Genomic DNA, 47,117 nt, shown 5'->3' with positions numbered 1-47,117 from the left:
AGAACCGCCGGGTCCCGGCCCGGCAGCCGGGTTCATTTCTTTATTGAGCGATAAAGAAACGAACCAAAGAAACCGCTCCCTTGCAGGGGGCTTTTTTGTGCGGTCTGGATTGTTTCTGTTCAATTATGATGCCGGGGAGTTTGCCTTGAGGCAAACGCGAAACGTCTTCGTGGCGGTTGCGGTTGGGCTACGATTCAGTGATCGCGCTACCGGAAGCGACCTCAAGAGCAACGGGGGTAAGTCAAAGGCTTTGCTTTTGACAGTATTGAGATTTGTTCCTGACTCTCTCTGACAGCTGACAGCTTAAAACTTACAGCTGTCTTATATGTAAGACCGCCGAGCGAGCGGATTTTAATCCGGCGTTCAGGGAACGACAGTGACTGACGGATTGGAATCTGCGCAGTGAGGGAACCTGATCATCAGGCGGGTGAGCTGGGGTGTCTTTCTTTTGCTTACTTTTCTTGGACAAGCCCTTCGGCTGGCTCAGGACAGGTAAGAAAAGTAAGGAGCAAGCCGGGCGATACCGGCGAACTTGAATTATGTCTTCAGGGTGCGGTTGAAAAGTATGCCGGAATTTGAGTGCGCACGAATTAATTCCCGGTAAAATGTGATGAACCATATAAAAAGGACCGCTTGTCGAAGCGGTCCTTTTTATGCGCAAAATGTTGAATGGTCAGCCAACGCCGACATCATCCGGGTGGAAGCTCGGTATCAGGTCTGACTGACGGGTCGTCATGCTGATGAAGAGTCGGGCAACCAGATCATGCATAATGATCGTCTTTCGGTTGTTGGTGTTCTGGAAGTAATCCTTGATGACTTTTTTCAATGAGTTGTCACCGGAGACTTCGACCAGGATGTCGATCTCTTCGCCCTTGCTGATCAGCGATACCGGATCGGTCGTGGTGAAGATGCCATTCTCTTTAGCGACGCTCATGCCTTCGGCTTCGGCGTCAAGATCAGCGACACCAACGATATTGATGTAGCTATATTTGACCATTTCCTTGAGTAGCGGCGTCCCGGTCCTGCCGGCACCTATCAGTGCAACGCTTACATGATCTGCCATGTCAACCTCCTTTGTAAATTGCAATTAATCCGGTATCTTATCAATATGAAGTTGAAAGATCAATAAACATTCCCGGCTTCGGGACTAGGATTCAGGAAAGGTAACAGGTGGCTATGCAACTGTCTGCTGATCGTAAATGTTTTGTCTGTGGTCCGGATAATGAATCGGGGCTCAACATAAGGTTCACAATCGATCCGGTAAAGAACCGGGCTGAAGCAACAACGTCCCTGGCGGAAAGTTTTCAGGGGTGGCAAGGGGTCGTTCATGGTGGTATCATTTCAGCCCTGCTGGATGAGGCTGCGATCTATGCCTGTCGGCCACAGTCGCTGCATGCTGTGACGATGAAAATGCTGGTTCGTTTTCGCAAACCGGTACAGGTCGATCAGGAAGTCAAGGTTTCCGCTGAGGTCGTATCTGTTCGCCGCAACCTGGCTGAGGTTAAATCCGTGCTTACAGCCGGTGGCGATCTGTTGGCTGAAGCTGAAATTAAAGTCATGTTACTTGGAGACGAGGAGAAATGACAATGCAAAAGACGGTTGTAATAACCGGTGCGACATCCGGTTTCGGCAAAGCCTGTGTCGAGCGTTTTGCCGGTGACGGCTGCAGAATGATATTGGTCGGACGTCGTGAACAACGTCTGGCTGAGTTACAGGAGCAGTATCCGGATAACGATGTTCATCTTTTGCCGCTCGATGTCAGGAACCGCGAAGAGGTATTTACGGCATTTGCCAATCTTCCCGAACCTTTTCAGACGGTAGATGTCCTGGTGAATAACGCCGGACTCGCCCTCGGACTGGAACCTTCCTGGGAGACCGACATCAAAGATTGGGAGGTTATGGTCGACACCAATATTAAAGGTGTCCTTTACTGCACCCGCGCCCTGTTGCCGGGGATGGTCGACCGCAAGAATGGTTCAATTGTAAATATCGGTTCTGTGGCCGGAAACTGGCCTTATCCCGGCGGCAATGTGTATGGTGCAACGAAATCCTTTGTCCAGCAGTTTTCACGCAACCTGCGCTGTGATCTGCTCGGCAAGAATGTCAGGGTTACGAATATTGAACCGGGAATGGCTGAAACCGAATTTTCGATCAACCGTTTCAAGGGAGATAAGGAAAAGGCGGCCAATGTCTACAAGGGGATTCAACCCCTGACCGGCAAGGATATCGCCGAAGCGGTGCACTGGGTTGTTCATCTGCCGCCGCATGTCAATGTTAATACCCTGGAGTTGATGGCAACCAACCAGGCCTGGTCGCCGTTCAATATCCATCGTTCTGAAGAGAAATAACGGATATGGAGGAGCCGAATTATATGAGTGAATCAAACCTGTTGGTCAATATAGAGGATCAGATTGCGACGATTACGATCAATCGTCCGAAGAGTTTAAACGCTGTGACCGAATCTGTTTTTGTCGAACTCGAAGAGACCATTGATGATCTTGAGCAGGATGATGATGTTGCCGTCATCATCCTGACCGGTGCCGGCGACAAGGCTTTCGTGGCCGGCGGCGATATCACCCGGATGGTCGAGGCGACGCCTGAGTGGTCCCGCGATTTTGCCCATTTGGCGCAACGTGTTTTGAATAAAATTGAGGCCTCAGTGAAGCCGGTCATTGCCGCCATTAATGGTTATGCCCTCGGTGGTGGTTGCGAACTGGCGATGGCCTGCGATATCCGGATCGCTTCGGAAAAAGCCCTGTTTGGTCAACCGGAAGTCAAGCTCGGCATTATACCCGGTTTCGCCGGAACGCAGCGCCTTTCGCGTCTGGTCGGTAAAGGCAAGGCCAAGGAGATCATCTTTACCGGTGAGATGTTCGATGCCGCTGAAGCTCATCGCATCGGCCTGGTCAACAAGGTTGTCGCCGCCGATGAACTGATGCAAAGCTGTCAGGAGATGGCTTCAATTATTGCGCAGCGCAGCCGAACCGCCGTACGCCTGAGTAAAGAGGCGATCGACAATGGCCTGGAGATGGACGTTGCCCGGGCTGAAAAGTATGAAGCCGATCTGTTTTCCCTCTGCTTCGCAATGCCGGACCAGCGCGAAGGGATGTTGGCTTTTGTCGAGAAGAGGGCCGCCGTTTTCAAAGGCAAGTAGTCGCGCCCTCAATCCCGGGATATATCGAAATCATTCTGTTTGCGGTTTACGCTGGCGCCAAATCAAGGGCTGCGCAGCTGTGTACCAAAGTGTCCCGGATGATGTAAATAGTTTGAATTTTCTGCACCAGAATCATCTTCTTCAGCGGAGTCGGATAAATGTCATGGATTGGTAAAATATTTGGTGGTGGAATCGGAATGATGCTGGGTGGTCCTCTCGGGGCGATACTCGGAGCCGCAATCGGTCACACCCTGATCGATCAGCAGCAGTCGAACCGGTCCGCTTTTTCAGATCAGGAACGGAAGCAGGCCCTGTTCTTTACCGCGGTATTTGCCATGCTCGGCAAGATGGCAAAAGCCGACGGGGTGGTCACTAAAGACGAACTGCGGGTTGTCGAGAAGTTCATGACTCAGAATCTTCAGCTTGAGCCCAGGGCCCGTGAAGTAGCAATAGGGATTTTTAACCAAGCCAAGGATTCGACCAATGACTCATTCGAGGCATATGCGACCCAGTTTGGCCACGTTTTTTATCACGAACCGCAACTCCGCCAGATGTTTTATGAATTGCTTTTCACCCTGGCTATGGCCGATGGCGTGCTGCATCCGGCTGAAGAGCGGCTGCTCAAGCTGGCTCCGCAGTTATTAAAACTGCCGACCGGCAGCTTCAATAACTTACATAAACAGTTGGTCAATGATCTTTCTCCGTTATATGCCATGCTCGGCCTTTCGGAAGCCGCAACCGATGGCGAAGTCAAAAAAGCATATCGAAAACTCGCAAACGAATATCATCCTGATAAAGTAATAGCTCAGGGTTTGCCTGAAGATTTCCAGAAATTTGCGGAGGATAAGTTTAAAAAAATCAACGAGGCCTATGAGTCGATCATGGCCAGTCGAACATAACAGGAGGTGGAAATGCATTACCCGATGATTCATGTCTGCTATCGCGTACTCGATCTCGAGGCATCGGAAAAATTCTACATTGAAGCTTTCGGCTTTGAAATTTCACGCAAAAAGGATTTTCCCGGAGATTTTACACTCTCTTATCTGAAAGCGCCCGGTTCTGATTTTGAGATAGAATTGACCTATAATTATGGTCAGGAAGAGCCTTACACGATCGGCGATGGTTACTCCCATGTCGCGGTCAGCGTCGAGGACCTTGAAGGTTCTCACCAGAAGCATAAGGAGATGGGGCTTGAGATGACCGATCTCAAGGGCCTGGCCGGCGGCCAGGCGAAATTTTACTTCGTTACCGACCCCGATGGCTATCGGGTTGAGGTGGTTCGTAAATCATAACTGCTCAACGTTTAGGAGGTTCCACATGGCAAACATTACCCTGAAAGGGAATCCGATTGAAACCATTGGCCAGCTGCCGGCTTCCGGGACGGCTGCTCCCGATTTCACACTGGTTAAAACCGATTTGGCGGAACAGAAACTTTCTGACTTGAAAGGTAAGAAAGTCGTGATGAACATTTTTCCGAGCATCGATACTGATGTTTGCGCTGCGTCGGTCCGTAAGTTCAACGAAGAAGCGAGTGGCCAGGCGACAGTGCTCTGTATTTCGGCTGATCTGCCGTTTGCTCATAAACGTTTTTGTGCCGCAGAGGGTCTGGATAACGTCGAACCTCTTTCAGTGTTCAGAAACGGAGATTTTGGGCAGGATTATGGTGTGACCATTACGACCGGTCCGCTCGCCGGGCTTCTTTCGCGGGCAATCGTCGTTGTTGATGAAAATGGCCAGGTTGTTTATACCGAACAGGTTCCGGAGATCGCCCAGGAACCTGATTACGATGCTGCGCTGGCAGCAATTTAGCAACCTGATTCTAATCGCTGGCGAACGGGGTCCGGTCATTTCTGCCGGACCCCGTTCGTGCTTGTCATGGCTCAAGGATTTGAATCGGAATTTTCAGCTTGCAAAATCGATAATCCCTTTACAAGCAGTCGCTTAACCTATATCTTACCACGTTACCATTTCTCCCCGGCCAGACAGAAATATTGAGATGAAGCAAAGTAATATCCGAAATTTTTCCATCATTGCCCATATCGATCATGGCAAATCGACCCTTGCCGATCGTTTGCTTGATGAGACCGGTGCGCTCACCGATCGGGAGAAGACTGACCAGTTCCTCGATAAGATGGATCTTGAGCGTGAACGCGGGATTACGATCAAGGCTCAGTCGGTCCGTCTCAATTACAAGGCTGATGACGGAGAGGTTTATATCCTCAACCTGATCGACACCCCGGGACACGTCGATTTTAATTACGAAGTCAGTCGTTCCCTTTCGGCGTGCGAAGGCGCGCTGCTGGTTGTCGACGCCTCCCAGGGAGTCGAGGCCCAGACCCTTGCCAACGTTTACCTGGCGATCGACCAGGATCTTGAGGTTTTTCCGGTTCTCAACAAGATTGACCTGGCGAGTGCCGACCCGGAATCGGTCAAGGCCGACATTGAAGAGGTTATCGGTATCGATGCTTCTGATGCTGTTCACGCCAGCGCCAAGGCCGGTATCGGCATTCACGACATCCTCGAGTCGATCGTAACCAAGTTTCCGCCGCCGGAGGGTGATGCCACGGCACCGCTCAAGGCCCTTATTTTCGACTCCTGGTATGATTCCTATCAAGGGGTCGTTATCCTCGTTCGTCTGAAAGAGGGGGAACTGAAAAAGGGCGACCGGGTCAAGTTGATGGCGAGCGGTAAGTCGTATGAAGTGCTCAAACTCGGCGTATTCTCCCCGCACATGGTTGAAATGAAATCACTTGCGGCCGGCGAGGTCGGTTTTATTATCGCCGGCATCAAAACGGTTCAGGATGCCAAGGTCGGTGATACCATTACCCATGAAAAACATGGGGCAACCGCGCCGTTGCCGGGCTTCAAGGAAGTCAAGCCAATGGTCTTTTCGGGTCTTTATCCGATTGATACCGGCGATTACGACGCTCTGCGCGATGCGATGGAAAAACTGAGTCTCAATGATTCATCATTCTCATTCGAGCCGGAAAATTCCGTGGCCCTCGGTTTTGGCTTTCGTTGCGGCTTTCTCGGCTTGCTTCACATGGAAATCATCCAGGAGCGGGTTGAGCGCGAGTTCGGGATCGATCTGATCACCACGGCACCGACTGTCGTATACAAGGTGACTGATACCAAGGGGCACCTCTTTAATGTTGATAGCGCCAACAAGCTGCCCGATGTCCAGCATATTGAGAAAATCGAAGAACCGTTCATCCTGGCAACCGTACATGTGCCGAATGACTTTGTCGGCGGCGTTCTCGCCCTGTGCGAAGAGAAGCGAGGCATTCAGCGTGAACTCAGGTACCTCTCGTCAAACCGGGTTATGGTGACCTATGAACTGCCGCTCAATGAAATTGTCCTCGATTTTTATGATCGTCTGAAAACCATATCGCGTGGCTACGGTTCGCTCGATTACGAACCACTCGATTATCGCCCGAGCGACCTTGTTCGCCTGAATGTCATGATCAACGGCGAGATTGTCGATGCGCTTTCTTTGATTGTGCATCGTGATAAATCGCAATTTCGCGGTCGCGATCTGGTCTCCAAGATGAAAGAATTTATTCCGCGACAGCAATTTGTCGTTGCGATTCAGGCGGCAATCGGCAATAAAGTAATAGCGCGCGAAACGGTCAAGGCTCTACGCAAGGATGTTACGGCCAAGTGTTATGGTGGTGATATCACCCGGAAGCGGAAACTTCTCGAGAAGCAGAAAGAGGGTAAGAAGCGGATGAAGCAGGTCGGCAGCGTTGAGTTGCCGCAGGAAGCCTTCTTGGCAATACTTAAAGTGAAAGAGTAGGGTTAATGTCAAAAGACCATGAAAGAACACAGAAAATAGAATTGGACAAGAAGGGGCGTCCGAAAAAGCCCTGGTACCGGGAATGGTCCGAGGCGATTATCGTTGCCGGTATCCTGGCCTTGATTATCCGCTCTTTTGTGATCCAGGCATTCAAGATTCCGTCAGGTTCGATGGAGGATACGCTGCTGGTTGGCGATCACCTGCTTGTTAATAAATTCATATACGGAACCCAGATCCCCTTTGTCGGTAACTAACGCTATTTTCCCGTCCGCAACCCGCAACGCGGTGATGTTATCGTTTTTGAATGGCCGGTTGATACGGTCAATAAGGATCTGAATTACTTTACCCGTAAGGATTTTATCAAGCGAATCGTTGGTGTTCCGGGCGACACGGTTTCGATCAGGGACAAACAGGTATTTGTCAATGGTGAGCCTTACCGGATTGATCAGGAAGTTCACAAGTCTCCTTATCTCATCCCGGGATGCAGTGACATCGGCAGCTGGACCCGATCGGCGTCCGAACGCGTTCGCGACTGCATGAACGAAGTGACCGTGCCGGCCGACCGCTATTTTGTCCTCGGTGATAATCGGGATAACTCCCGCGACAGTCGTTTCTGGGGTTTTGTTCCGCGCGACAATATCAAGGGGCTCGCTTTTATCAAGTACTGGTCGTGGGACAATCGAGACACCAATGTTCGCTGGAAACGGATCGGTCAGTTGATCGAGTGATTTTTCATGAAAACACGAAATCTGGTATTGACTGAATTAAGCTGACACGATATATTCCACAAAATCGAAATTAGACCTTTAACGGTCCAATCCTTTTAATCTGATCCAGAGAGGTCAGAAAAGGTGGTAAATATGATCCGGATTCACCAGAAAATGATAACAGTACCTTTTTGCGCGTGTGCGAAAAGGTATTTTTTTGTGCCTGATTATCAGAACGGGGAGGATACAGATGTCGGTTAAGGATACTGTTATTCTTGATCAAGCCGGGGTCAAGCGGGCTTTGACCCGGATTGCTCATGAGATTCTTGAAAACAACAAGGGGACCGAGTCCCTGGTTCTGGTCGGGATCCGGAGCGGTGGAGCCTATCTCGCAGAACAGATTGCAATCCGTATTAATGAAATCGAAGGAGTGAAATTGAATATCGGTGCTGTCGATATCACCATGTATCGGGATGATCTCGGTTCCAGGGGATCTTTGCCGGTCGGGAAAACCGATATCCCGTTTGCCCTCGATGAACAGAAGGTTGTGCTGGTCGATGATGTGCTTTTTACCGGCCGGACGATCCGGGCTGCCATGGATGCGTTAATGGATTTTGGCCGGCCGAGTTCAATCCAGCTGGCGGTTCTGATTGATCGCGGCCACCGCGAGCTCCCGATCCGTTCTGATTACACCGGCCGCAACATCCCGACCACCCGCAACGAAAAGGTGCAGGTCGAATTTGATGACGATAACTGTCCGGTCGAAGTCCGACTGGAAAAACAGTAAGGAACAGAGGAGGTCAACGATGTCATTCCGCCACAAGCATATCCTCGGGACCAGGGACCTTTCCCGCGAAGACATTGAACTTATCCTTGATACGGCTGAGAGTTTCAAGGAGATCAACCAGCGTGACATCAAGAAGGTTCCAACCCTGCGTGGCAAAACCATCATCAATGCTTTCTTCGAAAACAGCACCCGGACCCGTCTTTCTTTTGAAATCGCCGGCAAGCGTCTTTCCGCCGATACGGTCAATATTTCGAGCTCGGGCTCATCAGTCAGTAAAGGGGAAACCCTTGAAGATACAGCCAGGAACATCGAGGCGATGGCGCCCGATATTATCGTGATGCGGCATAATCATTCCGGGGCGCCGCATTACCTTGCCGAACGGGTTGATTGTTCGATCGTTAATGCCGGTGATGGCACGCACGAGCACCCGAGTCAGGCGCTGCTCGACCTGATGACGATCAGGGAGTCAAAAGGGGCATTTGACGGGCTCAAGATTGCGATTATTGGTGATATCGCTCACAGTCGTGTTGCCCGGTCCAATCTGTTTGCCATGACCAAACTCGGCATGGAAGTCCGGTTGGCCGGTCCGGGAACGATGATTCCGGTCGGTTTCGAAAAACACGGGGCGATCATTTACGACAATATCGAAGATGCGATCACCGGGGTTGATGTGGTGATGATGCTCCGGATTCAGCTGGAACGTCAGGCCAACACCCTGTTGCCGACCCTGCGTGAATATTCCCGTTTTTACGGCCTCAATCCCGAAAAACTGAAACTGGCCAAGGATGATGCGATTGTTATGCATCCCGGCCCGATGAACCGGGGTGTTGAAATATCGACCTCTGTTGCCGACGGTCCGCAGAACGTCATTCTCGATCAGGTTGAAAACGGGGTCGCCGTTCGGATGGCACTTTTGTATCTGGTGAGCGGCGCCGAAAAAATGGATGTTGAATAAAATCGGATAATTTCAGGTAAATGGAGAGACTTATGAATATGCTGATTCAGAACGGACGGGTCATTGATCCCGCCAACAACATAGACGATACCCTTGATATCCTGGTCAAGGATGGCAAGATTGCCGAAGTTGGTAAATCACTGAAGGCAAAATCCGATGAAACGATAGATGCCGGGGGACTGCTGGTGACGCCGGGCCTGGTCGATATCCACGTCCATTTGCGTGATCCGGGTCTCGAGTACAAGGAAGATATCGTTTCCGGAACCGCATCGGCAGCAGCCGGCGGTTTTACTTCTATCGCCTGTATGCCGAACACCAAGCCGGTGATCGACAACAAGGCGGTCGTTACCTATATCCTTGATAAAGCTGCAAATCAGGGTTCGGCCAATGTCTTTCCGGTCGGAACGATTACCAAGGGCTCCAAGGGTGAGACTCTTTCGGAAATGGGGGAACTCAAGGCAGAAGGGTGTGTCGCATTTTCTGATGACGGCGGCCCGGTCAGCGATGGTGAAATCATGCGCCGGGCACTCGAGTATGCCAAGCCGTTCAACGCGGCGATTGTTTCTCACGCCGAAGATCTGAGTATCGTCGCGGGCGGTGTGATGAATGACGGCCCGGTGGCCGCAGAGCTCGGACTCAAGGGGATTCCATGGGTCGCTGAAGATGCCATGGTTGCCCGTGATGTCATGCTTGCCGAATTTACCGGTGGCCGCCTCCATATCGCCCATATCTCGACCCGGGGTGCGGTTGAAATCGTGCGTCAGGCCAAAAAGAGAGGGGTTCGCGTGACTACCGAGGCGACTCCGCACCATTTTTCGCTGACCGATGAAGCGGTCCGCGGATACAATACCAACGCCAAGATGAATCCGCCATTGCGCAGTTCCGATGACATGGATGCCGTTCGGGCCGGACTGGCGGACGGCACGATTGACGCAATTGCAACCGATCATGCGCCGCATCATATTGACGAGAAGAATGTTGAATTTGCCATCGCCATGAACGGTATTGTCGGTCTTGAAACAGCCCTGCCGTTAACCCTGCAGCTGGTGACCGATGGTGTTCTCGATCTCAGCGCCGCCATAGCCAAGCTGACCAATGGTCCCTGTGATGCTCTCGGTATTGCGCGCGGGACACTGTCGGTCGGTGCAACGGCGGATATCACGATTATTGATCCTGAACTCGAATGGACTGTTTCGGCCCAGGATCTGGTTTCAAAAAGCAAGAACACACCTTTTGATGAATGGATCATGAAGGGTGCTGCGGTCCGGACAATTCTGGCCGGAAAAACTGTTTACGCAAGAGACTAGTTAAAGGAGTATCACGTATATGCAAGCCTTACTGGCCCTGGCCGATGGCCGCGTTTTCAAAGGCCGCTCAATCGGCGCCACCGGCGAGATTTCCGGGGAAGTTGTGTTCAATACCAGCATGACCGGTTATCAGGAGATCCTGACCGATCCATCTTATTGTGGCGAAATAGTCACGATGACCTATACCAAGATCGGTAATTACGGTATCAATTCTGAAGACGTCGAATCCCGCCGACCGTTCCTCTCCGGTTTTATCGTCAAGGAAGCCTGTTCGACGCCGAGCAACTGGCGTTCGGAGATGACTCTTGATTCTTATCTCAAGGAGAATAATATCATCGGGATTGAAGGGATCGATACCCGGGCCCTGGTTCGCCATATCCGAACCAAAGGGGCCCAGGTCGGGGTTCTGTCGACGATTGATCTCGATCCGGAGAGCCTCGTTGCCAAAGCCGGTCTGGCACCGGGCCTGGTTGGTCGTGACCTGGTACGGGAGGTGACCTGTGAGGAGCCGTATCACTGGAGCGAGGGGACCTGGGATCTGGAGTCAGGGTACCGGGCGGCGCCGGCAAATCCGAAGTACAGGGTTGTTGCCTACGATTTCGGAATCAAGCGGAACATCCTGCGCAACCTGGTTGATCACGGCTGTGATGTCACTGTTGTCCCGGCCGATACTCCGGCCGACGAAGTTATGGCGATGAACCCGGATGGTGTCTTTTTAAGCAACGGTCCCGGCGATCCGGAACCGATTACTTATGCCCAGGAAAATATCCGTCAACTGCTTGGCAAAGTTCCGCTGTTCGGCATCTGCCTCGGCCATCAGTTGCTGGCAATCGCTCTCGGTGGCAAAACCTACAAGTTGAAATTCGGTCATCGTGGCGGTAATCAACCGGTCCGGAGAGGGGACGGCCACAATGTCGAGATTACTTCACAGAATCACGGCTTTGCCGTTGATTCAGATTCAATCAAAGGCCTGGCCGAGGTCGGCCATATAAATCTCAATGACTTTACCGTTGAGGGGATCTGTCACAATAACTTGCCGGCATTCTCGGTACAATATCACCCCGAAGCTTCTCCGGGCCCGCACGATGCCCGTTACCTGTTTGGTCGTTTTATTGATTTGATGGATAATTTCAAAAAAAACGTTTAACTGCATGAATTGGAAAACTGATGCCAAAGCGTACAGATCTTAAAACCATATTGATTATCGGAGCCGGACCGATTGTGATCGGCCAGGCTTGTGAATTTGATTACTCCGGGACCCAGGCCTGCAAGGCTCTCAAGGAAGAGGGGTACCGGGTCGTTCTGCTCAACTCGAATCCGGCGACAATCATGACCGATCCTGATTTTGCTGATCGGACCTACATCGAGCCGGTGACCCCGGAAACCCTGCGCCGGATTATTGAAAAAGAGCGCCCCGATGCGTTGTTGCCGACCCTTGGCGGACAAACCGCTCTCAATACGGCAGTGACGGTTGCCAGGGATGGAACCCTCGAAAAATTCGGCGTCGAAATGATCGGGGCCAAGCTCGAGGCGATTGAAAAGGCCGAAGATCGAACCCTGTTTAAACAGGCGATGGACAAGATCGGGGTCGAGGTTCCGCGCTCCGGGTTTGCACATAGCTACGACGAGGCGATGCAGGTTGTTGAACATGTTGGCTTCCCGGCAATCATCCGACCTTCATACACACTTGGCGGCACCGGTGGTGGCATCGCTTATAACCGCGAAGAGTATGAACGGATGGTTATGGCCGGTATCGAGGCATCTCCGACCGACGAGGTTCTGGTCGAGGAGTCGGTGATCGGCTGGAAAGAGTATGAACTCGAGGTTATGCGCGATCTGGCCGACAACGTCGTCATCATCTGCTCGATTGAAAACTTCGATTCGATGGGCGTTCACACCGGAGATTCAATCACTGTTGCTCCGGCCCAGACCCTGACCGACAAGGAGTACCAGCTGCTGCGCGATGCCTCGCTCAAGATTATCCGCGAGATCGGGGTTGAAACCGGCGGTTCGAATATCCAGTTCGGGATCAATCCGGTCGATGGCCGGATGGTTATCATCGAGATGAATCCCCGGGTGTCGCGCTCTTCGGCTCTGGCCTCGAAAGCGACCGGCTTCCCGATCGCCAAGATCGCGGCCAAGCTCTCGGTCGGCTATACCCTGGATGAAATACCGAACGATATTACCAAGGAGACCTTTGCCGCCTTCGAGCCGACCATCGATTATGTTGTGACCAAGGTGCCGCGGTTCACTTTTGAGAAGTTTCCGCAAGCTGATGCGACCCTGACGACCCAGATGAAGTCGGTTGGTGAAGCAATGGCGATCGGCCGGACCTTCAAGGAGTCTTTCCAGAAGTCGTTGCGGTCTCTTGAAATAGGCTCCAGTGGTTTCGAAAGTCGCATGTTTGCGGAACCGGGAGATTATCGCCGGAGCTTGAGCCAGGATGAGCTGTCCGACCTTGAAGCAAAACTCCGGGTTCCCAATTGGGAACGTCTCTGGTACCTGGCTGATGCCTTGCGTGCCGGTTTCACAGTTGACAGGATTTTCAAGCTGACCGGAATTGACCCCTGGTTCGTCGATAATATCAGCCAGATTGTCGAGATGGAGCGGGCACTGATCGATTCGGCCGACCAGTTTCACAAGAAGGGCTCCCTGCTCAAAGAATCCCTGCATGAGGCCAAGCAATTCGGTTTCTCCGATAAGCGCCTGGCTGTTCTGTGGAAGACAGATGAAGATTCAATCCGCGCCTATCGTCAGGAGGCCGGTATCCGTCCGGTTTATAAACGGGTCGATACCTGCGGTGCCGAATTCGAGGCCTTTACGCCCTACCTTTACTCGACTTATGAGGAGGAGTGTGAGGCCGAGCCGTCAGATAAGAAGAAAATCATGATTCTTGGCGGTGGCCCGAACCGGATAGGGCAAGGCATCGAGTTTGACTACTGCTGCGTACATGGAGTTTTTGCCCTGGCCGAAGATGGCTTTGAAACGATTATGGTCAACTGCAATCCGGAGACGGTCTCGACCGATTATGATACATCGGATCGTCTCTATTTCGAGCCACTAACCCTTGAAGATGTTCTCGAAATCGTCCATACCGAGAAACCGGATGGCGTGATCGTCCAGTTCGGCGGGCAGACCCCGCTCAAGCTCGCAGTTGCTCTGGAGCGGGAAGGGGTTCCGATTATTGGCACGACTCCGGATGCGATCGACCGCGCCGAGGACCGGGAACGATTCCAGGCCCTGTTGCATAAACTCGATCTGAAACAGCCGGATAACGGTATCGCCCGTTCGTTTGAAGAAGCTGAAAAAATCGCGGTGCAGATCGGTTATCCGGTTGTCGTTCGCCCTTCCTATGTCCTCGGCGGCCGGGCCATGGAGATCGTTTACGAGACCGAACAGCTAAGAAATTACATGAAGTATGCAGTTGATGCCTCACCGGAACATCCGATTCTGGTTGATAAGTTTCTCGAGGATGCCATTGAGATCGATGTTGATGCTCTCGCCGACGGAACCGATGTCGTTATCGGCGGCATTATGCAGCATATCGAAGAGGCCGGAATTCATTCCGGTGACTCGGCCTGTGCCCTGCCGCCATATTCGCTCGAAGAACCTCTTATTGATGAAATTCGTCGACAGACGATTGCCCTGGCGCTGGAGCTCGATGTCAGCGGCCTGATGAATATCCAGTTTGCGATCAAGGATGATGATGTTTACCTTATCGAGGTCAACCCGCGCGCCAGTCGAACCGCGCCCTTTGTCTCAAAAGCAACCGGCCGGCCTCTGGCCAAGATAGCTGCCAGGATTATGGCGTGCCGCTCCCTCAAGGACCAGGGGATCGAGGGTGAAATTGTGCCAAAGCATGTCTCGGTGAAGGAATCGGTCTTCCCGTTCGTCAAATTCCCGGGAGTCGATACGTTGCTCGGCCCGGAAATGAAATCAACCGGCGAAGTCATGGGCATCGACTATGATTTTGGTAAGGCATTTGCCAAGGCGCAACTCGGGGCAGGGGTCAACCTGCCGCTGCAGGGAACCGTGTTCGTCAGTGTCAAGGATTCGGACAAGAAGCATATCCTCGAACCTGTACAACGGATCGTTGCGGCCGGATTCAGGATCATGGCAACAGGAGGAACTGCTTCCTACCTCAATGAGCACGGGGTCGAAGTCGAAACAATCAACAAGGTCAAGGAGGGGCGGCCTCACTGTGTTGATGCGATCAAGAGTCAACAGATCGATATGGTCTTCAATACAACGTTCGGCGCCCAGTCGATTGTTGACTCGTTTTCAATACGTCGTGAAGCACTGATGGGTAATGTTGCCTACTTTACAACCGTCGCCGGCATCCGGGCCGCGGTTGACGGGATCCTGGCAATGAAGCGGGAAAGCCTTGACTCAACGCCGATTCAGGAGTATTATCCCTCGAAATAAGCACGACATACAGACTTGTTTACAGCCGGGCGGGGTTTACCCCGCCCGGTCATTTTATTGCAAAGGAACTAAACTCATGTCAAATCAGGTACCGATGACTCCCACAGGTTATCAGAGCCTTCAGCAGGAGCTGAAAAACCTTATTCGCGTCGAAAGGCCCAAGGTCGTGGCCGATATAGCCGAGGCCCGTGGTCACGGTGATCTTTCGGAAAATGCTGAGTATGATGCCGCCAAAGAACGTCAGGGGATGATTGAGGGGCGGATTCAGGAGATCAACGACAAGATTGCCCGGGCCCAGGTTATCGATCCGTCAGAACTCGATACGGAAAAAATAGTTTTTGGCGCCAAGGTAACTCTTTTTGATGTCGATACCGAAAACGAGGTAACATACCAGATAGTCGGAGAGGATGAGGCCAACATCAAGCTCGGAAAAATATCGGTGACATCCCCGGTCGGAAAGGCTCTGATCGGACATTTCGTTGATGATGAAGTTAAAATTCGGGTCCCTTCAGGTGTTAAAGTATACGAAGTGACCGATGTTATCTATGAGTGAAAAACATGACCAGTAAATCAATCAATCTTGAAACAACATTGGGGCAATTGCTCAAAAAGGATCAGCAGCTCGGGAAATTCCTGAAAGATCGATTCAATCTTGGATGCCTCGGTTGCGGTGGTGTCGAACACGAAACCATTGAAAAAGGGGCAATCGCGCATGGACTCGATCCGGAAGAGCTCCTCAGAGAAGTGAAAAACTTCCTGAAATAACGCGGAGGGCCTGGTCCTGGAAAATAATCGTGACAATTCAGCAGTTCTGCTGACCGGATTGAGTGGTGTCGGTCCTGCTGTCTTGCAGCGATTAAATAAAATGGGTCTTGAAACGGTAGAGGATCTTCTCTATCGTCTGCCGCATCGATACGAGGATCGCCGCGAAATCAGGAAGATCTCGCAACTCAGGGATGGAGTTCAGGAGGTTTTTGCCGGAGAAATTCTTGTTGCCGGAGAAACGGTAACAAAACGGTCCCGGCGCGGTATTTACGAGGTTGTTGTCGGTGATGGTTCCGGCCAAATCTCTTTAAAGTGGTTCCGTTACAAAAAACAATGGATGAAGCAACGCTTTACGGTCGGCCGTAAGGCGTTTTTTATTGGTGAGGTGAAACGTTATGGTGCTGTCCGCGAAGTGCATCATCCTGACGTTGAAATCTTACGTGAAAATGAGACCTTTGAATCCCACCTTTCAAGTAATTCATTAAATTATGGCCGGATCCTTCCGGTCTATCCATTGACCGAAGGTCTGCACCAGAAGACGGCAAGAAAGATATGGAAGGATGCTGTTGAACGCTTCGCGGGAACGATCAAAACCGATCTGCCGCAAGAACTGCTCAAAAAACGCAATCTCATTCCAATCGAGAAGGCGATTCATTCAGTTCATTGGCCGGCAAACGACACAGCCATTGATCAGCTCGAACGCGGACTAGATGCTGGGCTGCGCTCTCTTGTTTACGATGAATTTTTTTTTCTTGAACTCGGGATGGCCCTGAAAAGACGCGGTGTGATTATCGAGCCCGGAATTCCGTTTGAGGTCAATCACACCTACACCCGTCCTCTCGTCGAGATGCTGCCGTTTGCGATGACCGATGCCCAGCGACGTGTTCTCGGCGAAATAAAAAAGGATCTGATGCAACCGCACCCGATGAACAGGATGGTTCAGGGCGATGTCGGGTGTGGTAAGACCCTGGTTGCCCTGATGACCGCTCTCGTCGCGATCGAGAACGATTGCCAGGTTGCGGTTGTCGCTCCGACCGAGATCCTCGCTGAGCAGCATTACCTGAACTTTGTGCCATGGTTTGAGCAATTAGGGCTCAAGATTGCCCGGTTGACCGGATCGATGACAGCAAAAAACAAGAATGAGACGCTACAGGCAATAAAGGAAGGGCGTATCGATATGGTCGTTGGCACCCATGCCGTTTTGCAGGAAGGTGTCGAATTCAAGCGTCTCGGACTCGGAATTGTAGATGAACAGCATCGTTTCGGTGTAAAACAGCGGGCCGTTCTCAAAAAAAAGGGGATCAACCCGCATATCCTGGTGATGACGGCCACTCCGATTCCGAGAACACTGGCGATGACGGTATTTGGTGATCTTGCGCTTTCGGTTATTGATCAGATGCCGCCCGGCAGGACTCCGGTAAAAACTACGATGATTGGAGACAGTAACCGGGATCGGGCCTATCGAAAGATTCGCGAACAGGTTGATTCGGGATTCCAGGCTTATATCGTATACCCACTGGTCGAAGAGAGTGAAAAATCGGACCTGCTTGCTGCCTGTGAAGCTCATCGTCAGCTGCAGGAAGGGGTTTTCAGTGATCTAACGGTTGGCCTGCTGCATGGGCAAATGAAGTCTGATGAAAAAGAATCGGTGATGACTTCATTCAAGAACGGTCAACTGGATGTTCTGGTCACGACAACGGTCATCGAGGTCGGGGTTGATGTGCCCAGGGCAACGATCATGATGATTGAACATGCTGAGCGATTCGGATTGTCCCAACTGCACCAATTGCGCGGCCGGGTCGGACGTGGCGCCGGTATTTCCGAATGTATCTTGATGCGTAGCCTGCAATGTTCCGATGATGGCCTGCGGCGTCTGCAAACCATGTGTGAAACGAATGACGGTTTCAAGATTGCCGAAGTTGACCTTGAGATGCGCGGCCCGGGGGAATTCCTCGGCACCAGACAGTCTGGAGTTCCTGATTTCCGGATTGCCAATCTGTTGCGCGACAGCCGCATCCTTGAAGAAGCGCGAGAAGATGCTTTTGAGTATGCAAACCGTCCCGATTTTCTGACCTCAGAAAGGTACGAAGCGCTGCGTCATACCCTGAAGCAGCGCTGGGGGTCGCGTCTTGAGCTGGCGAATATCGGCTGACTCAGAAGAGGGCGCAGAGTGAAAAGAGGGGGAGGGAGGTTCCGTTTCGGTGATTAGCCTGTGCAGGTCTGTTCCGGCTGAATTCCCTGCCTCGCCTGTTTTGTCAATCCTGTCCAGCAAATTTCGATTCCCTGAAAGGCGTTTACTTGTTCACTATGATCGCATTTGATGACAAAGTGTCAGCTACGCCAATGGATTGCCGTTATTATCCATATACTGGGTGCGATCAATAATCCGGAACGGCTTTCGTATGGATTCGAAATGAACAATAGAACGAAAATTCTGCCAGGGTCGCTTCGCTACGAATGATGCAGCCGTTATTTTTGACATATCCTGTTCTCGGTATAAAATTTATAAATGATTGAAATTATAGGGTTTTGCGCAAATAATAGGCTGCGAAATTTGCCTTCTAAGCGGTTTTCTTGACCTGGGCAAGGGTTTGGTATAGGCCTTTTTGGTATCGTTTTCATCCGATAGGCGATATCGACATTTCACTGTCAAATTGCCCACTAAATTAATAGGCTATCCCCGCCAACTCATCTTCACCTTTCTGTGATGCTTTCTATAACTTATTAGTTTACATAATATATCTTATGCGACGTTATGTGTAGAGAGAGTACATAATCAGAAATCAATCCACAGGCAGTGACGGCCTCTGGCCGTTAGCGCGCAGTACCGGGAGCGGCAGGCGGCGAATACGGGCCGCATGCCCTGCTGCTCCCGGTACGCCCTGCGAGCGTCTGACTGTGGATTGATCAACGAAAGGAAAAACATGAACACACAAGTCGATCTTTCAAAAGACCAGGATCACCTCCTCGATGATCCGGAGTTCAGTACCAGGTACTCGAATGCCCTACACCGATCCTGCAAGATCAATCAGAGGATCTGTGACGAAGCGATCCCGGATCACAACCTGGAACTGATCGCGGATCTGTTCATCGAGGAGTTGAAACTTTACGGCTACACCGACCAGGAGATCGCGGATCTCGGTCAGCTGATTTTTGACCAGGTGCCGAAATCCTACTTCGGGTAACAGTAACACCCGAACTAAGTCCCATTTATGGGAATCACTACTTTTAAAGGATTTCAGTAACTTACGATATGGCGCTCTAATGATTTCAATAGTTTAGCGTGTCAGACAAACAGACTGGCGTTTTCGTAGTACAGAAACGCAATTTTCGGAGGTTTTTGTATGACAAAAAAACGGCAATTTGGACGGGGATCGTCCCTCTTCTACCCCGAGCGTGTCACCTTCCGGCTCACGTCCCAGGATGCGGATCGGTTACAGTCGATCGCTCGGCATGAATCGATTGCTGTCTCGGCCCTGGTCCGTCACCTGGTCGTCAGGTTTCTCGATGAGCGGCAGTTCACTCCTCGAGATCCGGGGCTCACGGTTCTGAGTCATGACGACTAAGCGATCCGCAGCTGGAGCTTCGCCCGGAGGCCGTGAACCGGATGCGGATCGGATCCTCCAAGACATCGATCGTCATTTCTCAGATCCGATTCGCTCGTTCGACCTCCTGGACCCTGACGCCTCGATCGATTACCAGGTGAAGCAGATCCGCGATGGCCGCGTTGATTTGGTGTTCTCGTTACCGCTCGGAATGACCAAGTCGTTCATGACCTTTTTGTCGACAATGCACGAGTTTATGCGGGTTGTAGAGCGTCAATCACGGATGAAATTGGCCGAGCATAAGGCGGTCGATCCAGTGGAGATCGAGCAGCGCCGGCTGGAGACCGAAGCTTTCAAGGGCAAGGTTCTCTCCCTCTTCGACCAGCTTTTCGAGCAGGGAATGGATCGCCATGAGGCGATTAAAGCAACGAATCAGGCCCTCAAACGGCAAAATCATCCCTGGGCCAACCACGAGGTCGTTTTGATGATCGTTCGTGCCTCTGGAAGGCTAAATTCGAAGAATCAGAAAGGAGGTTATTCACAAAAAATTTGACATTTGTGTCAGACATTCGGCACTTTTGTCTGACAAGCCCTGGTCAGCGATTTTGGGTAGGGAGAGCTATGTACCTGAAATCATTACTAAGTTACACAACTATGCGTTATGCGTCATTGTCGATTTATTTGATTTTCTTTCCTCCAACGACGGCACCACTTTTATATATTACTTTCCCGTTCCCTTTAACAATATCTACAATGCCGTGAATCGTTGTCGTTCCTGAATTTGCAAAAACAACAGGAGTTATGCCGGTAATTTTAACAGTTCCACCATTATTGGAGATACCACCTTTTGCAACTCCTGTGGAAAGTAAATTGCCACCTCTCTTAACAATAATTTCGCCATGGCTAATTCCAGAAAATTCAAGGTAGCCAGTAGAGGTTATTGTCGCGCCGTCAATAATTCCTGTTTCCCTGACATAAGATGTGATTTTAAGGGGAATTGAAAAAGCTGAAGCTGGTAGTATCAGTGAAAAGAAAAGTACAACGAGAATTGATCGCATTTGACACCCCTCCAAAAAGATTCAATAAGATCATCTTTATAACTTATCACTACAAAGCCTTTGCATCCTCTCAGCATGCTGAGTGTAGTCTCTGATCCAAAATGATCCAACAATCTGCATGATGACACCAAGTACTCCAAAAGCAATATATTGAATCATGATTCTTTCAGAGAACTCTTTTAATTGATTTTCGTCTTTAGCAAATATTGCGAGATTTAAAGCAACGTCAGCTTTGGATGAAAGATCATGGAAAAGATATTCATATCCAGAAAAGTGGAGATAATTGAAGAGACAATACAAGGAAAGGGTTAAACCTAGAACTATTAAGACAATACCCCACACTAATTTCAAGTGCATAAATTCCCTCATTATTAATACGCGTCGTTATTATATGCTGTCTAAAATTCGTTTCTTTTGGGAATCATATTCTTGTTGATCAATAAGCCCTTTTTCGCGCAAGTCTTTAAGTTTGGCTAACCGCTCTTCTAAAGTCCCTTCAGGTGCTTCGTTTAAAGGCTCATCCAGACTTGCTTTACTTCGGGCTTCTTTCAGGAATTGTCTACCGACAGCTGTAACTTTACCATCAACGAATATGACAGGAATTGCCTGGTTCTCAAGAATGGGTAAAAACGGAGGATGGCCACGAGTTAAATAGTGATATATTTCCGTATCCCCCTTATACTCTATTCTCCAAGGATTATTCAATGGACCGCTCCTTACTTTTGCCTGCAAGTCCATCATTATGGTTACTACCTCAGGGATTGTCATCCCTTCTTTAATCTGACGAATGTTTTGCGCGTTGAGGTTGAGCATTTTCTTATAAGAAACTTTCTCTACCTCATTTTCTGCCCAAACTGTTGAACAAACACAGATTGTCAAAAAAACTACTATCAATATATTTTTCATCATAAAACACCCCCTGCAAATATTAGAGTAATTCATAGTATTTTCAGTACATTACATCAAATAACAAAGGCGGTCAAATATCTGGCCGCCCTCTTCTTTACTCAAGTAAATTTTCGCTTGCATATATACGTATGCGTCAATGTCGAATTCAAGCTACTTAAAATCTCCATACCGACGTCTCAGATTACTGATGTGTTGAAGATCTGTTTCTTTGGTGACTGAATATCGGTTCATTTCCAATCTTCCCACGCAAAACTGGACACGATTTAAAGACATTACCTCAGTTGGGCGACTAGTAACGTAGTCTAAAAAGTCAGATAACGTAAATACCCCATCTGGAATACCTTTCTTGAATGATGCATCACCAGTGAAGACAACTGCCGGATTAATGTTTTCTGGTGGCAAGAAATCAAGTAGTTCCCTAACAACACAAAGATGTTTGTAGTTTTGGCGTAAAGGATTCTGAAACCTGAATTTCGTATTGTATAAGACCTGCGTCCATTGGCGAGCATTTTCACTCGCGAAAATCCATCCTTTGTAATTTTTTGTTTCGATTACAAATACACCATAACGAGATACTAGAATGTGATCTATTTGAGTAGAGCCGTCCTTCGTCGGAAGTGTGACATGGTTTAACAGGTGGTAGTCTGGAGGTGGGAACTTCTGCTTTATTTTACTCGATAATAAAGCTTCTCCTCGATTATGAAAGACATAGGCCTTAATTCGCCCGATTAAAAAACCAAAAACTAGTGCTGTGAATAAAAGAAGTATTAAGGTTGTCCCTTCAGCACTTAGACTGTCAATAAATTGCATTAAATCAACCACATGCCCCCTCTTCTTCCTGGGCCTTAAAATATTTCTGTATGGAGCGAAGTTGGTGCAAGGGTTTGTGATGAAGTGAAGTTGCTGGATTTAATGGATTAACACCGCCATGAATCATTTTCCGAAGTCGTCTGCAGCATCACAGTACTTGTGCATTGCCTCTTTGTATCTCTTGTAGTAGAAATCGAGATAGAGTTCCTTGTTGCGCGCACACTCCTCTTTAAATTTCTTCAAGGCCAGTTTCCGACACCCCTCTTTTTTATCTGGAGCATCTGCATAATTAAAGCAGACAGTTTCAAGGAGGATCTCTCCCGAACGTTCTTTCCAGAGCACTTCAAGTGGCTCTGGTGCGTCCGTCTCAACGGGTAACTGACTCGGATCGATCACCGGGGCGGCGACCGCTGCTGCACTCACTGCACATATCAAAACGACGAGTAAAGCTGCGCGAATATTATGGCAGGCAGAACCCGCATTTTTTATAACCGGCTTTTTCTGCCAATTCCAGAGACTCAAAAGGAATATCCTCACCATTTTCAATACATCCCTTCAGCTGGCATTCGGTTTTTTCCCGAGTAATATCATGAACAACTTTCGTAGTATAGTTACCACAGTAAATTTCATCTTTCAAATGACCACGCATCGTTCAGGCCCCCTCCCTCAATGTTGTTCAAAATCATCTTATTATACAGTGGAAATCTTACATTTTTCTTACATTATTTGATTATTTTCTAGGGTTGGTAGGATTCGAAGGCTGAACAGAACTTTTCTTTGTCGTCCTGGTAGATGTGTCTTTTTTTCTTCTTGGTGTTTCTGATTTTTATTTCATAAAAGTCGCACTCTTCGCGGAAATAGTCTTTTGCCTTACGTCGGCATTGCCGATATTTTCTTCGATCTTTCTCGTAATTGAAGCAGACCTTGTTGTTGAGAATCTTATTCTCCTGTTCATACCATTGGATATCCATTTCCGTGCCGTCTGTGAACCGGTATTCAGCGTTTACCGGGGTTGCCGGCAGCAGTATTGCGCTCAGCATAAGTATTGTAATCGATACAGTGCCTACCTTCCCAAACATTCCGCTTCCTCTCCTTTACTTCACTCTTTTAAAAGCCTGAAGTAGATATCCTGTCCACATACAAACCGGATGATCTGTATACCCATCCCCGCATCATTGACAGTCCATACGAGGTTGGGTGGAACCTCTTTTGACCAATGGACGTATCCCAGTATCCGGATAATCTCTCCATCATCAGTAGTAATCTCTATTTTCAGGTTTGTGCCAACCGGATATACTCTCGCTGTTTTCAGGAATATTCCGGACGCGGATATATCTTCAGTAAATCCGAGATTGCTGATATCCCTGGTCCCGAAGTTTACCGTCAGCTTGATATTGACGCGTTTATCCTGTCCGGTTCTTTTCTCAGTCATGGCTTTATATATTGAACCCCGCATGAAACCGGCAAACTCTTTGTTTATGTATGCTTTATATTATAATTCTGTTTCCTCTGAAGACAAGCGATAAAAAAACGGAAGTGATTGTAATCACTTCCGTTTTCTGGAATGGTCGGGATGACTGGATTCGAACCAGCGACCACTTGACCCCCAGTCAAGTGCGCTACCAGACTGCGCTACATCCCGATTAAAGTCGTCGGATTATGGTTTGTTTAGGAGGAAATGTCAAGCCGCAATAATCTATCCGCCATTCATGTTTTAGATATAAAAGGTAGTAAATACAGTGTATTAAGTCACTTGTTCCTATTGTCAATGATGCGTTGAGCCTTCCCTTCGTGACGGGTCAGCGACGACGGTTCGACAAGCTTGACCGTTGCCCCGACGCCGAGATTTGAAGCGAGCTTCCGTTCGAGGATGCTGACGAATTCCCTTTGTTTCTTCATCTCGTCAAAAAAGATCCGTTCATTGACCTCGATATGGATTTCCAGGGTGTCCATTGCCCCTTTTTTGTCGAGAATCAACTGATAGTTCGGCTCACACCCTTCTACCTGGAACAGAATCTCTTCAATTTGTGTCGGGAAAACATTGACCCCCTTGATGATCAGCATGTCATCGGAGCGCCCCATTGTTTTCATCATCCGGACATGGGTCCGGCCGCAGGCGCATGGCTCGTAATCGAGACGGGTTATATCGCGGGTCCGATAGCGGACCATCGGAAAAGCCTCTTTGTTGATGCAGGTCAGAACCAGTTCGCCGATAGAGCCTGACGGCATGACCTCCCCTGATTCCGGGTCGATGATTTCGGGGATAAAATGGTCTTCAAAGATGTGCATTCCGTTCCGGTTGAGACATTCTCCGGCGACACCGGGGCCCATGACCTCGGAGAGTCCGTAGTTGTCGGTTGCGACAATGCCGAGTCGGGCTTCAATCTCCTTGCGTAACTCTTCACTCCACGGTTCGGCGCCGAATAGCCCGACCTTGAGATGCAGGGAGTCGATATCATACCCCGATTTCTCCATCCGGTCGGCCAGGGTCAATGCGTACGAAGGGGTGCAGACGAGGGCTGTTGACCGATAATCCTGCATGATCATGATCTGTTTATCGGTATTGCCGCTCGACATCGGGATGACCGATGCACCGATCTTTTCGGCGCCATAATGGAGTCCGAATGCTCCGGTAAAAAGACCGTATCCAAAGGCAATGTGAACGATGTCATTTTCGTCAACCCCGGCCGCAGTCATGAACCGGGCCGTAAGTTCAGTCCAGCTTTCGAGGTCTTTTCGCGAATAACCGACAACGGTCGGTTTGCCGGTTGTGCCGGATGATGAATGGATGCGGACAACATCCTTCAGCGGTACTGCAAACATGCCATAAGGATAATTCAGGCGGAGATCTTCCTTGGTTGTAAAAGGCAGCCTCGATAAATCATCGAGGTGATGGATCTCTTCGGGATGAATCCCGTAGGTCTTGAATTTATCCTTATAACACGGGACTTTATCATAGACTCTTTTAATTGTTTTCTTGAGTCTTGATAATTGCAGAGTGCTTAATTCATCACGGTCGAGACACTCTTTTTCCGGAGCCCAGATTCTACTCAAAATAATTCCTGTTGTGTTGGCTGTGATCGATAACAGTGCTGAAGCGGACTACATCTGGTAGACACGTTCACCTTTAAGAACTGTGATTCCGTTATCAATCAGGACCTTGATGGCACTTTCAATATCATCGAAGCGAAAAATGATGACGGCATTTTCTCCACAACGTTCAACAAATGCATACATGTACTCGACATTAACGTTTCCGTTTTCGAGAACATTCAGGATACTGAAAAGCCCCTTGGGTTCATCGGGAACCTCAACCGCGACAACTTCGGTCTTGTTGACCGTAAACCCTTCGGCTTTCAGGGTCTCCTTGGCCTTGTCGTTCTGGTCAACGATCAGGCGCAGGATACCGAAATCGGAGGTGTCGGCCAGAGAGAGCGCCCGGATATTCACCCCGGCGTCGCCGAGAACCCGCGTTACTTCTGCCAGGCGTCCTGATTTGTTCTCAATAAATATGGAAATCTGTTCTACCTTCATAGCAACCCCCTGTCTCGATTATGCGTCCTGACGCTTGTCGATCACGCGCTGCGCTTTACCCTCGCTCCGGGCAATGGTTTTCGGTTCGACCAGCCTGACTTCACAGGTCACGCCGAGTAATTCCTTGATCTGGTACCTGATTTCCTTGTTTAAACCCTGTAAAACCTTGACTTCATCCGAGAAAATCGATTCATTTACCTCGACCTGGACTTCCAGCGTATCGAGGTTGTCGTCCCGGTCAACTACCAGCAGATAATGCGGCTCAACCCCCTCGATATTCATCAGAATGCTTTCAATCTGTGAAGGGAAGACGTTGACCCCGCGAATTATCAGCATGTCGTCGGAACGACCGCTCATTCTTTCAAGCCGGATGTGAGTCCGGCCGCATACGCAGGGTTCGGGAATGATTCGCGTAATATCCCGGGTCCGGTAGCGGATCATCGGAATCCCTTCCTTGGTGATGGTCGTTATCACCAGCTCGCCCTTCTCTCCGTACGGCAGGATTTCCCCCGTCTCCGGATTGATAATCTCGGGGATGAAATGATCTTCCCAGATGTGCAGGCCGCTTTGCGCTTCGATACATTCGATTCCGACACCTGGCCCCATGATTTCGGAGAGACCATAGATGTCGATCGCCTTGATCCCGAGTTTCTCTTCTATCTCGTCCCGCATCTGCTCACTCCATGGCTCGGCGCCATGGATACCGACCCTGAGCGGCAGGTCGCGGATATCGACCCCCTCTTCGGCTGCCGCTTCCGCCAGGTAGAGACAATAGGATGGTGTACAGGTCAGGACCGTCGAACCGAAGTCCTGCATGATCATGATCTGGCGTTTGGTGTTGCCGCCAGACATCGGTATGACCGATGCGCCGAGCATTTCGGCGCCGTAGTGAGCTCCGAGGCCACCCGTAAAAAGGCCGTATCCGTAGGCATTGTGAATGACATCACCGGCATGGGCACCGGCGGCAGCGAACGATCGGGCCATCATTTCCGACCAGTTGTCGATGTCCTTGCGGGTATAGCCGACGACGGTCGGTTTGCCGGTTGTTCCGGAAGAGGCATGAATACGGACGATCTGGTCGAGAGGTGCGGCAAACAGGCCATACGGATAGTTGTCCCGCATATCCTGTTTGAGCGTAAACGGAACCCGCTGCAGATCCTCCAGGGATTTAACATCGGCCGGCTTCAGGTTCGCCTTGTTGAATGAATCGCGATAAAATGGGACCGATTCGTAAACCCGCTGCAGGGTTTGTTGCAGACGTTTTAATTGCAGTGATTGCAACGCTTCCCGCGGCAGTGTTTCAAATTCATCATTCCAGATCATAGATTTCTCCCGTTAAAGAGATGGTGTCACGCCAGACGACCGAGTTCGAAAGCCTTAAGGTTTTCCTGAAGGAACTTCTCCGGAACCAGTTTCTCCAGCGCCTTGAGCCACAACTCCTCGGAAATATCCATACGCTTCGAGAGCGCACCGAGCAGGACCGTGTTGACTGTACGGTAATTCCCGGCCTGTTTGGCCTTGTCCATGCCGTCAACCAGCAAAACATCATCAACCTGTTCTTTCAGTTTGGCCGTGATATCATCCGGATAGCTTTCTGTACCACTGGCAACCGGCCCCGGGGCTATTTTGAGATCGTTGGCTACGATTGCCCCACCCTTACGCAGCATCGGTAAATGACGGTAGGTCTCCAGGATCTCGAAACCGAACAGGATATCGGCGGTTCCAGCCGGAATCAGCGGTGAAAACACCTTCTCCCCCCAGCGTACATGCGACGTCACGCTTCCGCCGCGTTGGGACATGCCATGAATTTCACTTTTTTTCACATCGAACCCGGCCAGCATCAGCACTTCTGCCAGGACTTCACTGGCCAGCAGAGTTCCCTGACCACCGACACCAGCCAGCAGTATACTCTTCACATTATTTGCCATCGACTTCTCCGAACGCATCGAATTTACATACCTGTTCACACACTTTGCAGCCAGTGCATAGCAATGCATCGACCACGGCCTGCCCCTTGCCTTTTTCTCCAGCCCCTTCTCGCCATGAGATGGCCGGGCAGCAAATCTTCTGGCAGGCACGACAGCCGACACATTTATCTTCGAGAACGAGCAGAGGTGTTGTCCGCTCTGCGTTGCCGTGTCTTTCAAGCATGCAGACGCGGCGGGCGATAACGACCGACGGTTCGGGAATTGCCATCATCTCCTGCATTGTTTTGCGGGTCAGATCGAGGTCATTCGGATCAATCGTCCTGATATGCTTGACGCCGAGCGCCTTGCACAGGTTTTCCAGGTCGACGGTCGGGGCTTCGGTGCCTTGCAATGTATGCCCGGTTGCCGGATTGTCCTGCCGGCCGGTCATCCCGGTCGCTGCATTATCAAGGATAACGACCGTTGCTGTCGAATTGTTATAAACCAGGTCCATAAGGCTGTTAATGCCCGTATGAAGAAAAGTCGAATCGCCCATGACGCCGACGACCTTCTGCCGCTCGTTCTCAGGAAGAACCTTGGCGATACCCGTTGCATTACTGATCCCGGCGCCCATGCAGACACAGCTGTCCATGGCACTCAGTGGAGGCAGGGCTGCGAGCGTGTAGCATCCGATATCACCGGTCACGAAAGCGCCGAGTTGTTTGAGAATATGAAAGATACCGCGATGGCCGCAGCCCGGACACAACATTGGCGGGCGCCCCGGCAGTTCTTCACTGACTTTATAGGCCGTGTCAACCGGCTTACCCTTGACCGCACTCTCGATCCTTTCCGGAGTAAATTCGCCGCAGATCGGCAGCAGGTCTTTACCGCTGACCTCGATCCCCATGTTGCGTACGGCTTCTTCGATAAAGGGGTCGAGTTCTTCGACGACAACCAGCTTGTCGACTGTCGCGGCGAACTCCTTGATCATCTGTTTCGGCAACGGATAAACCATTCCCAGCTTCAATATCGATGCGGTCGGGAAGACTTCTCTGGCATATTGATACGCAACGCCGGTTGTGATAATGCCAAGACTGCTGTCGCCCTCTTCAATCCTGTTGAAAGGCTGTTGGCAGGCCCATTTTTCCATATCGAGGATTCGTTGCTCGACGATCGGATGCCGGTTGCGCGCATTCGATGGCAACATAACCATTTTGCCCGGGTTGCGTTCCAGTGACGGTTCCGGAAGTCCGGCGACCGGGGGCTCCAGGTTGACAACCGATTTTCCGTGTGACAATCGTGTTGTCGAACGAATCAGCACTGGAGTGTCGAACTGTTCACTGATTTCATAACCGAGCCGAACGTAAAGACGGGCCTCTTCGCTGTCCGCCGGTTCGAACATCGGAACCTTGGCAAATTTGGCATAGTTCCGGCTATCCTGTTCATCCTGGCTGGAGTGCATCTCCGGATCGTCGGCAACGATCAGGACAAGGCCACCCCGGACACCGATATAAGAGAGAGTGAAAAGCGGATCAGCAGCGACATTGAGGCCGACATGTTTCATGGTGGCCATGGCTCTGGCGCCGCCGAAGGAAGCGCCGATTGCGACTTCGAGGGCAACCTTCTCATTCGGCGCCCAGGAGGCGTCAATTTCCGGATACTGGATGATATTTTCAAGGATTTCCGTACTCGGGGTGCCCGGATACGCAGAAGCGACACGGACTCCGGCCTCGTGGGCTCCGCGCGCAAACGCTTCATTCCCTGAGAGGATTGTTTTGTTCATAATCTACCTTCTTGATATATTTGAATAGATTTCGATACCCGAACAGATATTGAGCGGCTTATGATATTGAACAGGACCGGAATTGTCAATGAAATGCGGCAGGATCTGCCATTTGCAAAAGGATCCCTTCGAGAAGACCGAAATCACTGATAGTTAAAGTTTTTTTACGATAAGTCGACATCAATTCAAGGACGATATCGATGCCCGGGATAATCAGGTCGCCTCTCCCCTTTTCCATGCCGGGGATTGCTTCACGTTGTGAAGTTGTTAACGGGGCAAGTCTGTTTCTGAAACGGATAATTCGGTCAAGATGCATCTGGTGATTGTTGACTTTTCGCCAGTCATATTCTGCCATTTCCATGTCCATGGCGGCCAGGGTCGTAATCGTTCCCGCCGTGCCGACAAAAGCAATCGAGGGGTTCAGCAGCTGCGGTTCAAACCCCTGCGCTGCAATTACGCGCTTTAATGATTCCACTGCGCGGCCGATGAAGCTTGACCGGTCATCGCTGTCCGGAGCCTCAGCGATCCGGACAACGCCGAGAGGAGTGCTTTTCTGAAAAACAACCTTGCCCTGTTCAACGATTATGAATTCGGTGCTGCCGCCTCCGATGTCGATGATTATGGCCGACTCCGGGCAGGGTTGAAGCGCTGACAGAACGCCGGCGGCGCTGGTTCTTGCTTCATGTTCTCCGCTGATGATCTGCAGGTCGAGGTTCAATCTCCGTTTAACATTATCGATGAATTGTGTGGCGTTCGAAGCTGTACGCAAGGCTTCGGTACCGAACGCTATAACGCTCTCGACCTGATAACGCCGAATTGTATCGCTGCAACGGCTTAAAGCATGAAGGGTCCGCTCCATTGCCTCCGGAGCAAGACCCTTATCCGTTTGGCCACCTTTGAGGCGGGTGATATATCTCTCGTAGTGCGATGGTCTGATTTGACCGGCAACAACCTCGCCGATCAGCAGGCGTACGGTATTCGATCCGACATCAATCGAGGCGTGCACTATTTCTTCCCGACAACCGCTTCCGCCAGGTTGAACGTATGATCACCTATCTTTTCGAAATTATGCAGCATATCGATAAAGATCAAGCCGGAGAGGACTGCGCATTCACCGGTGTTAAGACGACTGATGTGGTTATTGCGCAGGGATCGCTCCATGTTGTCAACCTGATCCTCCATCTCCTCGGATTTTTCAAAGGTATCCTCTGATGGACCCTCTTCCATGGCGGTAATCACATAGTTGAGGAAATCCCGGGTATGCCCCGATATCTCATCCAGTTCGTTCAGGGCCATTTCCGAGAACGGCACCTTCTCTTCAATGCGCCGCTGGCCAAGGCGCCAGAGATTCTCACAGTGGTCACCAACCCGTTCGATGTCATTAACCATATGCATCAGCGAAGCGACCTCTTTTGAGGTGTCTTCGGCAATCGACCGCTGCGACAGGGAAACCAGGAAATCGGTGATCTCTTTCTGCATGATGTCGAGCAGGTCTTCCCGTTCCTGAAGTTTTTGCACCCGCTTCAGATCCCCTTCTTTAATGAACTGCATGGTCCGGTCGTAGTTCTTCAAGGCAATCTGGGCCATCCGTTTGGTTTCGGAACGGGCCTGGCCGAGGGCGATCGGCGGCGTATTCAGGACACGGTTGTCGAGATACTTGAGATGGAAATCAACTTCCTCGTCAATGCCCGGGATTATCATCGTCGAAACCTTTGCCAAAATCCCGACAAACGGCAGGAAGACAAGAACATTCACGAGGTTGAACATGGTATGGGTGTTTGCAATGTAGCGGGCGATATAGGGCTTATCGCCGATTGCGGCGCCGATTGCAGCTGCCTGCTCGGCCGTCTGGACGACGAAGTCGGCCGGCCCGCCGACCAGAGGGGCGGTAATATAACTGATAAATTCCATATAATATGGCAACAGAATCAGCAGGTAGGCCGTGCCGAGAAAATTGAATAAAAAATGTGCAAGGGCGGTCCGCCGGGCTGCCAGGTTGGTGCCGATTGCCGCCAGATTTGCCGTGATCGTGGTTCCGATATTCTCGCCGAGGATCAGGGCTACGCTGGCTTCAAAGGTCAACAGGCCACTGGTCGCAAGGGCCAGGGTAATGCCGATGGTGGCGCTACTGCTTTGCACGATAACCGTCAGGATGGCACCGATTAAAACACCAAGCAGGGGATTGTCACCGACATGCAGAAATATCGCCTGGAAGGCCTCACTCCCCTTCACCGGGTCGAAGGCATGCTTCATTACCGACAGCCCGAAGAAAAGAATACCGAAGCCGAGCATTATTTCTCCGATATAGACCCACTTTTTACTTTTCGAGAATAACTTGAGGCCGGCGCCGATACCGATTGCCGGAAGCGCGTATTTGGTGATTTTAAACGCGATCAACTGTGCGGTGACCGTCGTACCGATATTCGCTCCGAGAACAACGCCGATTGACTGGACCAGCGACATCAGCCCGGCATTGACGAAGCCGACAACCATGACGGTTGTCGCACTTGAGGACTGGACAATAGCGGTAACCGCGAGGCCGACCAGCATGCCGATGAAACGGTTATTGGTCAAAGCTGCCAGGATCTTGCGGATGCGGTTGCCGGCGATTTTCTGCAACCCTTCCGACATGATCTTCATACCGAAAAGAAACATCCCGAGGCCGCCGACCAAACCGAAGATCAGATCCTTGTCCATGATTAATTCAAGCACGATAAACTCCCGCAGCGATTGTTTGAATAATGCGTAGCTAAAGTGAGGATTGTTGTGGAACGAATGGTGTGACTCTAATCAATGCGTTACTTTTTTTCAATGGAAAAAGGGAATGAAAAGGAAAGATTTTTGCCGGGTCGTCCGGAGGGTAATTCAGCCTGCAGGATAACCATACTCTGGTCGCTGATTTCAATGTTGAAATAGAGGCTTCCGGAGTTACGCATACCATTTTTCAGCAGACCGGTCTCGAGCGGAATCAGCCGTTCGACAGATGCCATGCCGGAGCCGACGTAGGGCCGCTCACTCGCCATCGCCGATGAAGCCCGATATTGCTCGAGATCGACAACATCATAGTAACCGATGAACGGGTATGGCAGGAAATAGGAGATTGCAGGATTAAGAATGGCATTGACCTCTTCCGGGCGCATCGGTTGATAGACCTTGCCGGCGGAATCGACTAATTTGAAATTGTCGAGAGAAAGATTGAGGTCATGACCGGTAAGGTTATTGATGACCAGGTAAAATGAGCCAATCGGCGTATCAATGTCATAACCACCGACTGCCATATCCTGCACCCGGGTCATAACAGAGAGTCCGGAATCGACGATTCGGATCGAATTGTCAGCCGAGCCGATAATGCCACCGGTTTCCGGTTTGGGGACAATGGATACACTGCTACAGCCGGCCAGCAACAAGGCAAGGAAAAGACCTACAACCGCTGCATATCTCATTTGACCCCCAGTCAGGAAGATTCGGAAAGAGACCACATTAGCATCTCTTTGTATTCGTCATTGTTTTCGCGAATTCGGGATGAAAAAACCGTAATGATGTTACGCATGATGGTCAGGGCGATTTTGGGTTTGGCTGCACAAAGTTTTTCAAAGTCTGATTTTTTTATACTCAGCAGTACCGCATCATCTTCAACCCTGGCGGTCGCCGATCTCGGGGCGCCATCGAGTATTGCAATCTCGCCAAAGACATCCTCGGGATTGAGCGTTACCAGAATTTTCTCATCCCCCTCAGCGATCAGTTTTGAAATTTTAACCCGACCGCTTTTAATCAGATAAAGTGACTCGCCCGGCATCTGTTCTACAAATACGGTTTTACCGGCGGCCAGTTTTTTCTCGTAAAAGAGAGACGCCACGACGTCAATCTCTTTTTTATCGAGATCATTGAATAGAAAGCAGTCAGACAAGCTGGATACGTCAATTTTCGCCATAACAGTCCGTCTATTTATCGCCGGTTATTTCGACCGGGATGGTGTTTTCTCCCCGAGGGTTGTCGTAGACAGTCAGTTCGACGCTACGCGATCCTGCTGATTCACATTCAATTCTACAGATAACTTTACGGGATTCAAGTAATGAATCGGCATTACCGGATTTGTCATCAACCGGGGCTGCCGCCGCAAAAGCCGAATTTGCTATGAGAAAGAATATGACTGCAATAACGGCTTTATTCATGATCTCTTATTCACCCGGGACCAGTATCAATATTTCAACTCTTCGGTTTTGGGCACGCCCTTCGGCGGTATCATTAGGTGCAATCGGTTCTTTTTCGCCGAACCCCCTGACGAACACACGACTTGGATCAAGTCCGTTTTTGGCTACCAGATGCATGGCATATTCAATTGCACGGTTGTACGCAAGTTCGTCATTGTAGCGATCCGATCCGGTACTGTCAGTATGGCCATCGATGCGCAGGGCATGCCACTTGTTGTCACGACTCAATTCGACGGCAATCATTGATAACGCCGCTGAACCTTCCGGTGTCAGAGAGTGTTGATCAACTTTGAAGGAAAACTCGGGCAGCAGGAACCGTCGGTAGACCCTTGCCTTGCCGGCCGAGGCCTCAGGCCGTTCGGTCAGAGCCATGGCCGGCGGACCGATCGGAGATGCTGCTTTTTGCGCTGCAACCCGGGTATAAGCATCGGATTGCATGATATTATTTTTCGGATCAAGCTCAATTTCACGATTCGCTTCAACCGGTACCTCTACAGCTGTTGTCGCCGGGGCCGATTCAAGGAGCGTCGGCAGTGTAACTACAGGTATAATCGGTGAAACATTTTCGGTCGGCATGTCCGTTTCGGGCAATTGCGGTGTTATCGCCGGTGCTGATGCCGCCGGTTTCGATTTTGACAGCAATGGCGACAAGGTTTTGATCTTGAGGACTTTAACCGGCTCCGACGATGGCTTTTCAGCAACCACCTCTTCCGGAAGCGCCGTTCGTTTGATCTGGTTGTAGGAGCCAATGCCCTGACAGGTCGACAAACCAACCAGAATCCGGGATTCGGGCGCGAGTCCGGTATCATTGCCTTCCAGCGCCTGCCCGTATCCGAGGCTTAACGTCAGGTGTGGGGAAATGAAATATTGAAACCCGGTCATCCACTCGCCGGTTTCACCGATCCCTGGTTGCGCTTCACTGAACATTTCTGCTTCGGCAATGATCCGCAGCCGATCAGTCGGAAAAATTTCGAGGCCGCCGCCGTAACCGGTAATATCTTCGTACGGGCCGATCGAAGGAACAGCCGAAAGATTCTCTTCCTTGTCAAGGAGTCCTCCCCAGCCGTGCAGGCCGAAGCGCTTCGTTCTGATACTCAGAATCCCCCTGGTCAGTACGTCTGTCAGGCCGTCAAGAGCCGGATCTATTGAAACAGCGCGTCTGAATTGAGCTTCGGCTGCAAGATTGATCAGGGAAGACCTTTTTCCCAGGAAACGGATTTTTGTGCCGAGGATTGAATAACCCCGGCCGCTGGCAGATTCTTCATCGTTGAAAAGAAGGTTTGGGTATGAGCCGTATACTTCCAGAAAGGACCCCAGACCAAGGGTAATGGCAAAGGGCATAACGGTTGCGTCATACTCCGGTGCCGGAGCCTGCCCCCAATCGGATCGATCCCCCCACAACCCGACACAGATGTTTCCCGAGTTCAGGGTCTGTGCCGTCGGTTGAGTGAGGAGTCCGGTTGAGCCGCAACTGGTCGGAATCGACCAGGCGTTGTTGACCGACAGCAGGAAAACAGCAGATATTAGAGCGACCCTGAATTGATATTTCATTGAAGTTTCCATTGCAGGATAATATTCTGCATTAAATACCACCTGTCGTTGACAAAATCAAATATTACAGACAATCACAGCCGCCCGGAATAAGACTTTTTGTATTCGAGATAGTTATCAGCCGACTGTTGCAGGTGCGCAATTTCCTTGTCGCTCAGTTGTCTCTTTATCCTTGCGGGTGAGCCAAGGGCCAGAGAGCCGGGCGGAATCACGGTTCCGGGAGCGACAACCGAGCCGGCGGCAACCAGAGAATCTGAGCCGATTTCAGCACCATCGAGAACGATCGCCCCGATACCAATCAGGCAGCGATTGCCGATTGTGCAACCATGCAACGTAACATTATGGCCGATAGTGACATCGTTGCCGATGACGGTCGGATGGGTCTTGTTCGTTACATGGATGACGGAACCGTCCTGAATATTTGTCCGGTCCCCGATTCTGATATGATTAACATCGCCCCGGATAACGACCTGAAACCAGACGCTGGAATCTTTGCCGATCACAACGTCACCGATAATCGTCGCCGTTGGCAGGAGCAGTGCTGTTTCATCAATAACCGGCGATGTGCCAGCGTAATCGATTTGCATAAAATCACCTGAAACCAGTTGAATAACTACGATTTATAAACAAGTATTGTGCCAAACGAGAAATTATATGCAGTGATGTCCTTCCCGGAGAGTATAATCGGCGCATAAAACGAACAAAGCCGGTAAATCTGCGGGATAGAGGCATGAATAAATCATTATCGGTTTCCTAAACAAAAACCTTCCATACCGGAGCAGGAAGGTTAAATGGTATATTGCCAGAATGTTTGCCGGCAAAAAACGTAACCGGCAGAACCTTTGGTCTTACCGGTCAACCATCTCTTTTAATTCCTTGCCGACCTTGAAGAACGGGAGCTTCTTCGGATTGACATTGATGATCTCACCGGTTTTCGGGTTCCTGCCCATGTAGGCTTTGTAATCCTTGACAATAAAACTGCCAAAACCGCGTATTTCAATCCTTCCACCCTCGGACAGCGTTTCAGACATTGAATCAAAGATTATATTGACAATTTCTTCCGACTTTTTGTAAGTGAGATTTTTTTCGTTGGATAAGGCTTCAACAAGTTCAGATTTATTCATAATACCTCCAGAACGCGGACTGTCATCGTGATGTTGAAGACAACTACAATAAACTATACTCTGGAGATTGCAGATGTCAAACAGACGTCTGGATTGGTTGAACTTCAGGTGATATCAGATAGTTGTGAATGGCGAGAGTGTCCAGATGACCCTGGCGTCGTCGTCGCCGATATTGTCCCAGCGATGTGGAAGATGCGATTTGAAGCAGAGTGAATCTCCGGCATTCAGGATATGTTTTTCATCGGCAATGTCGACTTGCAGGGTTCCCTCAAGGACATAAATCAATTCGTCACCGGGGTGGTACATGTTCTTGTCGCCACTTGTCCCATTCTTCTTGACGGTGCAGTAAAAGGACATGAATTGCGGGTCGCGCAAACCTGAAGTAAATGATTCCGTGTGCATGTTGTGGGCGTCGTCGTAAACTGTTTTGTCTCGCTGCCCCGGTGATGAAAAAACCACCTCGTTGGTTGCTTTCACTTCCTCGACAAAATAGTTGATACTTTTATCGAAAACCTCGGCCAGTTTCATCAGGATTTCAACCGAAGGGATCGTCAACCCGCGTTCGATCCGCGAGATCATGTTTGAAGAAACATTAGACAGGTCGGCCAGTTCCTGGATTGTCATGTCGCTTTTAAGCCGTATCGCCTTGAGTTTTTTGCCTACGATTTTCTTGATCCGCATAAATCTCTCCGGAGGCTATTGCGCAACATTGGGAGCTGGTGAAACGACCCACATGACAACGGTTTGACCATCATAAACATTTTGCCAGCGATGCGGCAGCGATGCCTTGAAGGTGATGGAATCCCCTTCATCGAGAACAAATCGTTCGCCATCAATATCGAAGGCCAGGCTCCCTCTCAGGACAAGAGCAAACTCTTCACCGGTATGAATCATCCCCCCCTCGCCGCTCGTGCAGTCCTTTTCGAGCGTATCGTAAAATACTGCAAAGTTCGGATCGCGCAAGCCATGCGTCAGGCTGGTGATCTGGTGCTTATCCTCGAAGAAGAATATCGGTTGGCCTTCTCCTTTTCGGGTATAAACAGTCGTCGACCCGGCGGAAGCTTCTTCAACAAAAAAATTGATGCTCATTCCAAACGCATTGGCAAGTTTCATCAGGATCTCGACCGAGGGAATAGTCAAACCCCGTTCGATTCTTGAGATCATATTTGATGAAACCTTGGAAGACGCAGATAAATCCTGAATAGTCATGTCATTTTTCAGGCGCGTTGTCTTCAGTTTTTTGCCAATTAGTTTTTTTACCATAGAAAATTTCCTCTGGAAATGAAACGCTTTTTTATCATCTAAATCGAAAGCTGTCAATAAGATATGAGATTAAATTGACAAAAATGGTAATTACATTAAATTGATTGTCAACCTCTTCTTCGAGGATGGTTGACATGACGGTAAATATGCTTATAATCGGGCAAATTCTGACCGGAGGAGCGGCTATGCTGGAATTGGCTGAACATATCATATCAGGAGAGCGACTGAAGGCAGATCAGGCTGAAAGAATACTCTCTGCCAGAGGGGCTGAATTGACGGCCGTACTCGCCGGCGCTCATCGGATCAAGGAGTTTCACTTCAAGGACAGGATTGAACTTTGCTCAATCATCAACGCCAAATCGGGTCGTTGTGCTGAAAACTGCGCTTTTTGTGCGCAATCTGTCCACGCTGACACCGATACTCCTGTCTATCCCCTGAAATCGAAAGAGGAGATTGTTGCTGGCGCCATGGACGCAGATCGTGAGGGTTCCCATTGCTACGGCATCGTTACAAGCGGCACCCGGGTGCAGCCGGGTGCCGAATTCGAATCTATTCTTTCGGCCATCAGTGAAATCAAAAAGAAAACCGCAATTGACCCGTCGGCCTCACTCGGAATTCTTACTCCCGAGACGGCCAGGGCCCTGGCCGAGGCCGGATGCGTCACCTACCACCACAATCTCGAGACGGCACGCTCCTTCTTTCCGCAAATCTGTACAACCCATGACTATGAAGATGACGTGCAGACGGTCCGGATTGCCAAGGATGCCGGCATGAAGGTCTGTTGTGGCGGCATCTTCGGACTCGGCGAGTCAACCGCGCAGCGTTTCGAATTGGCCGAAACGATTCGTGATCTTGATGTTGATTCGGTACCGCTGAATTTCCTGAATCCGATCCGGGGAACCCGGTTACAGGATGCCGCCAACCTGACACCAATGGACTGCCTCCGGGTTATTGCCCTTTTCCGATATGCACTCCCCGACAAAAGGATCAGCGTATGCGGTGGCCGTGAACCGAACCTTCGTGATTTTCAGTCGTGGATTGTCATGGCCGGTGCGAGTGGAACCATGATTGGCAATTACCTGACAACAAGCGGCCGCAAGCGGGAGGATGATTTGCAAATGCTCAGGGATGCCGAGGTGCAAACAGATGGCTGCTGCTAAAGGTGTATTCGTAACCGGCACCGATACCGGCGTCGGGAAATCTGTGGTTGCGGCAGCTCTCGCCCACTATCTACGCCACCAGGGAATCAATGTCGGCGTCATGAAGCCGATAGAGAGCGGAGTTGCCGACCCGGAACAACCGGGTCCGGATGCCGTCATGCTGCAGACTGCCGCCGGGACGGATGATCCGGTCGACATGATATCTCCCTATCGTCTTAATGAACCCCTGGCGCCGGCAGTTGCAGCGCAAAGAGCCGGGGTCAAAATCGTCCCGGCCCATATCATCGATCAATATCACGAGCTGTGCAGTCGGCACGATTTTATCATTGTCGAAGGTGCCGGCGGCCTGATGGTTCCGATTGCTGGCGGAATCCTGATAGCCGACCTGGCAAAGCAGATGGACCTGCCCCTGCTGGTCGTAACCCGACCAAATCTCGGCACCATCAACCATACCTTTCTGACGGTATTTTCAGCCAGGCAAATGCAGCTGCCGGTTGCCGGCTACATCATAAACCGGATGCCGGCAAACCCCGATGCGGCCTCCGAGACGGCACCACACACCCTCTCTTCGCTCATATCGGCCGATCTGCTCGGCGTCCTGCCCGACATCGAGGGCGTATCGCAAAGCGACCTGGTCAAGCTTGTTGCGGCCGAGATAGAGACCTCCCCTGCTCTTGGCCTGCTGCATGCCAACCTGCAGATCAGTCTTTGATGATTGCTGGTGGCATTTCGTTGAAAAACTGATAATATCTTCGCCATGCGCCCGCAACGAAAATATCTCCTCATTTCCATGCTCTGCCTCGCTGTACTTTCAGTATTGACCTCTTATGCTTTTTCCGAATCGACGGAGGACTTCCAGGTCAGGGAGAGGCCGGTTCGCAAAGAGACGGTGCTTGATCTGATCTTCGGCTCAACGCCCGAGATGCCGACCGAAAGAGGCATCCTGGTTATCGACGCCTTTGAGGATCTTGACAGGAATGGCATCCGCGGGGAGAATGAGCCTGAATTACGGGATGTCATCACCTGTAATGTCGACAGCATCGACTACCAGGTCCCGGCCTTTATCCCCGGGCTCGTTTACAACAATCGCTATGAGGTGCGTTGTAGCGGAACCGACTACTATCCGGTTATTCCCGACAAGAAAATCCTGATTGAACGGCGTGGCCACGTTATCGAGATCGAATTGCCGTGCCATAGAAACGCGTCCGTTCATCAATAATTCTTTCCATTGGGTTGTCTTTTGTCCCGAATGAATTTCATAGTTCAATTACTGTTCCCGGGCGGGATTCTTTTTGTCGGCAGTTGCGCCCTGCTCTATTCGCAATTCTGGCTCGACCTCAACCCGACCCATATTGACCTGTTCGGCTTGATCGTTCTTGTTTTCGGTCTGTTCCTCAGTTGGCGATTTGATCGTAACCGGCTGTTGTATGCCCTGCTGGTGCTACTGATCGCTGACTTGATAGAGCGCAGTTTTATCCCCTTCCCGTCCAGGGTTTCAACGCACGCCATTATCGCGGTTCTGGTCCCGATCAATTTCATCCTGCTTGGCGTGATAAAGGAAAAAGGGATCCGGACGCGGCACGGCCTTTTGCATCTAAGCATGATTCCGTTACAGGTTTTCCTGGTTTACTGGTGGCTTGAGCACTGGGATGGTCGTTACTACTACCTTCTCGAAAAGACTCACCTGCCACCCCATTTCGGGATTATTCCGGATATTTACGCCGGAGCCGTGCTGCTTGCATTGCTGGTTCAGTCATTCCGTTATGCCCGTTATCGCAATCCTGTTGAAACCGCCTTTATCTGGTCAATCCTCTGTGTCGCTATTGCCGGCGTGATGACCCCGGGGATCGAGACAACGTTCTTTCGTATTGTGTCGGCCCTGATAATAATCATTTCGGTTTTTGAAATGTCTTATACCCTGGCTTATCGTGATGAACTGACCGGACTGCCGGGGCGGCGCGCCCTGCAGGAGACATTCAACAAGCTCGGCGGTCAGTATGCGATTGCCATGGCTGATATCGATCACTTCAAAAAGCTCAATGACACTTATGGTCACGATATTGGTGATCAGGTTTTGAAAATGGTTGCGGCCCGATTGATCCGCGGTTCCGGCAACGGACTGGCTTTTCGTTATGGCGGTGAGGAGTTCTGTATCGTTTACAGGGGTAAGGATACCGAAGCGACCCTGAACGCCCTGGAGTCATTACGCAAGACAATTGCCGATGAGCCGTTTATTATCCGGCAGAGGATGCGACCGGTCAAGAAACCGAAACAGCCGAAACAGAAGCAGAAAAAAGGTCAATCTCTGCGGGTCACGATCAGCATCGGAGTCGCCGTGAAAAATGATCAATCAAGAAATCCGGCCGATGTCTTGAAGGGGGCTGACCTGGCTCTGTACCGGGCCAAAAAAGCCGGCCGCAATCGCGTCAAAACATGAAGCCGCCTAAGTAACTTCCCGCCAGGCATCGATTGCCGGGAAATAAAGTGCGCCCCGGATCTCCCTGTCGATATCAATACAGCGGAAAAGGTCCATATAGGTTCTGATCTGTGTTTCGTATGCCTCCACCTCATTATCGAGGAAATCTTCCCTTTGCATCCCCTTGCCCGGGGCGCTTGTCTTGTAATCGATGACCCAGCGGATATCGTCATCGATAAAGGTGCGATCGACTGAAGCGTGAACCAGTTGATTATTGATCATGCCGCTCAATTCAAGCTCAGATTCACTTGCGCGATGGTTGCCAAGGATCCATCTGCCGCGTTCACTGGCGAGGGTGTTGCGGAGGCAGGAGATGACCCTGTCGGTACATGGCTGCAACCGGTCGGCCGGAATGCCCTGAATATTGAGTTCACTGCTGATATCAGGGGGCAACTTCTCAATACAGGATTCTGTCAGCCCATGCCTGGCCGCTTTTTCAAGCCAGCTGTGAACCGTGGTCCCGATGATGCGTCCCTCTTCGCTGCGCAGTGAAAATCGGCTGCTGGCGTAAACGGTCTTGTCGCCTATTTCCGAAGCGGTTATCGTGCTGCGATCGGTGACGTCAACCGCATCAGGCATTTCCGGCAGTTGCCAGTCCGGCGACAATCGTCGAATGACCGCATTGCGAATACCGGCATCGGCTTGCGGTTCGGTTGTAATGATTTCCACGCTGTCTTCGACGGTCGGCCAAATCGCATCAAGCAGACTGTTTGCCTCAGGTCGAAACTCTCCGCCGGACTCCCTGACATGGCCTAGCAGATGCAGTTCGTTCCTGGCCCGGGTCGCAGCAACATAGAACAGTCGCAGCGTTTCGTGGCTGGCCCGAAGTTTCTGGATATCGCCAATGGCGCGATAGATATCGTCTTCATCATCTCCGGCCGGCGGGACCGGGGCCAGCATCAACCCGTAATCGGGATGTTCAAGCCAGCGCAACAACTGCTTATCGTCGCCGCGGGGCGAACGGCCAAGACCGGGAACAATAACCGTATCAAATTCAAGACCCTTGGCCTTGTGAATTGTCATGATCTGCAGTTGCGGACCGGCCAGGGGGTCGGGTGACGCGAACAGTTTGCGTAGCCCGTCAGCCAGAGATTCGAAGCTCTCGAGGCCGCCGCCATAATCAAGTTCATCGAGGAGATTGAAGACCCGTGCGGCATCGGCCAGCCCGGCTTGATCGAGGACCGCCGGCCCTCCGAGCTGCAACCAGGTTGATTCAACCAGTTGCCGCAACCCGACCCGGCCTTTTTTATCGAGGGCAGTGTTGACAACCTGCCGTAGCCGAGACAATGCCCTGGTTCCTTCTGCACTCAATGTTTCGAACATCTCGAATTGCGGCTGGTCGGAAAGGATTCGCTGCAGCAGCAGATTCTCTCCGGAGAGAACCAGCAGATCGTTCAGCGACACGCCGCACCAGGGGGCACGCAGAACACTGAACCATGCGACATTGTCGGCAGGATGCAGCAGCGCCCTGGTTAACGCGGCGAGGTCATGTGCAACCGGACGATCTCCCAGCTGATCAAGATCCTGGGCCTGGTAGTGTATGCTGTTCTTCTTGAGGATCTTTATCGTTTCCTCGAGATGATTGCGCGACCGGACCAGGATGGCGATTGAGCCGTCCGGGTCTCTATCCTGGGCCGTCCTGATGATCGCCAGGATCTTCTCGGCTTCGCTGGCATCGTCCCTGCCGGCGAAACAGGTAAAATGGACCGGTTGCGCCGATATGTGCCTGTTTATTTCTGTTGCCCGGGTATAGGGGACGGCGCCGGTCAGGATGTCACCGGCTGGTGCAAACAACGGCGCAAAGGTCCGGTTGTGCCAGGCCACCAGACTCCCTTGCGAACGAAAATTGCTGCTCAGTGCGAGAGGTTCGAGCCGGACCGGTCCGATTCCATCTTTTACCGCTTTCAGGAAAAGGCCGACATCAGCTTCGCGGAAACGATAAATTGACTGCATCGGATCGCCGACGATGAACAGGGTCCGCCCGTCGTCCGGTTGCCAGCCGGCGGTCAGTTTCTGCAGCAGATCGTACTGGGTATAAGAGGTGTCCTGGTATTCGTCGACAAGAATATGGTTAATCGTTGCATCGAGTTGCAGCAACAGATCTTCCGGCGTTTCAACCGAACCGAGCGCCAGCCGGGCCGAGCCGGCGACTTCGATAAAATCGATCTGGCCGGCGGCGCGGAAAACTTCACGCAACTCGATAACCGCAAGCGGCAGAAGCCGAACCAGCGATTGCAGCACCAGCCATTGCCTTTCCTGGTACTGTGAATAGGGCAGTTTTCTTATCCATTGAAGTGCCGGCAAAAAAGAGGCGTCGCTCGCCAGCTGCTCCAGCAGCGCAAGCATCCGCTCTTTCATGCGAGCGGCCGGTTCGGTTTTGTCGGCCGGAAAACCGTCACGCACGGTAACCTGTTTGCGGAGCTGGCCCTTGCCGGTCAAAAGCAAGCCGGATAATTCAACCCACTGGGCCCGGCACAATCCCCCCTCGGTCAGGTCGCCCCCGTAACCGATAAACGATGTAAGGCTGTTCACACCTCCGGCGGCATCAAGATTTTCGGCGGCATACAGGGCCATGGCAGTCAATTCGCTTCTCAGTTCAGGACCGAACAGACTGCTGCAATCACTGATGACACCGTCGACATAACGTCCCAGACTCTCTTCAAGAAGACCGCGCGACCCATCGCTTTCGTAAATGATATGCCGGATCCACTGATCCCGTTTTGCCAGCATTGAAATAATAAGGGAACGAAGATTGACCAGATGATTATCGATCTGGCGCAAAACGGTTTCGATATGGCGGCTGGCCGGCGAATCGGATTCAAGTTTCAATAACAGGTTTTCCGCAGCCTGCCGATACAGCGCCTCAGCATCTTCAGCAATGCCGGGTTGTTCGCCAAGGCGGGCAAGCCAGGGCATCTGGCGCGACAACGAAGAACAGAAGCTGTCGATTGTCATGATCTGCAGCCGCGACGGGTTCTGTATCAGGTTCCAGTCGAGCCGCTGGTCCTGCTGCAGTACGCGTCGGGCGCGCTGCCAGGTCTGCCGTCGATAATCTTCAACCGGTTCAGGTTCGGTGGAGGCCTGCACAAGAGCTGCGAGAAGACGGTCTTGCATCTCAGCCGCAGCTTTCCTGGTGAAGGTAATGGCCAGGACCTCTTCCGGTTTTTGAACCGTCGTCAGCAGCCCGAGAATGCGCTGGATGAGCAGCTCGGTCTTGCCCGACCCGGCCGGGGCCTGGACAATAAAAGATCGCTCCGGGTCCAGGGCATCCTGGCGCGCCCGGAGGTCTGAAGGCGGCAGCTTGTCAGTCACAACGCACCTCCCAGAGCGGCCAGTCATTCCGTTCGTGGATGCGACAGAGACTGGTGAGATCGCAATATCGGCAGGTTTTGTGAACGTCGACCGGGTCGACAGAGGCGTCACCGCTGGTGAACGCATCGCCCAGGGCCGGCAGCGCATTTTTCCAATGGCCGAGAACCTGGTCGATATCCTCCCAACCGAATTCATTCAAGGTCTTCTGCAAGGCATGACTGCTCAGGCCGGGGAACTCTTCCGGAGCGCGCGCCAGACCGGAGAAACGCCTTTCGGCCGGCTTGTTACGAACAACGGCAAACAGTACGGCCCCGATCTCTGAGCGTTCGATTGCGTTGCAATAGACGGGGAGTTGAGGTTCCTGGATACGATGCTCGTACCATTGCTTCGGATCGGGGATGCCGGTTTTATAATCGATAATCGCCAAAGTGCCATTTTCGAGGCGGTCAATACGGTCGATTCTGGTTCGAAAATGGAGCCGGCCGATTGTTTCCTGGTGTAACTGCTCCTGTTCGATCACTGTAAAAGGGGCTCTCTTCCTTTCCAGCTCAAGCCATTTTCGGCAGAGGCGCACCAGGCGGAGTGATTCAAGTTCGCGAATCCGTGATGGCATGTCAGCGCGTTTTTGTTTCTCCTCCCGGGTTAATGCCTGTTCAACAGCTCTCGACAAGGTACTGGAAATATCCTCTTCACTCAGCTGAGACAGCGTTTCGTGGGTTCTGGTCGTCTCCCAGAAAAATTCGAGGGTGCTGTGGACCAGAGTGCCACGGGTCATATTGTCGAGACCGATATCAGGATCTTCCATCCCCTGTGCCTTCAGCCGGTAATGAGCAAAAGCGCGGAAAGGACAAAGGGCCTGGTCCTTGACGATAGCGGTACCTCCGCTGACCGGTTTTTTTGACAAGAGACTTCTGGTTTGAAAATCGGATATGTATTCCAGCGCACCCTTCCAGGCAGAAATCGTTGCTGCCGGCGCCGCTGAAACCGTATCCGGTAATGACCGGGCCGGTAAATCGTTGATGAAAAAAGAAGGTCGTTGTGCGACGCCGTTATCGGTAACCGGCCAACTGGTGACAACCGATGGAGCGGCATTGAACAGGCGCTGAATAATCCGCCCGGCGTACTCCAGTTCCCGGCCGGCATCGGCGCGCGGCATGCCTTTCTCTTTCTGCAGGGAGCGCGGGATAAAGGGGTTCGGGCGTACCGATTTCGGCAATGCCGAAGAGTGCATGCCGAGAATCCAGAGGCAATCGAAATCGAGCCCTCCCGCTTCAAGCATGCCGAGAACCTGGACCTTCGAACCGGACGACTCTGGCTGGTACTCGACATCTGCGGCCATCTGCCGCAACAGGCGGCACGCTTCAGACCGTGAGACCGGGCCGGCAACCAGATCGAGGCTGGCGATCTCGGCCAAAAGGGTTCGAAAGCGTTCAACCGCCTGGTATTGACGGCTCGATATTGTGCGGTCGCCCGGCCAGCCGCAGGCCTGCAAGAGATTGGCAAATTTCTCCGCCCAGACCCCGGGCATCGCCTTGTGGCTGTTGTTGTTGAACCTGGAAATTGATTCGATAATGGTGACAAAATCGTGATCGCATCCGACATCTTCGAGCAGTCGTTGTAATTTCCAAAGCGGAAAGCTGGCGAGTCGGCGCCGCCTTAGTTCGACATCGGCCAGGCTCCTTTTGGCAAACGCGGCACCAGACCCGGCAAGATGCGGTGAGAGCAGCAGTCGGCTCAATTCATCAATCGACAGTACCGATGGTAACGAGAGAAGCTGCAGGGCCGAGAAGATAACGCCCTCCCCGTCGAGGCGGCCGCCCAGGGAGATGTTGTACGGCAACGAACTGCCGCTGCCATCGAGGGCTGCCGATGGATCGAGCTCACTCAGAAAGTGATGCCGGATCAATGACTGGTATCGTTCAAGGTCGGGCGCAATAACGCCGATACGCAATTCCGGATTATCCCTGAGCAGATGCCGGATCCAGCGGGCGCACTCGGCAACTTCATCCTCGCGGTCGAGACCCGGATAAACAGAAATATCAGATTCAATCTGATGGTCAGGATAAATTTCCGTTTGCGTGCCGGCCTCTGCAAGGGCGTGCAGAAGATTTTTTTGCGCCGGGTTGAAATCATCAAAACCGACCATGACGATTTTCGCCGGAGGCGACAGTTCACCCTGCGCAAAGGCTTTGCTGACAAAAGAGATGCGGGTGCTCTGGTCTTGGCGATTGAGACGGCCCAACTCAAGGTTCCATGCTTTATGCCATCGGTAAAAAGCCTGATGATCCTCTGTGATCCCTTTTGTTTTCAGTTCGGCATCATAATCGTGGAGCAGTACCGAGGCCTGCGCCGCCTTGCGCGCGGTAGAAGTGATTTGCAGCAATTCATGTTGTGTCGTTTCGATATCGTGGCGGATGATTCTTTCCCACAAATGCCCGGATTGCGCAGAATTCAAAAACCGGCTCTCGCCGTTCAGCGAATTGCTTAAACGACGACACCAGTTGTCCAGTGCGTAAACAGACGGTCTTTTCCAGGCGCCGGCCGCCGCAGCGATCATGAACTCATCAAACTGAACCAT

General features: G+C 51.2%; 48 protein-coding genes, 1 tRNA gene and 1 pseudogene. 24 read left to right on the top strand and 26 right to left on the bottom strand.

Going from position 1 to position 47,117, the window contains the following annotated elements; genetic code table 11:
• The coding region (locus tag C0623_02325) for a hypothetical protein (GenBank protein ID PLY03196.1) at nucleotides 1-292 on the top strand (292 nt) is incomplete at its 5' end.
• 381 nt (nucleotides 293-673) lie between these two features.
• Here the strand turns inward: C0623_02325 and C0623_02320 are convergent.
• Nucleotides 674-1,063: a hypothetical protein gene (locus C0623_02320; GenBank protein PLY03195.1), complete on the bottom strand. Its 390-nt coding sequence runs from the start codon at nucleotides 1,061-1,063 to the stop codon at nucleotides 674-676.
• A 113-nt stretch (nucleotides 1,064-1,176) separates the two neighbouring features.
• On the opposite strand from C0623_02320, the gene C0623_02315 reads away from it, so the two are divergent.
• The 19 genes and pseudogenes from C0623_02315 to C0623_02225 all read left to right on the top strand — a co-directional run bounded on the left by C0623_02315 (nucleotide 1,177) and on the right by C0623_02225 (nucleotide 19,994).
• Complete coding sequence (locus tag C0623_02315; protein ID PLY03194.1) at nucleotides 1,177-1,584, top strand: PaaI family thioesterase; 408 nt, start codon at nucleotides 1,177-1,179, stop codon at nucleotides 1,582-1,584.
• Between the two features lie 2 nt (nucleotides 1,585-1,586).
• On the top strand, nucleotides 1,587-2,348 hold the full coding sequence (locus C0623_02310; GenBank protein PLY03193.1) for an NAD(P)-dependent oxidoreductase: 762 nt from the start codon (nucleotides 1,587-1,589) through the stop codon (nucleotides 2,346-2,348).
• Between the two features lie 23 nt (nucleotides 2,349-2,371).
• Complete coding sequence (locus C0623_02305; protein PLY03192.1) at nucleotides 2,372-3,154, top strand: crotonase; 783 nt, start codon at nucleotides 2,372-2,374, stop codon at nucleotides 3,152-3,154.
• Between the two features lie 158 nt (nucleotides 3,155-3,312).
• Nucleotides 3,313-4,053 (top strand): molecular chaperone DjlA, encoded by a 741-nt coding sequence (locus tag C0623_02300; protein PLY03191.1) that lies wholly within the window; start codon nucleotides 3,313-3,315, stop codon nucleotides 4,051-4,053.
• Nucleotides 4,054-4,065: 12 nt separating this feature from the next.
• Entirely contained in the window at nucleotides 4,066-4,446 is a 381-nt protein-coding gene (locus C0623_02295; GenBank protein ID PLY03190.1) for a lactoylglutathione lyase, read from the top strand.
• 25 nt (nucleotides 4,447-4,471) lie between these two features.
• Complete coding sequence (locus C0623_02290) at nucleotides 4,472-4,963, top strand: thiol peroxidase (GenBank protein PLY03189.1); 492 nt, start codon at nucleotides 4,472-4,474, stop codon at nucleotides 4,961-4,963.
• A 187-nt stretch (nucleotides 4,964-5,150) separates the two neighbouring features.
• Nucleotides 5,151-6,950, top strand: coding sequence for an elongation factor 4 (locus C0623_02285; GenBank protein PLY03188.1), 1,800 nt, complete (start codon nucleotides 5,151-5,153; stop codon nucleotides 6,948-6,950).
• A gap of 5 nt (nucleotides 6,951-6,955) precedes the next feature.
• A pseudogene (gene lepB, locus C0623_02280) lies at nucleotides 6,956-7,678 on the top strand (signal peptidase I).
• 229 nt (nucleotides 7,679-7,907) lie between these two features.
• Entirely contained in the window at nucleotides 7,908-8,444 is a 537-nt protein-coding gene (locus tag C0623_02275; protein ID PLY03187.1) for a bifunctional pyr operon transcriptional regulator/uracil phosphoribosyltransferase PyrR, read from the top strand.
• 19 nt (nucleotides 8,445-8,463) lie between these two features.
• Entirely contained in the window at nucleotides 8,464-9,399 is a 936-nt protein-coding gene (locus tag C0623_02270; GenBank protein ID PLY03186.1) for an aspartate carbamoyltransferase, read from the top strand.
• A 32-nt stretch (nucleotides 9,400-9,431) separates the two neighbouring features.
• The gene (locus C0623_02265) at nucleotides 9,432-10,706 is read left to right on the top strand and encodes a dihydroorotase (protein ID PLY03185.1); all 1,275 of its coding nucleotides are present in this window, start codon (nucleotides 9,432-9,434) and stop codon (nucleotides 10,704-10,706) included.
• Nucleotides 10,707-10,725: 19 nt separating this feature from the next.
• Complete coding sequence (locus C0623_02260; GenBank protein PLY03184.1) at nucleotides 10,726-11,853, top strand: carbamoyl phosphate synthase small subunit; 1,128 nt, start codon at nucleotides 10,726-10,728, stop codon at nucleotides 11,851-11,853.
• A gap of 20 nt (nucleotides 11,854-11,873) precedes the next feature.
• The gene (gene carB / locus C0623_02255; GenBank protein ID PLY03183.1) at nucleotides 11,874-15,131 is read left to right on the top strand and encodes a carbamoyl phosphate synthase large subunit; all 3,258 of its coding nucleotides are present in this window, start codon (nucleotides 11,874-11,876) and stop codon (nucleotides 15,129-15,131) included.
• A gap of 76 nt (nucleotides 15,132-15,207) precedes the next feature.
• Entirely contained in the window at nucleotides 15,208-15,684 is a 477-nt protein-coding gene (locus tag C0623_02250) for a transcription elongation factor GreA (protein PLY03182.1), read from the top strand.
• Nucleotides 15,681-15,896 carry a disulfide oxidoreductase gene (locus C0623_02245; protein PLY03181.1) on the top strand — a complete coding sequence of 72 codons (216 nt, stop codon included), beginning with the start codon at nucleotides 15,681-15,683 and terminating at the stop codon, nucleotides 15,894-15,896. Before C0623_02250 ends, C0623_02245 begins: the two co-directional genes overlap by 4 nt.
• 10 nt (nucleotides 15,897-15,906) lie before the next feature.
• Nucleotides 15,907-18,048: a DNA helicase RecG gene (locus C0623_02240; GenBank protein PLY03180.1), complete on the top strand. Its 2,142-nt coding sequence runs from the start codon at nucleotides 15,907-15,909 to the stop codon at nucleotides 18,046-18,048.
• Nucleotides 18,049-18,820: 772 nt separating this feature from the next.
• Nucleotides 18,821-19,081, top strand: a complete 261-nt coding sequence (locus C0623_02235; protein ID PLY03179.1) for a hypothetical protein — start codon at nucleotides 18,821-18,823, stop codon at nucleotides 19,079-19,081.
• A 159-nt stretch (nucleotides 19,082-19,240) separates the two neighbouring features.
• Nucleotides 19,241-19,462 carry a hypothetical protein gene (locus C0623_02230; protein PLY03178.1) on the top strand — a complete coding sequence of 74 codons (222 nt, stop codon included), beginning with the start codon at nucleotides 19,241-19,243 and terminating at the stop codon, nucleotides 19,460-19,462.
• Entirely contained in the window at nucleotides 19,452-19,994 is a 543-nt protein-coding gene (locus C0623_02225; GenBank protein PLY03177.1) for a hypothetical protein, read from the top strand. Before C0623_02230 ends, C0623_02225 begins: the two co-directional genes overlap by 11 nt.
• A gap of 124 nt (nucleotides 19,995-20,118) precedes the next feature.
• Here C0623_02225 and C0623_02220 read toward each other — a convergent pair whose 3' ends face one another.
• The 23 genes from C0623_02220 to C0623_02110 form a co-directional block, all read right to left on the bottom strand.
• Nucleotides 20,119-20,499, bottom strand: coding sequence for a hypothetical protein (locus C0623_02220; protein ID PLY03176.1), 381 nt, complete (start codon nucleotides 20,497-20,499; stop codon nucleotides 20,119-20,121).
• Between the two features lie 36 nt (nucleotides 20,500-20,535).
• Nucleotides 20,536-20,856, bottom strand: a complete 321-nt coding sequence (locus C0623_02215; protein ID PLY03175.1) for a hypothetical protein — start codon at nucleotides 20,854-20,856, stop codon at nucleotides 20,536-20,538.
• A gap of 30 nt (nucleotides 20,857-20,886) precedes the next feature.
• Nucleotides 20,887-21,441 carry a hypothetical protein gene (locus C0623_02210; protein PLY03174.1) on the bottom strand — a complete coding sequence of 185 codons (555 nt, stop codon included), beginning with the start codon at nucleotides 21,439-21,441 and terminating at the stop codon, nucleotides 20,887-20,889.
• Nucleotides 21,442-21,558: 117 nt separating this feature from the next.
• On the bottom strand, nucleotides 21,559-22,218 hold the full coding sequence (locus tag C0623_02205; protein PLY03173.1) for a hypothetical protein: 660 nt from the start codon (nucleotides 22,216-22,218) through the stop codon (nucleotides 21,559-21,561).
• Nucleotides 22,219-22,341: 123 nt separating this feature from the next.
• Complete coding sequence (locus C0623_02200; GenBank protein PLY03172.1) at nucleotides 22,342-22,758, bottom strand: hypothetical protein; 417 nt, start codon at nucleotides 22,756-22,758, stop codon at nucleotides 22,342-22,344.
• Between the two features lie 197 nt (nucleotides 22,759-22,955).
• On the bottom strand, nucleotides 22,956-23,297 hold the full coding sequence (locus C0623_02195; protein ID PLY03171.1) for a hypothetical protein: 342 nt from the start codon (nucleotides 23,295-23,297) through the stop codon (nucleotides 22,956-22,958).
• Nucleotides 23,298-23,317: 20 nt separating this feature from the next.
• Entirely contained in the window at nucleotides 23,318-23,674 is a 357-nt protein-coding gene (locus C0623_02190; protein PLY03170.1) for a pilus assembly protein PilZ, read from the bottom strand.
• Nucleotides 23,675-23,783: 109 nt separating this feature from the next.
• A tRNA-Pro gene (locus C0623_02185) sits at nucleotides 23,784-23,860 on the bottom strand.
• A 107-nt stretch (nucleotides 23,861-23,967) separates the two neighbouring features.
• Nucleotides 23,968-25,278, bottom strand: coding sequence for a phenylacetate--CoA ligase (locus C0623_02180; GenBank protein ID PLY03169.1), 1,311 nt, complete (start codon nucleotides 25,276-25,278; stop codon nucleotides 23,968-23,970).
• Between the two features lie 42 nt (nucleotides 25,279-25,320).
• A complete protein-coding gene (locus tag C0623_02175) occupies nucleotides 25,321-25,752 on the bottom strand; it encodes an amino acid-binding protein (GenBank protein ID PLY03168.1) in 432 nt (143 codons plus the stop codon).
• An 18-nt stretch (nucleotides 25,753-25,770) separates the two neighbouring features.
• Nucleotides 25,771-27,075: a phenylacetate--CoA ligase gene (locus C0623_02170; GenBank protein PLY03167.1), complete on the bottom strand. Its 1,305-nt coding sequence runs from the start codon at nucleotides 27,073-27,075 to the stop codon at nucleotides 25,771-25,773.
• 26 nt (nucleotides 27,076-27,101) lie between these two features.
• Nucleotides 27,102-27,680: an indolepyruvate oxidoreductase subunit beta gene (locus tag C0623_02165; protein PLY03166.1), complete on the bottom strand. Its 579-nt coding sequence runs from the start codon at nucleotides 27,678-27,680 to the stop codon at nucleotides 27,102-27,104.
• Entirely contained in the window at nucleotides 27,670-29,442 is a 1,773-nt protein-coding gene (gene iorA, locus C0623_02160; protein PLY03165.1) for an indolepyruvate ferredoxin oxidoreductase subunit alpha, read from the bottom strand. The genes C0623_02165 and iorA overlap by 11 nt, the downstream gene beginning before the upstream one ends.
• 85 nt (nucleotides 29,443-29,527) lie before the next feature.
• Nucleotides 29,528-30,451 carry an exopolyphosphatase gene (locus tag C0623_02155; protein PLY03164.1) on the bottom strand — a complete coding sequence of 308 codons (924 nt, stop codon included), beginning with the start codon at nucleotides 30,449-30,451 and terminating at the stop codon, nucleotides 29,528-29,530.
• On the bottom strand, nucleotides 30,448-32,139 hold the full coding sequence (locus C0623_02150; GenBank protein PLY03163.1) for a Na/Pi cotransporter: 1,692 nt from the start codon (nucleotides 32,137-32,139) through the stop codon (nucleotides 30,448-30,450). Before C0623_02150 ends, C0623_02155 begins: the two co-directional genes overlap by 4 nt.
• Before the next feature lie 101 nt (nucleotides 32,140-32,240).
• Nucleotides 32,241-32,885 carry a hypothetical protein gene (locus C0623_02145; GenBank protein ID PLY03162.1) on the bottom strand — a complete coding sequence of 215 codons (645 nt, stop codon included), beginning with the start codon at nucleotides 32,883-32,885 and terminating at the stop codon, nucleotides 32,241-32,243.
• An 11-nt stretch (nucleotides 32,886-32,896) separates the two neighbouring features.
• Nucleotides 32,897-33,373, bottom strand: a complete 477-nt coding sequence (locus tag C0623_02140) for a hypothetical protein (GenBank protein PLY03161.1) — start codon at nucleotides 33,371-33,373, stop codon at nucleotides 32,897-32,899.
• Between the two features lie 10 nt (nucleotides 33,374-33,383).
• Nucleotides 33,384-33,614 carry a hypothetical protein gene (locus C0623_02135; GenBank protein ID PLY03160.1) on the bottom strand — a complete coding sequence of 77 codons (231 nt, stop codon included), beginning with the start codon at nucleotides 33,612-33,614 and terminating at the stop codon, nucleotides 33,384-33,386.
• A gap of 6 nt (nucleotides 33,615-33,620) precedes the next feature.
• The gene (locus C0623_02130) at nucleotides 33,621-35,216 is read right to left on the bottom strand and encodes a hypothetical protein (protein ID PLY03159.1); all 1,596 of its coding nucleotides are present in this window, start codon (nucleotides 35,214-35,216) and stop codon (nucleotides 33,621-33,623) included.
• Between the two features lie 62 nt (nucleotides 35,217-35,278).
• Nucleotides 35,279-35,791 carry a gamma carbonic anhydrase family protein gene (locus C0623_02125; protein PLY03158.1) on the bottom strand — a complete coding sequence of 171 codons (513 nt, stop codon included), beginning with the start codon at nucleotides 35,789-35,791 and terminating at the stop codon, nucleotides 35,279-35,281.
• Between the two features lie 261 nt (nucleotides 35,792-36,052).
• Entirely contained in the window at nucleotides 36,053-36,328 is a 276-nt protein-coding gene (locus C0623_02120) for an integration host factor subunit beta (GenBank protein ID PLY03157.1), read from the bottom strand.
• A gap of 114 nt (nucleotides 36,329-36,442) precedes the next feature.
• Nucleotides 36,443-37,009 (bottom strand): XRE family transcriptional regulator, encoded by a 567-nt coding sequence (locus tag C0623_02115; protein PLY03156.1) that lies wholly within the window; start codon nucleotides 37,007-37,009, stop codon nucleotides 36,443-36,445.
• Between the two features lie 15 nt (nucleotides 37,010-37,024).
• Complete coding sequence (locus C0623_02110) at nucleotides 37,025-37,591, bottom strand: XRE family transcriptional regulator (GenBank protein PLY03155.1); 567 nt, start codon at nucleotides 37,589-37,591, stop codon at nucleotides 37,025-37,027.
• Nucleotides 37,592-37,776: 185 nt separating this feature from the next.
• On the opposite strand from C0623_02110, the gene bioB reads away from it, so the two are divergent.
• Genes bioB through C0623_02090 form a run of 4 tightly spaced genes read left to right on the top strand, consistent with a single transcriptional unit; the run spans nucleotide 37,777 to nucleotide 41,188 of the window.
• Complete coding sequence (gene bioB / locus C0623_02105) at nucleotides 37,777-38,751, top strand: biotin synthase BioB (GenBank protein ID PLY03197.1); 975 nt, start codon at nucleotides 37,777-37,779, stop codon at nucleotides 38,749-38,751.
• On the top strand, nucleotides 38,738-39,463 hold the full coding sequence (bioD, locus tag C0623_02100; GenBank protein PLY03154.1) for a dethiobiotin synthase: 726 nt from the start codon (nucleotides 38,738-38,740) through the stop codon (nucleotides 39,461-39,463). Before bioB ends, bioD begins: the two co-directional genes overlap by 14 nt.
• A gap of 45 nt (nucleotides 39,464-39,508) precedes the next feature.
• Nucleotides 39,509-39,970: a hypothetical protein gene (locus tag C0623_02095; protein ID PLY03153.1), complete on the top strand. Its 462-nt coding sequence runs from the start codon at nucleotides 39,509-39,511 to the stop codon at nucleotides 39,968-39,970.
• Nucleotides 39,971-40,000: 30 nt separating this feature from the next.
• Complete coding sequence (locus C0623_02090; GenBank protein PLY03152.1) at nucleotides 40,001-41,188, top strand: hypothetical protein; 1,188 nt, start codon at nucleotides 40,001-40,003, stop codon at nucleotides 41,186-41,188.
• A 6-nt stretch (nucleotides 41,189-41,194) separates the two neighbouring features.
• Here the strand turns inward: C0623_02090 and C0623_02085 are convergent, their stop codons facing one another.
• Nucleotides 41,195-44,686, bottom strand: a complete 3,492-nt coding sequence (locus tag C0623_02085; GenBank protein ID PLY03151.1) for a DNA helicase UvrD — start codon at nucleotides 44,684-44,686, stop codon at nucleotides 41,195-41,197.
• Nucleotides 44,532-47,117, bottom strand: coding sequence for a hypothetical protein (locus C0623_02080; protein ID PLY03150.1), 2,586 nt, complete (start codon nucleotides 47,115-47,117; stop codon nucleotides 44,532-44,534). Before C0623_02080 ends, C0623_02085 begins: the two co-directional genes overlap by 155 nt.

The sequence above is a fragment of the Desulfuromonas sp. genome, assembly GCA_002869615.1.
In the GTDB taxonomy this organism is placed as follows: domain Bacteria; phylum Desulfobacterota; class Desulfuromonadia; order Desulfuromonadales; family UBA2294; genus BM707.
The sequence above is the reverse complement of the archived record's forward strand: the minus strand, read 5'-3'. Positions and strand labels throughout refer to the sequence as shown.

What these genes read in the sequence shown, in the direction of transcription:
- C0623_02320 (PLY03195.1), bottom strand. Translation starts at nt 1,063, where the DNA reads ATGGCAGATCATGTAAGCGTTGCACTGATAGGTGCCGGCAGGACCGGG.
- C0623_02315 (PLY03194.1), top strand. Translation starts at nt 1,177, where the DNA reads ATGCAACTGTCTGCTGATCGTAAATGTTTTGTCTGTGGTCCGGATAAT.
- C0623_02310 (PLY03193.1), top strand. Translation starts at nt 1,587, where the DNA reads ATGCAAAAGACGGTTGTAATAACCGGTGCGACATCCGGTTTCGGCAAA.
- C0623_02305 (PLY03192.1), top strand. Translation starts at nt 2,372, where the DNA reads ATGAGTGAATCAAACCTGTTGGTCAATATAGAGGATCAGATTGCGACG.
- C0623_02300 (PLY03191.1), top strand. Translation starts at nt 3,313, where the DNA reads ATGTCATGGATTGGTAAAATATTTGGTGGTGGAATCGGAATGATGCTG.
- C0623_02295 (PLY03190.1), top strand. Translation starts at nt 4,066, where the DNA reads ATGCATTACCCGATGATTCATGTCTGCTATCGCGTACTCGATCTCGAG.
- C0623_02290 (PLY03189.1), top strand. Translation starts at nt 4,472, where the DNA reads ATGGCAAACATTACCCTGAAAGGGAATCCGATTGAAACCATTGGCCAG.
- C0623_02285 (PLY03188.1), top strand. Translation starts at nt 5,151, where the DNA reads ATGAAGCAAAGTAATATCCGAAATTTTTCCATCATTGCCCATATCGAT.
- C0623_02275 (PLY03187.1), top strand. Translation starts at nt 7,908, where the DNA reads ATGTCGGTTAAGGATACTGTTATTCTTGATCAAGCCGGGGTCAAGCGG.
- C0623_02270 (PLY03186.1), top strand. Translation starts at nt 8,464, where the DNA reads ATGTCATTCCGCCACAAGCATATCCTCGGGACCAGGGACCTTTCCCGC.
- C0623_02265 (PLY03185.1), top strand. Translation starts at nt 9,432, where the DNA reads ATGAATATGCTGATTCAGAACGGACGGGTCATTGATCCCGCCAACAAC.
- C0623_02260 (PLY03184.1), top strand. Translation starts at nt 10,726, where the DNA reads ATGCAAGCCTTACTGGCCCTGGCCGATGGCCGCGTTTTCAAAGGCCGC.
- carB (PLY03183.1), top strand. Translation starts at nt 11,874, where the DNA reads ATGCCAAAGCGTACAGATCTTAAAACCATATTGATTATCGGAGCCGGA.
- C0623_02250 (PLY03182.1), top strand. Translation starts at nt 15,208, where the DNA reads ATGTCAAATCAGGTACCGATGACTCCCACAGGTTATCAGAGCCTTCAG.
- C0623_02235 (PLY03179.1), top strand. Translation starts at nt 18,821, where the DNA reads ATGAACACACAAGTCGATCTTTCAAAAGACCAGGATCACCTCCTCGAT.
- C0623_02230 (PLY03178.1), top strand. Translation starts at nt 19,241, where the DNA reads ATGACAAAAAAACGGCAATTTGGACGGGGATCGTCCCTCTTCTACCCC.
- C0623_02225 (PLY03177.1), top strand. Translation starts at nt 19,452, where the DNA reads ATGACGACTAAGCGATCCGCAGCTGGAGCTTCGCCCGGAGGCCGTGAA.
- C0623_02220 (PLY03176.1), bottom strand. Translation starts at nt 20,499, where the DNA reads ATGCGATCAATTCTCGTTGTACTTTTCTTTTCACTGATACTACCAGCT.
- C0623_02215 (PLY03175.1), bottom strand. Translation starts at nt 20,856, where the DNA reads ATGCACTTGAAATTAGTGTGGGGTATTGTCTTAATAGTTCTAGGTTTA.
- C0623_02210 (PLY03174.1), bottom strand. Translation starts at nt 21,441, where the DNA reads ATGAATTACTCTAATATTTGCAGGGGGTGTTTTATGATGAAAAATATA.
- C0623_02205 (PLY03173.1), bottom strand. Translation starts at nt 22,218, where the DNA reads ATGCAATTTATTGACAGTCTAAGTGCTGAAGGGACAACCTTAATACTT.
- C0623_02200 (PLY03172.1), bottom strand. Translation starts at nt 22,758, where the DNA reads ATGGTGAGGATATTCCTTTTGAGTCTCTGGAATTGGCAGAAAAAGCCG.
- C0623_02195 (PLY03171.1), bottom strand. Translation starts at nt 23,297, where the DNA reads ATGTTTGGGAAGGTAGGCACTGTATCGATTACAATACTTATGCTGAGC.
- C0623_02190 (PLY03170.1), bottom strand. Translation starts at nt 23,674, where the DNA reads ATGCGGGGTTCAATATATAAAGCCATGACTGAGAAAAGAACCGGACAG.
- C0623_02175 (PLY03168.1), bottom strand. Translation starts at nt 25,752, where the DNA reads ATGAAGGTAGAACAGATTTCCATATTTATTGAGAACAAATCAGGACGC.
- C0623_02170 (PLY03167.1), bottom strand. Translation starts at nt 27,075, where the DNA reads ATGATCTGGAATGATGAATTTGAAACACTGCCGCGGGAAGCGTTGCAA.
- C0623_02165 (PLY03166.1), bottom strand. Translation starts at nt 27,680, where the DNA reads ATGGCAAATAATGTGAAGAGTATACTGCTGGCTGGTGTCGGTGGTCAG.
- iorA (PLY03165.1), bottom strand. Translation starts at nt 29,442, where the DNA reads ATGAACAAAACAATCCTCTCAGGGAATGAAGCGTTTGCGCGCGGAGCC.
- C0623_02150 (PLY03163.1), bottom strand. Translation starts at nt 32,139, where the DNA reads ATGGACAAGGATCTGATCTTCGGTTTGGTCGGCGGCCTCGGGATGTTT.
- C0623_02145 (PLY03162.1), bottom strand. Translation starts at nt 32,885, where the DNA reads ATGAGATATGCAGCGGTTGTAGGTCTTTTCCTTGCCTTGTTGCTGGCC.
- C0623_02140 (PLY03161.1), bottom strand. Translation starts at nt 33,373, where the DNA reads ATGGCGAAAATTGACGTATCCAGCTTGTCTGACTGCTTTCTATTCAAT.
- C0623_02135 (PLY03160.1), bottom strand. Translation starts at nt 33,614, where the DNA reads ATGAATAAAGCCGTTATTGCAGTCATATTCTTTCTCATAGCAAATTCG.
- C0623_02130 (PLY03159.1), bottom strand. Translation starts at nt 35,216, where the DNA reads ATGGAAACTTCAATGAAATATCAATTCAGGGTCGCTCTAATATCTGCT.
- C0623_02125 (PLY03158.1), bottom strand. Translation starts at nt 35,791, where the DNA reads ATGCAAATCGATTACGCTGGCACATCGCCGGTTATTGATGAAACAGCA.
- C0623_02120 (PLY03157.1), bottom strand. Translation starts at nt 36,328, where the DNA reads ATGAATAAATCTGAACTTGTTGAAGCCTTATCCAACGAAAAAAATCTC.
- C0623_02115 (PLY03156.1), bottom strand. Translation starts at nt 37,009, where the DNA reads ATGCGGATCAAGAAAATCGTAGGCAAAAAACTCAAGGCGATACGGCTT.
- C0623_02110 (PLY03155.1), bottom strand. Translation starts at nt 37,591, where the DNA reads ATGGTAAAAAAACTAATTGGCAAAAAACTGAAGACAACGCGCCTGAAA.
- bioB (PLY03197.1), top strand. Translation starts at nt 37,777, where the DNA reads ATGCTGGAATTGGCTGAACATATCATATCAGGAGAGCGACTGAAGGCA.
- bioD (PLY03154.1), top strand. Translation starts at nt 38,738, where the DNA reads ATGGCTGCTGCTAAAGGTGTATTCGTAACCGGCACCGATACCGGCGTC.
- C0623_02095 (PLY03153.1), top strand. Translation starts at nt 39,509, where the DNA reads ATGCGCCCGCAACGAAAATATCTCCTCATTTCCATGCTCTGCCTCGCT.
- C0623_02090 (PLY03152.1), top strand. Translation starts at nt 40,001, where the DNA reads ATGAATTTCATAGTTCAATTACTGTTCCCGGGCGGGATTCTTTTTGTC.
- C0623_02085 (PLY03151.1), bottom strand. Translation starts at nt 44,686, where the DNA reads ATGCGCTGCCGGCCCTGGGCGATGCGTTCACCAGCGGTGACGCCTCTG.
- C0623_02080 (PLY03150.1), bottom strand. Translation starts at nt 47,117, where the DNA reads ATGGTTCAGTTTGATGAGTTCATGATCGCTGCGGCGGCCGGCGCCTGG.